Source organism: Amycolatopsis sp. NPDC049159 (assembly GCF_040648295.1).
In the GTDB taxonomy this organism is placed as follows: Bacteria; Actinomycetota; Actinomycetes; order Mycobacteriales; family Pseudonocardiaceae; genus Amycolatopsis; species Amycolatopsis pretoriensis_A.
The window spans coordinates 563,468-620,778 of record NZ_JBEZDL010000001.1; the positions used below are offsets into that span (position 1 = coordinate 563,468).

Below are 57,311 nucleotides of genomic sequence, written 5' to 3' on the forward strand. Positions count from 1 at the left end.
AACATGGTGCTGTTCCTGGCCGCGCTGCAGGGGATCCCGGCGTCGATCACGGAGGCGTCGCAATTGGACGGTGCCGGGCCGTGGCGGCGGTTCCGCTCGGTGATCCTGCCGATGATCAGCCCGACCACGCTGCTCACCGCGATCATCACCGTCGCCGGTGCGCTGCAGGTGTTCGCGCAGATCCAGGTGCTGACCCTCGGTGGCCCCGCCGACAGCACCAACGTCCTGGTGTTCTACTTCTACCAGCAGGCTTTCGCCAACCACGACCTCGGCTACGGCTCCGCGCTGGCCGTCGTGCTGTTCCTCGTCATCCTCGTGCTCACGCTGCTGCAGTGGCGGATGCGGAAGCGGTGGGTGTTCCATGAGTCGTAGGGCGAAGATCGCCTGCTACGCGGTGCTGGTCGTGCTGGCCGTGCCGTTCGTGTTCCCCACCTGGTGGATGATCACGGCGTCGCTGCTGCCGGCCAACGAAGTCCTCGCGTACCCGCCGAGGCTGTTCCCGGACCAGCCGCAGTGGGAGAACTACCGGGTCGCGTTCACCGACTTCCCGTTGGCGCGGCAGTACTTCAACAGCCTCTACATCGCCGTGCTCGTCACGCTCGGCACGATGTTCTTCTCCTCGCTCGCCGGGTACGCGTTCGCCCGCATCCGGTTCCGCGGCGAGAAGCTGTTCGCGCTGATCCTCATCGGGCTGATGGTGCCGAGCGAGGTCACGATCATCCCGCTGTTCCGGGTGGTCGACGACCTCGGCCTGACGAACACGCACTGGCCGCTCATCGTCGTCCCGATCTTCGGGGCGCCGAGCGTGCTGGCGACGTTCGTGATGCGCCAGTTCTTCATCACGATCCCGGGCGAGCTCGAAGAAGCGGGCCGGCTCGACGGCCTTTCGCGGTTCGGGCTCTACCGGCGCGTCGCCCTGCCGATCGCGAAACCCGCGCTGGCCGCGGTGGCGATCTTCACCTTCCTCAACACCTGGAACTTCTTCCTGGAACCGCTGGTCTACCTGACCGACAAGGACATGTTCACGCTGCCGGTGGCGCTGACGCAGTACGTCGACGTCTACGGCGGTCACCTCTGGAACGTCCAGCTCGCCGCCGCGACCACGACCGTCGTGCCGGTGCTGGTCGTGTTCATCATCGCGCAACGCCAGTTCGTCGAAGGGCTCGCCCAAAGCGGCCTCAAAGGCTAGGTCCGCCGCCACCCACGTCGCCGGCCTCGGCACCCTCGCCACCGCGATCCGCCTTCGGCAGCCGGACGGTGAACGTCGATCCGCTGTCCACTTCGGACTCGGCGGTCACCGTGCCGCCGTGGGCGTGCACGAGGTGTCGCACGATGGCGAGGCCGAGCCCGCTGCCGCCGGTCTGGCGGCTGCGGGACTTCTCGGCCCGCCAGAACCGGTCGAACACGTGCGGCAGGTCCGCGGCGGCGATCCCGGTACCGGTGTCCGCCACGGCGAGCGCCACCTCGTCCACAGTGGAGGAAACGCGGATCGTCACCCGGCCGCCGGCGGGGGTGTGCCGGATCGCGTTCGTCACCAGGTTGCCGACGACCTGCCGCAGCCGCACCGGATCGGCGGCCAGCGCGGTGTCGCCGTCGGCCTCGACGGTGAGCCCGACACCGGCCGCGGCGGCCCGGTCGGCCTGCGCGACGACGACGTGCCCGGCCAGCTCGGCCGCGTCGAGCGGCTCGGGGTGCAGCCGGAGCTGCCCGGCGTCGGCCGCGGCGAGGTCCTGCAGGTCGTCGACGATGTGCTGCAGCAGCGCGGTTTCCTCGAGCAGCGACGCGCTCAGGGCGTGGTCGAAGGGCAGGTGGCCGTCCTCGGCGGCCTCCAGCCGGCCGCGGATGACGTTGAGCGGGTTGCGCAGCTCGTGCGCGATGTCGCTGACCATCGCCTTGCGCAGCTCCTCGATGCGCTCCCGCCGCGCGGTGAGGTCGTTGAACGCGGTCGCGAGGTACCCCACTTCGTCGCGGGACTTCACCGGCGCCGGGCGGTCCTGTTGCGCGGCTTCGGTCAGCGCCCGCAGCGGGCGGGACAGCCGGGTCGCCACCAGCACCGTGAGCGCGACGGCCAGCACCAGCACGCCGCCGGTCACCGCGAGGATCCGGGTCAGGTTCTCCCGGGACAGCGTGAACGTCGGCAGCTGCGACCCGCCCGGGCCGAGCGTGAACAGCAACGCGGGCGGCGCGACGAACGGCGTCAGCTGCTCGCGGCGGGCCGAGTCGAGGCAGCCCTGGGTCGGCCGCTGGTCGGGGACGTCGAGGACCTCCAGGTCGAGGCCCAGTTTCACCGGGTCCGCGCCCTGGCTCCGCAGGCAGCGGTTCACGATTTCGTCGAGGCTGCGCAGCGCGCTTTCCTCGGTCGGCGTCGGCGCGGCCAGCTCGTACAGGCCGCACTTCGAAGCGAAGTAGCGAGCGGACAGCGGGTCCAGCCCGGTGAGCTGCGCCCGCCCGCTCGGTGACTCCCGCACCTGGCTGGGAAGGCCGACCACGGCGAGGCAGGCGGTGGCCTTCCGGGCCACGGCGGCGAGCTCGTCGCGTTCGGACTGCGGCAGCCGGAACGGGCCGGCCGCCCGCGGGTCGATCCCGCTCGTGCCGGCCTGCGGCAGCAGCACCGGGTCGACGTGCAGCGGGTCGACCGACGCGGTCGCCTTGACCGGCAGCGTGACCGGGGTGCCGCCGGAGTCGCCGAGGACGTGCCGGTCGAGGGTGGTCAGCACGATCCGGCGGCCGGTCTGCTCGGACAGCGCTTTCAGCCGCGGGCCGACCTGGCCCCACGTGTGGTTGGCCGCCGCGTAGCCGAGCAGCTCGGTGTAGATCGTCGCGTCGCCGGAGAGCGCCTGGCCCTGCTCCTGCTGGATCGCGCGCGTGGTGGTCTGCACCGCGAGCCACGCGGTCGCGGCGATCGAGGCGAGCGCGATGAGCAGCGAGACGCCGGTGAGCCGGACGACGAGGCTGCGCCGCCGGGGGAAGCTACGCGTCATGTTCCGCCGTCAGCTTGTAGCCCACGCCGAACACGGTCCGCAGGTAGACCGGCTTCTGCGGGTCGGGCTCGAGCTTCTTGCGCAGGTTGAGCACGTGGACGTCGATGATCCGGGTGCTGACGAACCGGTCGTCGCCGCGGGTCAGCTCCAGCAGCTGGCGGCGGGTGAAGACCCGGCCCGGCTGCCGGATCAGCGTCTCGAGCAGCTGGAACTCGCCTGGCGTGGTCTCCACCGCGCGGCCGCCGACCGACACCTCGTGCCGGACCGGGTCGAGCCGCAGCGCGCCGGCCCGCAACGCCGGGTCCGGTGGTTCCCGCCGGCCGGCGGTCCGCCGCAGCAGCGTGCGGACCCGGGCCATCAGCTCGCGCGGGCTGTACGGCTTGGTCAGGTAGTCGTCCGCGCCGAGGTCGAGGCCGAGCAGCAGGTCGTCCTCGGTGGCGCGGGCGGTGAGCATCAGCACCGCCACGTCGGACTCCTGCCGCAGGATCCGGCAGACGTCGAGGCCGTCGACCTTCGGCATCATCACGTCGAGGACCAGCAGGTCGGGCCGTTCGCGGCGGGCTTCGTCGAGGGCCGCCCGGCCGTCCGGGGCCAGCACGACGGTGTGGCCCTCGCTTTCGAGGTAGAGCCGGAGGACCTCGGCCTGCTTCTCGTCGTCCTCGGCGACCAGTACACGTGCGCACACCGCGTCGAGGTTAGGCGCCCTGACACGGCCACCACCCGATCCTGACCGGATCTTCATACGTTGAGGGCACGAGCCAGGTCTTTGTCAAAGTGTTGACCCGGAGGTGCGGCGCAGGCAAAGGTCGGATGACAAGGCTGTCGGCTCTGGGAGGCACCGGGTGCGGTACAGGTTCATGGCGGCACTGGTCGCGACGGCGGTGATCGGGGTGCCCGCCGTCGTTTCGGCGGCGCCGACAACGTTGTCACCGCTGGTCGGGGACCCGGCGGCCTACGTCGATACCTTGATCGGGACCGGTCGCGGCGGGAGCTCGGTCGGCGAAATCAACAACTTCCCCGGCCCGGCGGCGCCGTTCGGGATGATGCAGTTCTCGCCGGACACCCAGGGCGCGTACGCCGGCTACCAGTACCACTCCGATCAGATCCGAGGTTTCAGCCTCGACCACGCCTCGGTCGGCTGCAACGCGTTCGGGGACGTGCCGATCCTCCCGGTCACCGGCGACGTCGGCAGCGCGCCCTGGGACCGCACCGAGCACTTCGGCCACGACGGCGAGCAGGCCGAGCCGGGCTACTACGCCGTGACGCTGGCCGACTCGAACGTCCGGGCCGAGCTGACCGCCACGACCCGCACCGGGCTCGCGACGTTCACCTACCCGGCCGGCTCGACGCCGCAGGTGCTCGTCAAGGGCGGTGCCAGCCTGGCGGGGAACTCCGCCGCAACTCTGAAGATCACCGGTGACCGCGAGGTGAGCGGGTCGGCGACCACCGGCAACTTCTGCGGCAAGCCGAACAAGTACACGGTCTTCTACGACATCACGTTCGACCAGCCGTTCACCGCGCACGGCACGTGGGACGGCTCGTCGGTGAAACCGGGCACCGACAGCGTCGACTCGCCGCGGGCGGGCGCCTACCTGACGTTCGGCTCGGGCACGGTGCACGCGAAGGTGGCGATGTCCTATGTGGACGTCGACGGCGCGAAGGCCAACGCGGCCGCGGAAGTCCCCGGCTGGGACTTCGGCGCGGTCCGGAAGTCCACTCGCGACAAGTGGACGCAGGCGCTGGGCAAGATCCGCGTCGCGGGTCGCGACACCGCGCAGCTCAAGACGTTCTACACCTCGCTGTACCACTCGCTGCTGCACCCCAACACGTTCGACGACGCCGACGGCCGGTACACCGGCTTCGACGACCAGGTCCGGACCCTGCCGAAGGGGCGGCACCAGTACGCGAACTTCTCCGACTGGGACACCTACCGCTCGCTCGCGCCCCTGCACGCCATGCTCTTCCCGAAGGAAGCCAGTGACATGGCGCAGTCGCTCACGAACGACGCCGTCCAGGGTGGCTGGTGGCCGCGCTGGCCGATGGCGAACGACTACACCGGGCAGATGACCGGCGACAGCTCGGTCGCGCTGATTTCGAACCTGTACGCGTTCGGGGCGCGGGACTTCGACGTCAAGACGGCGCTGAAGTACCTGGTCAAGGGTGCGACCTCGGTGGACGGAACGCCTGGGGCGTACCAGGAACGGCGGGGGATCGCGGACTACGTGGCCCGCGGGTACCTGCCGAACAACGACGCTTCCCGCGGCGACCACGCCCGCGTCGGTGCGTCGATCACCCTGGAGTGGGCGATCGACGACTTCGCGATCGCGCAGTTCGCGCAGGGCATCGGTGACCGCGACGTCGCCCGCGAGTTCACGAAACGCGGGCAGAACTGGCAGAACCTGTTCAACCCGCTCACCGGCCACCTCCAGCCGCGCGGGCAGGACGGGCGCTTCCCGGACGGCCCGGCGTACGTCCCGCCGCCGCCCGGCAAGTTCGGCCAGGACGGGTTCGACGAGGGCAACGCGGCGCAGTACACGTGGCTGGTGCCGCAGGACCCGGCCGGCCTGGTGACGGCGATGGGCGGCCCGGCCGCGGTGTCGTCCCGGTTGGACACGTTCTTCCAGAAGCTGAACGTCGGCCCCAACGAGCCGTACATGTGGGCGGGCAACGAGCCCGACTTCGGCGTCCCGTGGCTGTACAACCACGTCGGGCAGCCGTGGAAGACTCAGCAGGTGGTTCGCGAGATCGCGACGACGCTGTTCAGCGCGACCCCGGACGGCGAGCCGGGTAACGACGACCTCGGTGCGCAGTCGTCGTGGTACGTCTGGGCCGCGCTCGGTATCTACCCGGCCACGCCGGGGACGCCGGACCTGGTCGTGCACAGCCCGCTGTTCGAGCGGGCGGTGCTGTCGCTGCCGTCCGGGCGGACGCTCGACATCCGGGCGCCGCAGGCACCGGCGACGTACGTCCATTCGCTTTCCTTGAACGGCCGTGACTGGAACCGGACGTCCCTGCCCGCGAACACCGTGCGGGACGGCGGGCGGCTGGACTTCTCGCTGGTGTCCACTCCGGACAAGCGCTGGGCGTCGAACTCGGTGCCACCGTCCTATCGGGACGGTGAGCGGCCGTACCTGACGTCGGTGACCAACCAGGTCGCCGTCGCGCCGGGGACCAGCGGCGAGTTCACGGTCAGCGGGCAGCGGCTCGCCGGGCGCGAGCGGGCGCTGGACGTGGCCACGCGGGCGCCGGCCGGGCTGTCGGTGACCGGGCCGCGGCAGGTCCGGCTCGACGACCGGACCGGGAGCGGTACGGCGAAGCTGAGCGTGGCGGTGGCCGCCGGGACGGCCGAGGGGTACTACCAGGTGCCGGTGACCGTCGGCGGGAGCAAGACTTCGGTGATCGTGCTGGTCGCGCCTCCGGGCGGCCTGGCGGCCGCGTACGCGAACGTGGGCATCTCCGACGACGGTGACGCCGGTTCGGCGGACATCGACGGCGCCGGCAACAGCCTCTCGCGGCAGGCGCTGGCCGCGGCCGGCCTGGTCGGCGGCAAGCCGGCGTCGGTGTCCGGCACGACGTTCACCTGGCCCGCGGCGCCGGCCGGACGTCCCGACAACGCGGCGGCGGCCGGGCAGGTCGTCCAGGTGTCCGGAACCCGCCTGTCGTTCATCGGCACGGCCTCGAACGGCGACCACCGGGGGTCGGCGACGGTGACGTTCACCGACGGCACGACCGCGACCGCGGACCTGTCCTTCGGCGACTGGGTCTTCCCGGGCGGCGGCACGGACCCGGTGTTCGGCAACACGCTGGTGGCCCGCGCGGACCACCGCAACCAGCCGGGCGGCCAAGGCGGCGGGGCGTCGGTGTACGCGACCGCGCCGTTCGACGCCCCGGCTGGCAAGACGATCGCCTCGGTGACCCTGCCTTCGGACCGCGACCTGCACGTCTTCGCGATCGGCCTCGCCTAGCCCGGGAGGTGCTGGGTCAGGAAGAGGGCGGCGCGGTCGAGGGCCTGATCGGCCTCGTCCAAGACCCCGGCGAAGCACTGGAACACGTGCGGGACGTCGGCGGTGACGTCGAGGACGACGTCCACCCCGGCGGCTCGCGCGCGGGCGGCCAGGCGCGTCGAGTCGTCCAGGAGCAGTTCGTTGGTGCCCACCTGGAGCAGCATCGGCGGGAAGCCGGTCAGGTCGGCCAGCACCGCGGGGCTGATCAGCTCCTGGCGCGGGTCCTGGCCCGCGAAGTACATCGCGCCCGTGCGGTCCAGGCCCTCGCGCGTCAGGATCGGGTCGGCGGCCGCCTTCGTCCGCATGCTTTCGCCGGTCCGGGTGCCGTCGAGCCCGGGGGAGAAGGCCACGATCGCCGCCGGCAGCGGGAGGCCGGCGGCGCGGGCGCGCAGGCAGGTCGTGACCGCGAGGCCACCGCCGGCGGAATCCCCGGCGAACGCGACGGCCGACGGGTCCTCGCCGCTTTCGAGCAGCGCCCGGTAGGCCTCGAGCGAGTCGTCGCTCGCGGCCGGGAACGGGTGCTCCGGCGCCAGCCGGTAGTCCAGCGAGAGCGCCGGGAACCCGGTCCTGGCCACCAGGTTCCCGGTCAGCGAGAGCGCGGTCTCGGGCGAGCCGAACACGAACGAACCGCCGTGGAAGTACAGGATCGTCCCGGGACGCGGCCCGCCGGCCGGCTCGACCCGCAGGGCCCGGCGGCCGCCGAGCGTGGCTTCCGCGGTCCGGATGTCCTTCGGCACGATCATCGTGGCCATCAGCGCCGCGAACCCCGACCGGATCTCCTCGACCGATCGCGGCCCCTCGGGTACCGGTGCGCGCAGCATCGCGTCGATCTTCGCGCGTTGGTCCTTGCTCATCGTCGTCCTCCGAAGTAGATGCCGCTACAGTATATTCCGTGGCATCTAAATCGGGGGACCCCTACGTCTTCTTCTCCGACCTCGTCCGCTGTGAGACGCGCCTCTACAACGCGCTCAACGACCGGCTGCGCGAGCGGCACGGGATCGTCACCTCGCAGTACGAATTCCTGCGCCACCTGCGCGAACACCCCGGCTCCCGGGTCGCCGACCTGGCCGCCGAGTTCGCCATCGGCATCGGCGCGACCAGCAAGGGCATCGACCGCCTGGAACGGCACGGGTGGATCGCCCGGCAGCCGAACCCGGCCGACCGCCGGTCGTCCCTGCTGGTGCTGACCGCCGAAGGCGCGAGCCTGACCGAGGCGGCCGGCCGGACCTTCACCGAGGTGCTGACCGAGCTGGTCGGCGACGCCTTCGACGACACCGCCGTCCAGGCCGTGTCCCGGCTGCGCGCGAGCCTCGAGCGCGACCGGATCGGCTTGCCGACGGGCTGACTCAGCCCGGGGAACCCACCGCGCAGACCTTGATCGGGGTGGCGTGAGCCGGGTCGAGGGCGTTGCGCACCAGGTGCCAGACGTTCAGGTCGTACGCCTCGCCGATGTGGCCGACCGGGTCGAACGGGCACGAGTCCTGGACGTAGCGGTTGTGGACGCCCGGCTCGCGGATGAACGACGTCTCCGTCGGGGTCACCAGCTCGTCGTAGCGGGAGGTGATCACCGTGTAGTCGATGCCGGGCTGGGCGACCGGGCCGGTGTTGAGGGCGACGATCGCCGCGCCGCCGTCCAGTTCGTCGGCGAAGATCGGCAGGCCGATCGTCTTCACGATCGTGTCCCACGTGCTCTTGCCCAGCAGCGTGTAGGCCAGCGTCAGCAGGCCGGACGCGTTGGCGCCGTGCGTCGGCGGGGCGATCGCGACGACCTTGCCGATCTCGCTCTGGATGCCCTGCATCTTGGCCAGGTAGATCGACTGGAGGCCGCCTTCGGAGTGCCCGACGACGTCGACCTTCGCCGCGCCGGTGGCCGCGCGGACGCGCTCGACGAAGTCCTTGATCTCCAGTGACGACTCCGCGACCGGCTTGAGGCCGCCGACGAAGGGGAACTGGGGGTAGGCGCCGTAGGTCAGGGAGAACGTGCAGTAGCCGCGGGCGGCCAGGTCGGCCTGGAGGAAGTTCAGGTCCTCGTAGTAGGTGGCGAAGGTGCCGTGGAGCAGCACGACCGGGTTCGGGTGGGCGGCGCCCGGACGGCACGCGAAGTCGTTGTTGCCCCCGGCCGCGGCCGCCTGGGCCGGGACCGCCGCGCTCAGCGCCAGTGCGCCCGCCAGGCCGATCGCGGCCAGCCATCGTTTCGTTCCCCGCGCCATTGCGAAGTCCCTTCGTCTGGTTGTCATGCACAGCATGCGCTCCTTGATCAACGCTGTCTGCTGGCAAAACGCGCAGAAACTTGCCCTGACCGTTTGTGCACGGTGACAATGCCGGGCATGGACGCCGTCGACGCGCTGTTCCCGCGGGCGGGGGAGATCGCGGCCGCGATGATCGCGAAGTGCGCCGCCGAGATCCCCGCGTACCGGCTGCTGCCGGCGAGCGTGCTGGAAGGCGACCTGGTCGCCAACGCGCGGGCGGTGTTCGAGCTGTTCCTGACGACGGTCGCCGAGGACCGGCGGCCGACCGCGCCGGAGCTGGCGCTGCCGATCGCGTGGGGTGCCGAGCGGGCCCGCGACGGCCTGCCGCTGGACGCCGTGCTGAAGATCTACCCGCTGGCCGCGAGCGTCGCCTGGGACCTGGCGGCCGGCGACCGCGCGCTGCTCGGCGCGCGGATGCTGGACTTCCTCGGCGAGGTGATGCCCCGGGTGGCGGAGGCGTACCTGAAGGAGCGCGACGACCTCGACTGGGAGCGGCGCGAGGACCGCCAGAACCTGGCGGCGAGCCTGCTCGCCGGCCGTCCGGTGCGCCGGATCGACCTGGCCGAGAGCTACGACGTCGTCGTCTTCCACCTGCCTTCACTGCCCGCTTCGGCGGGTTCCCGTGCGGCGACGGACCTCTTCCGCGCGGTCCGGTCCGATTTGGACACCCAGCCCGGCGTGCTGGTCACGTTCAAAGGGGACGGTGGCGTGCTCCTGGTCCCCGCCGGGGTCGCGGCCGACGCCGTCGCGGCGCGGGTCGACCGCGTCTGCGGGCGCCCGTGCACCGCGGCGGCCGCCCACGCGCGGACGCTCGCGGCCATCCCGGCCGCGCACGCCGAAGCCGGCGAAGTCCTCGGGCTGGCGGAGAGCCTGCGCCGGGCGCCCCGGCTGTACCGCTTGGCGGACCTGGCGATCGAGTACCAGCTGGCCCGGCCGAGCCCGGCGCGGGAAGCGCTCGCCGCCGTCCTGCTCCCGCTCGAAGATCACCCGCACCTGATCGACGCCCTGCGTGCGTTCGTGATTTCGGGTTACAACCGCGGTGAGGCGGCGACCGCGTTGAACATCCACCGCAACACGCTGACCTACCGCCTCGGGCGCGTCCAGCTGATCACCGGCTACGACGCGACGCGGCCCGCGGACGCCCGCCACCTGACCGCCGCGATGACGGCGTACGACATCTCCCGTCAGGAGTTGTCGGGATAACGCTTGCGTCGCGGTTCGCCGGATCCGTTGCGGATCCCGCCGGCCGCCCGATTCCAGGGAGCGGACACGGAAGAAGGTGATGGCCGTGAACGCGACCAGAATCGCCGTGGCCGCCCTGGTGCTGCTGGGTGCGACCGCGTGCGGGATCCCGGTGACCGGCGTGCCCGTGCCGGTCACGGTGGTGCCCCAGGCGCCGGTCACCAGCACCGCGACGGTCGCGGTGCCCGCACCGGTGTACGTCCAGCCGCCGGTTTCGTTGCCACCGAGGGAAAACCCGGGGGCGGCGGCCACGGTGATCGCGTACTACGACGCGATCAACCGGCGTGACTTCGCCACGGCGTGGTCCCTCGGCGGCAGCCGCATCGCGGGCGGCGGCGGGTACACCAAGTACGCGGGTGGTTTCGCGACGACGGCGTGGGACACGCTGACCGTCACCGACATCCGCGGCAGCACCGTCCACGTCGTCCTGTCGGCGGCCCAGACCGACGGCACGACCCGGACTTTCTCCGGCACGTACACCGTTTCCGGCGGCGTCATCGTCGGGAGTCACATGACCAGGACGGGATGAGAACCGCCATGCGTACACTTCGGACAGTCGCGGCGCTTTCCGCCGTGCTCGCGTTGGCGTCGTGCGGGTTGCCGCGCACGATCGCCGGAAGCGCCTCCCAGGCACCGGTTTCGACGGCGACGGTCACCGCGCCGAGCACGCCGACGGTGACCGCGCCGGTGCCGCAGACCGTCTACGTGCCCCCGCCGCAGACGGTGACCGCGGCCCCGGTGGGCGTCGCCGCGACGAGCCAGTGGTACGCCCAGCCGGGCTGGATCAACGCCCAGTCGTGGATCGCGATCACGCCGTCGGCCGGGCAGACCCCGTGCCAGTGGCTGCGCGCGAGGGGGTACAGCTACGCGCAGGCCTACGCGGCGTGGGCGCAGAACGGCTACCCGGCGAGCTGGTCGGCGACGAACGACGGCTACCCGTGCCAGAAGTCCTACGGCATGCAGCACTGAGCGACCACTTCGTCCAGATCCCGACTTCGCTTCGCTCGGCAAGGTGAGATCCGGGAGGAATTCGACGCACTGCGTGCGGATCCGGCGCCGGACGTGCAGGCCGGTACCGGCCACCGGGCGGGTGGCGCGGACCGAGCCTCCGGCCACCGTGCCGAGTCGCATGAGGACGCCGGAGAACACTTGCGCCGTCGGCGGCGACGCGGTCCGGATCGGCCAGCGCCCCGGTGGCGGCCGGGCACTGGGCACTGGGCCACGATCGAACATCGATGGCCGACCCGCGCCGCGTTCGGTCCGCGCCGCGGCCGGGCCGGGATCGCGTTCGTCCCCGGTGACCGGAAGCGCTACGGCCTGACGCTCGACCAGCCGCTGTGGCCCGACACCAGCACCCGGCCGGCTCGGCGCCGGCCGCGGCGGCCCTCGTGGCGAACTTTCGGGCGGCTACTGGTGTTCCAGCGCGGGTGGGTGGTGGCGCGGCTGACCCGGAGGGAGCTGTCCGAGCGTCGAGCGTGGCGATGGACGCGAGCAGCTGAAAGGACCGGGCCGGGAGCTGGTCGCGCTCCCGGCCCGGTCCCATGCTTGGGTCAAACGAGGTCGAGACCCACAGCCGCGCCGAACTCGGCTTCGAGAACGCCGTCGTCGGTGCTTGCGATCAAGTGCAGTCCCGGTGTGCGTTCGGCCTGCTCCGCGGCCAGCTCGGTCGGAATCGACAAGCTGATCACGATGAGTTCCGGGATCCCGTGTACCCGGGCTTCCGCCATCATCCGCCTGACCGTCGCCGAATCCAAGGGAAAAGGTGTGTGGCGGATGACTACGGCAATGCGTTTCTGCTTGCGTTCCAAAACGAAGTCGAACGGTTCATCCGGCGGATTCACCACCTTCCATTCACGCGGACGCTGGGCATCCAGCTGACGGATCAGGTGCGTGCGAATTCGATCGGCGTCGTCCGGGTGCGGACTGCCCGAAGTCCCGTTCAACGCTTCGGCGACGCCGTCCTCGACCCGCCGCCCGATTCGCCGGGTCATCGCGATCTCGACGAACTTGAGCGGTGCCAGGAGCAAGAACGCGGCACCCACCTCGAGCAAAACGGACTGCAGGTATCCGTCGCAGTTCCAGCCGATGAGCACGGCGGCGACGCCAAGGGCGGTCATGAGGGCGCCGATGCCGACGCCGCCGCCGCGCTCGAAGGCCTTTCTCACGCCGACAGCGATTCGCGGACCGGGTCGAGCACGATCCCGATCGGGCCCCTCGGGTTCCGGTCGATCCTGATCTTCAGTTCCTGACCGCGCCGGTAGCGGTCCTGGGCGCCGTGACCGAGGTCGAGGAACAGCTCTTGGAGAGTGCCCCGCGTGTCGGACAGCTGGCAGAACCCGTACGCGGTGAAGATCTTGGTGATCGTGACTGTGATTTCCGCACCGAGCGGGATCGCGCACAGCGCGCGCGGGTTGCGGTCCTGCTCGCGGGGCGCCTGGGCGACGAAGAACACCGCTTCGCCGCGTTTGACCTCACCCGCTTCGAGGCAGATGTTGTCCCGGTGCAGGTAGTAGGTCTCCCCGTGGTCGCCCGTGAGGAATCCGATCTCCTTCTCGCCGAGCCAGTTGGACACTGTGCCCCGCTGCCAGGCGACGCGCTCGCGCGCCGGACCGGATTGGGGCGGGACGATCGGCTGTGGCACGGTGATCTTCGTGACGGCTCTCGATCGGACGCCGAACGACTGGGCGGCCCAGAGGATCTCGTGGTAGGAGATCCGCTCGCCCGCTCCTTCCGCAGGCAGCTCTTCGAGTGCCGCGAGGTACTGGCTGCCCTCGCGGTTGATCACGTTCCCGTAGGTGGCGAACACCTTCATCATGTTGGCCGCGCCCACGGTCGGTTCGTCCACGAAGATCGCCCCCGCGTTGGCGCCGTCCGAGAGCCGCTCCGCCCGGTCGGCGACCGGGCCGATGTAGGTCGTGTCCACACCGCCGGGGAACTCGACCGCTCGGCCGGTGGCGACGCCGATCGCGCAGTTGCAGCGGTAGCTGTTCTCCCGCTGCGCTTCGGTGATCCGCTCCTGGACGATGATCGCGGCGTTGATCGCCTCGGCCGCCCGGTCGATCGGGAACGCCGCCACCACCCCATCGTTCAGGTACTTGCTGATGGCCCCGCCTTCGCGCTCGACCGCCTCGCCCACCTGGTCGAAGAACCAGAAGATCGTGGGCAGCCAGTTGGCGTCGCCGGTCCGCGTCTTCAGGGTGACCGCGTCGGGCAGTGTCAAGTGCATGATGACTTTCTGCTGCCACGCCGGATTGGTGAACCGTTCGCGCAAGGATTCCATTTCGCACCTTCTCGTCCGATGAACCGGGCTGTGTGCCCGATGGGTTCATCGTGGCGCGGTACGCCCCTCGGCCGCTGTCCGCAAAATCCAGGACACCTTCACCGAGCAGCGACGGAAACCTCGACACAAGTGGCTTCCGGTTCGTCGTCGACCGTGCCCGCGGGTACCGTCGCGCGCAGCAGGCCGGCACGCTGGGAATCGCCGGGGACGCAGACCAGGCTGATGGTCGTCCGGCCGGGTTCGGGATGCAGGCTCAAGATCACTTCGCGCGGGGTGACCGACGTGCTCAGCGCGGATTCGAGGAGGTCACGCACTACCCGGGGAGGCTCCATGGTGTCGGTGTCGGCCTGGATGGTGACGACGCAGCCGTCCAGCCGGGCGGTTTCGAGTCGCCGCCTGCTGCCGGTGTCCAGCACCCCGGGAATGTGCAGCTCGTCGCGCGCCATCCACTCGAGCGTGCGGGCGCGGTGCCGGGTCGCCGCGGGGTCGTCGGTCAGGCCGCCGCCGGTCGCGACGTCCCGCAGGAACGGCAGGATTTCCCGGCCTATCTCGTCGATCCGGCGTGAACGCCAGGCCAGTCTGCTGTCCCGCGCCGCGGCCGCACTGGCGATCTCAGTGCGCTCCGCGCCCGCTTCGAGCACCACTTTGCCCAGCTTCGCGATCGTGCTCGTGATCACCGCGCCCGAAACGAGGCAGAGTGACGACGACATCGCGGCCGGCAACGCCTCGACGAAGGACTGCGTGTGCAGGACTCCTCCGAACACCAGCGCTGCCAGCGCGCACTGCTGGATCAGGAGGACGATGGTGGCTTCCCAGCGCAGTCCCAAGGTGAAGAGGACCACGAGGATCGGTCCGATCGCGCCGACGGGCCACGACACGTAGGTCTGGATGCTGTCCGCCGGGATGACCAGCAGGGCCCAGACCGCACCTGCGGCTGTCCACAGTGCGGCGACGCGAACCCCGGCTCGGGGGAACGGCCGATCGGCTCGGGAGATCAGCAAGGCCGTCGCCGTGGCCATGATCCCGTACCAGCCGGCGAGCCAAGGCATCGACGGAGCGGCGTCGAGGTGGCGGACGACCGGGATGGCCATGCTCAGCAGGTAGGGGAAGCACACGGCCGCCAAGGGGCCGCGGACGTCGTCCACCGCCGCGTGCAGACCTTGGACCCACGATTGCGTCACCGGCCCGGATTCCGCCGCGTCGGCGGCCGACCAGGACAGCTCCACGGTGGTACCCCGGCCGGGTACCGAGACGATCGTGGCTTTCCCGCCGACGTCGGCCATGCGGCCGGTGACGGAGTCCCGCAGTCCCACGGAGGTTCCCCGGACCTCGGCGGGCCGGAAGCCGACGCCGTCGTCATGGATCCGCACGGTGAATCCGTCGTTGTCCCCGCGCAGGTGAACGGACACCCCGCTCGCGCGTGCGTGCCGCTCGACATTGACCAGCACTTGCCGTGCGGCGTCGAGTGTCGCCCGGGCGACCGGCGCGGGCACCGTCGGGGAACCTTCGCTGAAGAGGTTCAGCTCGAGCCCGGCCGGGGACGGCAAATCAGCGAGCAGGAGTTCGAGGCTTTCGGCGTTCTCCGCCGGCATCCGTGGCTCTTGCTCGGCTCGGCGTACGGCTTCACCGCAGGCGGCGCGGACAGCTTCCCGGTCGATCCCGACCGTGGCGACTGCGCGCAGGGCCGCCGAGACATCGTCGTGCAGGATCCGTTGGAAGTCTCGATGCGCTGCCCGGCCGGCCGCTGCTTTCGCTTCGACGACCTGCGCTTCGTGCAGACTCTGCTGTGCCTGGTCAGCCCGAGTTCCTGCTGCCCTGAGCACCTTGGTCACGGCGGCCGAGGCGACCGGTGCGGCCAGAATGGGCCACAGTCCTTCGATCGCGCTGTCCGCCCCGCCCACCCACACGGTGACGAGCACGTGTGCGAACCCCAGGGTCGAACAGATCAGCCAGGTGCGGATCTTGGAGTGGAAGCCCGCCACCAGGATGACCGCGACCACGACCGGGGTGGGTCTGGCCGACAAGGGGATCAGGACCGGTGCCGGCGCCAGGTTCGCCAGGACAGTCGCCAGCGCCGCCACCGATGCGATGATCCCATCGCTTTCTTTCAACCGGAGTTGCCAGCTTCTGAACGTCAGGACGACTAGGTAGCAGAGAAAACCGGTGGAAGCGATCCACGCCATGGTGTGGATGCGGCCCGCCACCGGCAGGAACGCACCGAGAAAGGAAATGACGAGCAGCACGGTGAGGACCGCGAAAGCACGTTGAAGTCCGCGCTCGACGCTGTAGCGGTAGGTTCCCGGCGAACCGCTCACCCGGTGGGCCGGTCTGGAGGCAGTTCTATGTAGCCGTCTTGGAGGGCGAAGGCAGCCAGCTCCCCGGGACTCGCGGTGACGTTCCCGGCTCTGGAGTACTTCTCGTCCACGCGCTTGAGATACGTCGGGAGTGTGTTCTCGCTGATGCCGAGCTCTTTCGCGATGAGCTTTCGCGGCTTGCCCTTGGCGATCAGGGTGAGTACCTCGCGTTCGCGCGGGGTCAACCGCACGACCGCGCGAGGGTCGGTGACGATCGCGTGCGCCAGCCTGCTCGAGTACGATTTTTCACCCTTCGCAGCATCGCGAATCGCGTCGACCACGCGTTCACCCGGGTCGCCTTTCAAAACCAGGCCCAGCGCGCCGGCGTCGAGGGCTTCTCGGACGATCCCGGGCCGGGAGTCGGAGGTGTAGATGACCACCTGGGCGTCGGCGGCGCGAATGCGCTGCACGTTCTGGGTGATGTCCCGTTCCTCGGGCAGAAGCAGATCGAGCAGCACCACCGTTGCGGTCACGGGCTCGGCGAGCAGCGCCGAAACGGACGGGTGCACCGCGCAGAGGTCGACGTCTTCAGCGTGCTCGGACAGGTAGGCTTGAAGTCCGTGGAGCAGCATCGGGTGGTCGTCGACGGCGGCTACGCTGATCACCTGGTCTCCTTCGCGAGTGAGCGAATGAGCGAATGAGACGTCGCTTCCTCCGGCCTGCCTGTTACGAAACCGGGCCGGGAGCTTCGCGCTCCCGGCCCGGTCCGGTACCTAGGTCAAACTCGAACAAGGTCTCGCATCAGGGTCTTTCGCCCCGTTCGGCACCCACCGCACGTTCGCGAACGACGCCTGGAACGCGGCGTCGGTGTACACCAGGAACGGCGTGTTGATGTGCTCGAAGTCCAGCCCGTTGTTGAAGCAGGACACCGGGATCTTCACCGTCGTCTTCGCGCCGCCGGCCAGGTCGGTGAACAGCTTGGTCGCGTTCACCTCGGAGAAGCACGGGTAGACGCAGTGCATGCTGATCACCGTCCGGTTGACCGGCGCCTGCTGCACGATCGTGTCGAACTCCAGCGCCGCGTCGGCGTTGAGGTAGCCGCGCAGGTCGTTCGTGCCCGCCGTGTTCTGCATGTACAGCTGGGCCGCGCCGGTGCCCGTCCAGGTCGCCTTGAGGCCGTCGGCCTGCACGTTGACGTCCGTCGGGACGACGTTGATCTCGCTGTGCGCCGCGGTCGCGTCCGGGCCGATCACCGTGCCGCCCCAGTTCTCCGCCGAGCCGATCTGGCTCGTGTACGGCGGCACGTCGGTGCGGTCGAAGATCGACAGGTCCTCGGTCGCCGTCCCGCCGCCGCCGGTGGAGCCGCACGTCGCCGGGCCCGGGGTCTCGTCCAGCTGGCCGATCGTGGTGCGCTGGCCGCTCTTCAGGCCGTAGCCCAGCTTGAACAGCGGGTCGTAGTCCGGGGACCACGGGTTGAGCGGCGACTGGCACGCGCTCTTCGGCCACGAGTAGCTCAGCGTGCCCTGGTAGCCGGTGCCGTCCTTGCCCTTGACCAGCATGTCGGCGACGCCGCCGCCCTCGGTGCCGGGCAGCCAGGCCGCCACGAACGCGTCGGAGCGGTTGATCTCCTTGTTCATGTACAGCGGGCGCCCGCCGACGTAGACGGTGACGACCGGGGTGCCCTTGCCGCTGACCTTGTCCAGCACGGCCAGGTCCTCGGGGTAGAGCTTCGACGCCTCGAGGGTCTTGCGGGTCAGGTCGCCGACGCCCTCGGCGTACGGCGTCTCACCGATGACCGCGATGACCGCGTCGAACCCCTTCGGGTCCACGCTGCCGGTCGCGTCGAAGGTGACGTTCGCGTCGCCGAGGTCCTGCTTGATCCCGGTCAGGATCGAGGTGGCGTTCGGGAAGTCGGCGTTCGTGTTGCCGGTGCCCTGCCAGCTCAGCGTCCAGCCGCCGGTCTGGTTCTGGATGTTGTCGGCGCTCTTGCCGACCACCAGCACCTTCGAGGACGGCTTCAGCGGCAGCACGTTGCCGTTGTTCTTCAGCAGCGTCTGCGACGCGCGGGCCGCGTCACGGGCCAGCCAGTTGTCCTTCAGCGCCTCGTCGGAGTTCGCGTAGGAGCGGTCGGACGGCTTCTGCGACTCGAAGAGCCCGTCGCGGAGCTTGACGCGCAGGATGCGGGTCACGGCGTCGTCGATGCGCGCCATCGGGATCTGGCCGCTCTGCACCTGGGCGATCGTGTTGGTGATGAACGCCTTCCAGTCGGCGGGCACCATCACGATGTCGATGCCGGCGTTGATCGCCTGCGGGCACGAGGAGTTCGTGCAGCCGGTGACCTGGCCGATGCCGTTCCAGTCGGACACGACCAGGCCGTCGAAGCCCATCTTGCCCTTGAGGATCTGGTTCAGCGCCTTGTCGCTGCCGTGCAGCTTGCCCTCGTTGATGCCGAGGTCGGCGTTGGTCCAGCTGTTGAACGACACCATCACGGTCTGGCTGCCGGCGGCGAGCGCGCCGTAGTAGCCCTGGCCGTGGATGTTGATCATGTCGGCTTCGGAGGAGGGGTTGACGCCCTGGTCCTGGCCCTTGATCGTGCCGCCGTCACCGATGAAGTGCTTCGCGGTGGCGATCACGCCGTTGTAGCCGATGCGCTTGGTGGCGCCGTCCTGGAGGCCGTCGATGGCCTCGAAGCCGTAGGAGCGCGTGATCCGCGGGTCCTCGGAGAAGCCTTCGTAGGTGCGGCCCCAGCGGTCGTCCTGGACGACGGCGAGGGTGGGCGAGAAGGCCCAGTCCTGGCCGGTGGCGCGGATCTGCCGGGCGGTGGCGCCGGCGACGTCGCGGACGAGGCACGGGTCGTGCGCGGCGCCGAGGCCGATGTTGTGCGGGAAGACGGTGGCGCCGTAGACGTTGTTGTTGCCGTGCACGGCGTCGATGCCCCAGATGACGGGGATCTTGGTGCGGCTGGTCTTCGAGGCGTTCCAGTAGGCGTCGGCGAGGTTCAGCCAGTCCTGCTGGGTGGCGTGCTTGTTGCCGCCGGGCCACGCGCCGCCGCCGTTGAGGACGGAGCCGATGGCGTACTGCTTGACCTCGTCGGGGGTGATCGAGGTGATCTCGGGCTGCGTCATCTGCCCGACCTTCTCCTCGAGGGTCATCCCGGAGAGGATCTGGGCGATGCGCGCCTCGTCGTCGGCCTTGCCCTTGAACCGGCTGTCGACCTTGGGCCAGTCCGCGAGGGTGGGGAGGCTCTTCTCGATCTTGGCGCAGCCGTTCTTGTCCTTGGCGGGCTGGCCGATCACGGGCTGGGCGGGTGCGTCTGCTTGGGCCGGCGTCGCTGAGGCGATCCCGCCCAGCAGACTCAGGCTCATCAGCGTGACGAGCGAACTTCGGCGCGCACGGGACCACGCGCGGGATCTTCTGGCCATGGTCTGGTCCATTCTGCGATGAACGGCGGACCGGCCGATCCTCACCGGGCGGGCGACCGACGTCAATAGGTTTCGAGGTAGTTATTTCTCGACATAAAATAAGAGTCGGGCGGCGATGGGATCACATTTAGTCCCTGGGGCGGTGAAGTACAAGGGTGCTGGCGGGCAAGGGTTCTGCCCGTTCGTCGGCGGTGCCGGAGCAGCCCGGCGACGGCTTGCACCCGGATCAGCGTGACGCCGTCCCGTTGCTCGACGGCGAGGGGTGCCCGGTCGGCTCGAGCTCGATCAGCGGCCGCTCGCCGGGCGGGCGGGTGTGCAGGTTGGTCTTGAGGTTCAGGGTGCCGGGCTCGTACCCGGGCAGCTCGGTGGCGAGCCACCCGAAGTACGGCGGCTCGGCCGTGCGCTGCGGGATGTTCCAGTGTTCTTCGGCGTCGAGCACCGGGAGTACCAAGCGGCCGCGGAGGAAGTAGTGCTCACCGCCGATGACGCAGCGTTCGGGTTCGAGGACGTCGGCGGGATCGTCCCGCCGGAAGGCCGGCGCCGGGGTGCTGTAGGCGAAGGGGAGTTCGTCGTGGTGCTCGCCGCAGCTGGTGCAGGTGTAGCCGGTCGTGTCCGGCAGCGCAGGTCAGCTCAGCACCGACCCGGGGAGTTCCTCGAAGATCAGCCAGGTCCGCGTCGAGCGCACCCCCTCCAGTGCCTGCAGCCGCTCCAGCACCACGTCCCGCAGCGTCTGGTTGTCCGGCGTCCGCACCAGCAACAGGATGTCGAAGTCCCCGCCCACCAGCGCCACGTGGTCCACGTACGGGATCTCGTGCAGATCCGTCGCCATCGTCCGCCACGACGTCTGCTCGACCGTCACCATGATGTACGCCGACGTCCCCAGCCCCGCCCGGCGCGGGTCGATCCGGGCGCCGAAGCCCGTGATCACCCCCTCCGCCATCAGTCTTTCCAACCGTGCGTAAGCGTTCGTGCGCGAAATGTGCAGCTTCTCCGCCAGCGCCCGCACCGCCAGCCGGCCGTCGGCCGACAGCTCCGCCAGCATCGCGCGGTCGACGTCGTCCAACGCCGGGGCCGTTCGTCCCGGTAGGCCGCCGTGAGCCAGGCCACCGGTGGACGTTTGGTCGACTGAAGACCTCGATGAAGACTGTTTGTCGCTCATTTCGCCGAACCCTTGAACACAACACCGCCGAGAACCACCATTTCAGCATCATATGTCTGCGAGAGGTGGTGTCCGTGAAGACCTTGTTGCCGTCCGCGACCCCGGTGCGGTTCCTGGCCGAGGACGGGAGCCGCGTCGAGCTGCACGAGGGGTACGCCGAGCCCGCCGAAGACCGGCTGAAAGCGGCCTACCGGCTGATGGTCCTGGGGCGCCGGTTCGACGTCCAGGCCACCGCGCTCACCAAGCAGGGCCGGCTCGCCGTCTACCCCTCCAGCGCCGGCCAGGAAGCCTGCCAGGTCGCCGCCGCGCTCACGCTGAGCGAGCAGGACTGGCTCTTCCCCACCTACCGGGACTCGGTCGCCCTCATCGCGCGCGGCCTCCCGCCCGGCGAAGTCCTGACGCTGCTTCGCGGCGACGCGCATTGCGGCTACGACCCGGCCGAGACGCGCGTAGCGCCGCAGTGCACTCCGCTCGCCACGCAGACCCTGCACGCCGCCGGGCTCGCGCACGCGATGCAGCGCCGCGGCGAGGACGCCGTCGCGCTCGCGCTCATCGGGGACGGCGCCACCAGCGAGGGCGATTTCCACGAGGCGCTCAACTTCGCCGCCGTCTTCAAGGCGCCCGCGGTGTTCTTCGTGCAGAACAACCGCTACGCCATCTCCGTCCCCTTCGAGAAGCAGAGCGCCGCGGAAGCGTTGGCGTACAAGGGCATCGGCTACGGCATGCGCGCGGAGCAGGTCGACGGCAACGACGCCGTCGCGGTCCTCGCCGTCCTCGACGACGCCGTGAAGCACGCCCGCGAAGGCAAGGGCCCGGTGCTCGTCGAGGCGCACACCTACCGCATCGACGCCCACACCAACGCCGACGACGCCACCCGCTACCGCGAAGCCGGCGAAGTCGAGAAGTGGCGTGAAGCGGACCCGCTGCGGCGCCTCGAGACGTACCTCAAGGGCCGGAACGCCCTGAGCGAGAACGAAATCGAGCTCTGCCACGCCGAAGCCGAAGAGTTCGCCCAGACCGTCCGCGACACCCTGAACGCCGAGCCCGAGCTCGACCCGCTGTCGCTGTTCGACCACGTCTACGCCGAACCGACCCGCCAGCTGGCGGCCCAGCGGGCGGCGCTCGAAGCCGAGCTGGAGGCCTGATGACGACCACGATGGCGCAGGCGCTCAACGCCGCCCTGCGGGACGCGCTCAAGGACGACGACCGGGTGCTCGTGTTCGGCGAGGACGTCGGCGCGCTCGGCGGGGTCTTCCGGGTCACCGACGGGATCACCGCCGACTTCGGCGAGAACCGCTGCTTCGACACGCCGCTCGCCGAATCCGGGATCGTCGGGTTCGCCGTCGGGATGGCCATGGGCGGGTTCCGCCCGGTCGTCGAGATGCAGTTCGACGCCTTCGCCTACCCCGCCTTCGAGCAGATCACGTCGCACGTGGCGAAGCTGCGCAACCGCACCCGCGGCGCGCTCTCGCTGCCGATGGTCATCCGGATCCCCTACGCCGGCGGCATCGGCGGCGTCGAGCACCACTGCGACTCCAGCGAGGCCTACTACACGCACACGCCGGGCCTGCGCGTCGTCACGCCGGGCACCGCGCAGGACGCCTACGACCTGCTCCGCGACGCCATCGAGTCGCCGGACCCGGTCGTCTTCCTCGAACCCAAGGCACGCTACTGGTCCGGCGAAGAGGTTTCGTTCGCCCGGAAGAGCCCGCCCATGGACAAGGCCGTCGTGCGCCGCCCCGGCAAGGACGTCACGCTCATCGCGTACGGCCCGATGGTCGCGACCGCGCTGGAAACCGCCGAGGCCGCGAAGGACGAAGGCTGGGACGTCGAGGTCGTCGACCTGCGCTCGCTCTCGCCGTTCGACGACGAGACCGTGACGGCGTCGGTGCGCCGCACCGGCCGCGCCGTGGTCGTGCACGAGGCCGCGGGCTTCGGCGGTTACGGCGCCGAGGTCGTCGCTCGCGTCACGGAGCAGTGCTTCCACCAGCTGCACGCGCCGGTGCTGCGCGTGACCGGGCTCGACATCCCTTACCCCGCGCCGAAGCTCGAGCGGCACATGCTGCCCGACGTCGACCGGATCCTCGACACGATCGCGCGCCTGCAGTGGGCCGACACCCCGGTGGTGGCCGGTGCCTGACTTCCTGCTGCCGGACCTCGGTGAAGGCCTGACCGAGGCGGCCATCCTCACCTGGCACGTCAACGTGGGCGACACGGTGAAGGTCGACCAGATCGTCGTCGAGGTCGAGACGGCGAAGGCCGCGGTCGAGGTGCCGGTGCCGTTCGCCGGCGTGGTGTCCGCGCTGCACGGCACACCGGGGCAGCTGCTGCCGGTCGGCGCGCCGCTGCTGAGCGTCGGCGGGTTCGCCGAGCCCGGCGTCACGACCTCCGCCGGCAGCGGCAACGTCCTCATCGGCTACGGCACCGCGCCGTCGACGCGGCGCAAGCGCGTACGGCGTCCCGAAGCACCCGCCCCGAAGGCCAAGGCGCCCGGCGTGATCTCGCCGTTCGTCCGGAAGCTGGCCGCCGACAACGGGCTCGACCTCGCGAAGGTCACCGCCTCCGGCGTGGACGGCATCATCCGCCGCGCGGACGTCGAGGCGGCGCTGAAGAAGCCCGTCGCGAAGGGGAAGCGGATCCCGCTGACCGGCGTGCGCAAGGCCGTCGCCGACAAGCTGACGACGTCCCGGCGCGAGATCCCCGAGGCCACGGTCTGGGTCGACGTCGACGCGACCGGGCTGGTCGCCGCGCGGGCGGCCCTCAACGCCGGGACGGACCGGCCGGTGAGCCTGCTCGGGCTGATCGCGCGGTTCGCCGTCGCCGGGCTGCGCAAGTACCCGGAGCTGAACTCGCGCGTCGAGGGCGACGAGATCGTCGTGCTGGACGAGATCCACCTCGGGTTCGCCGCGCAGACCGACCGCGGGCTCGTCGTGCCGGTGGTGCGCGACGCCGGGGCGTTGTCCACCCGCGACCTTTCGGCGGCGATCGGCGACCGCGCCCGCACCGCGCGGGACGGCAAGCTGGCCCCCGCGGACCTGACCGGCGGCACGTTCACCGTCAACAACTACGGCGTCTTCGGCGTCGACGGCTCGGCCGCGATCATCAACCACCCCGAGGCCGCGATCCTCGGCATCGGCCGGATCATCGACCGGCCGTGGGTGGTCGACGGCGGGCTGGCGGTGCGGAAGGTCTGCGAGCTGACGCTGGCCTTCGACCACCGCGTCTGCGACGGCGGCACGGCGGGCGGGTTCCTGCGGTTCGTCGCCGACTGCGTGGAGTCACCCGTCACCGCCCTCGGTGATTTGTAGACGCACCGGCGGCGTTGGCCGGTGGTGACGGATCTGGCACTTATGGTGTCCGCGTGACGACTCCAGCCCAGCACGACCGCGACCTGGCGGAAGGCCGGGTGACCCGGCTCAAGCAGGACCTGCGCGACGGGCTGGCGACCCCGCCCGGCGACGTCGAAGCGATGGACGGGCTCGTCGCGAGCGCCCACCGGCTGCTCGACGCCGAGGTCGCGTTCGACGAGGCCGGGCACCGGCTCGCCAACGCCGAACTCGAGGCCCGGCACGCGGCGACGCAGCGCGCGGTCGTGTGGTTCGCCGCCGCGCCGGTGCTGGTGCCGCTGGTCGCCGGGGCGCTCGTGTTGTTCGAGGTGCTCTCGCCGGTGTGGCTGCTCGCGCTGGTCCCGCTGTTCGCCGCGGGCCTGTGGATCGGCTTCGCGCCGGTCCGCCGGGTCGGCGACGTCATCCGCGAACGGACGCGGGCGGCGTGGGCGGGCAGCGTGACGGCCGGGCTGCTGGCGGGCGCGCTGATCCCGTGGCCGCCGTCGGTGGCCTGCACGATCCTGGCGGCGCTGGGGGTCGCGGCCACGGCCGGGCTGCTGTGGCGGGAAAGCCGGATCCCGTGAGCCACGGCTACGCGACCTACGGCGACGACCCCGACTTCGAGCAGGAGTACGCCGAGCCCGTCGACACGACGCGGCGCGACCTCGACGAGCTGTTCGCGGCCGTCGACGGGCTGCGCGCGGCCGTCGAGGAGACCGACGACCGGGTGCGCCAGGACGTCGCCGACCTGACCGAGAAGCTCGACCGCGGCGACACCCACCGCCAGCAGGACCGGATCGACCTGCTCGGCCGCCGGCTGGAACGGCTGCAGCAGCAGGTGCACGCGCTGGAGCGCGCGGTCCGCGTGTCCGACGGCGTCCCGCAGGCCGACCTCGACGACGTCGGCGCGGAGACGCGCGCGCTCGCGGCCGAGGCGGCGCGGTGGGACGACCTGCACAAGGAGCTCGTCACGAAGGAGCAGCGCGCGCGGTACTCCGACGAGATCGCGCGGCTGCCTTCGGTGCGGGCGGCGTTGTCCCGGTGCGACGCCGACCTGCTGGACGTCATCGGCGTCCTGGCGGCCACCGACCGCGGCACCCGTGGCCGCGGCGACGCGGAGTCCCGGCTGCGCGCCCTGACGACCCGGCGCCGCACGCTGCTGGACGAGGAGATCCCGGCGGCGGAGGCCGCGGCGGACCAGGCCCGGCTGGCCCTGCGCGAGGCGGACGCGGTCGACGCGCGGGTGCTGCCGCAGCTGGAGCGCGCCGAACGCGCGTGGCACGACCTGCAGGTCCGCCTGCGCACCCGCATCACCGACGCGCTGGGCTCGAACGCGCTGCTGCCGACGTGGTTCGGCCACGCGCTGGGGGTGGCTCCGCCGACCGGAACTTCCGGCGACACGTGGCTCCGCACGGCGGCTTCGGTGCTGGCGTACCGGGTGACGTTCAAGATCAAGGACCAGGCGCTGCCGCTGGGCCCGCCGGCTTCGGAGGCCGCGGACACGACCGAGCGCCGGTGGACCTGGCGCGCCCGCCTGGAGTCCGATCTGGACGCCCTCGCGCTCTAGCCCCGTTCGTCCGTTCGGCTGGTTCTGCTCCGGTGCGGAACACCGGGGCGGGCACCGGCGACTACAGGGCCATGGAACAGCCCGGGTACCAGACGCGGAACACCGTGCGCGGCGTCGTGCACGGCACGGTCGTCCAAGCCGGCACGGTCGGCGACCTGCACATCGGCGACGTCCACCACCACGCGGAACCCGAGCGGGACTTCCGGGCCGACGGGCTGTGGGCGTTGCGGCGCAAGGACTACGAGGCCGCCGTCGCGGACCTCACCCGGGCGGCGCCGGCGGATCCCGAGCTGGACTTCTTCCTCGCGCTGGCGCTGCTGCGCGGCAACCGGCCGCACCGGGTCAGGTCGAGCCGGGAGCTGGCCGAGGTGCGCGACCGGCTCCGGCGCGTCGCGCACCTCCCGCACGCCCGGCTCCTCCTGCTGCTGACCGACGAGGACCGGGGGCGGTGCTGGGAGCGTGGCGGACCCGTTTCCGGCCTGCTGGCCGAGCTCGTCGCCGCGGCCGATCCCGAAGCCGTCCGCACGATCCTCGACCACGTCACCGCGACGGAGAACCGGGTGTGGCGATTCCTGGCCGAGAGCCGGGGAATGGGGGAGCGGGCATGACGGGCTCCGGCTACGGCGAAGACCGCCGGGAAGTCGTCGACCGCTACTTCGCGCCGGTGCCGGGCGAGCGGGAACGCCAACGCGTCTGGGGGTTCCTGCTCGGCGGGGCCGCCCTGCTCCTGGTCGGCGTCGCCCTCTCGATGACGGGTTCCTGGCCGGCCGGGATCCCGTTCGTCATCGGCGGCGGAGCCGCCGTGGTGCGCGGCTTCCCGCTGTTCGAGGCCTACCGCGACGCCCGCGAGGCCGCCCTGCCCAAGCCGCGGGACGCCATCATCGACAAGATCCGCGACCACGAGCTGGCCAAGGTCCGGCTCCGCGCGCTGGACCGGCTCGACCTGACCGCCGAGGACCTCGAACTCGAGCCCGCGGACTGGGACCCGCTGGCCCAGCCCCTGCGCGAGGAGGCCCCGCGCGAGCCGCTGGTCGTCACCGGTCCGGTCCCGACGTCCGGGGCCGTGGTCGGCCGGGACGGCGTCTGGCGGTTCTCGCAGTACGCCGTCCTGGTCATCTGCCCGACCGACTACCACCTGGGGCTCTACCGGTGCGTGATCGACCTGCGGGTGGCCGGCCTGTTCCAGGAAGAGACCCACGAGTACCACTACGCCGACGTGGTGGCCGTCTCGACGGCGATCCGCGAGGGCACCCGCGTCACCGCGCAGATCGCGGACGCCGACGACGGCGACCACCGGTTCGAGCGGACGCTGCTGCACGAGTTCCAGCTGGTCGTCTCGAGCGGGGACCGGAGTGCGATCGTCGTCGGCATCTCCGACGGCCGCCACCCCGACCACCAGGCCCGGCTGGCGGGGACGGGCATCGACCCCGTCGTCCGCGCGGTCCGGGGCATGCTCCGCGACAAGAAGGCGCCCGTCAGGCAGATCAGCTCCCGGTGACGCGCAGGGCGGTCTCCAGCTGCCGGTGCAGTTCGCCGAGGCGGGTGCGGCCCGGCTTGCCGGGTGGGAAGCGGCGCAGCAGTTCGGGGACCTCCGGCGGGGCCTGGGCGAGGGCCCAGCGGAGCTCCGCCTCCGCGTCGCCGCCCGCCAGCTCGCGGGCCGACGCGGCCTGCTGAGCCGGGCCGACGATGTGCTTCACCTGGTGCGGTGACTCCAGCGGGTGCAGGTACGCCGCTCCGGCCGCGGCCACCGCGGCCCGGGCGGCGGAAGACGCGACCGGATCGGTGGTCTCGCCCGCCGCCGCCAGTGCGGCCCAGGCCGTCGTGCGCAGCAGTTTCGTGCGGGCGGCTCCGGCGGCGAACGCCCGCGCCGCGTCGATCGCCGCGCGGGGGCGGTCGTCGCCGGGGACGCGGGCCTCGTACAGCGGCAGGACCCGCGCGGCGCAGGCCGCGGCCCAGCCCGTCAGCGCGCGGAGTTCGTCGAGGGTCAGCTCCATGTGGCTGAAGCGTATCTTTGAAACGCCGGTTGAGACTTTCAGACGGTCGCCGGGCGCCGGAGGGCTTGGCGGCGCAGGCGGTTGAACAGCTTCGCGTTGTTCAGCGCGAACACCCCGACCGTCGCGCCGTCGCGCTGGAACGTCGCCACGAACGACGAGGACGACGGGTCGCCGTCGACGAACGAGAGCGTGTCGTCCGGGCGCGGCTGCCCGGCCAGCTGCAGCGTCCCCGAGTACTGGTCCGACCAGACGTAGCCGCTCGGCTCGTACGTCCGCGTGGTCCGCCCGGCCAGCAGGTTGGCCACCGCGACCGGGGCCTGCTCCGACGCGTTCGTCCAGTGCTCGTGCCGCCGTCCGACGCCGTCGGCGTGGTAGCGGGCGACGTCGCCGACCGCGACCACGGCCGGCAGCGACGTCGCCAGCCCCGCGTCCGTGTGGACGCCGTTGCCGACCGGCAACCCCGAGCCCGCCAGCCAGTCCGTCGCCGGGGCCATGCCGACGCCGGTGACGACCACGTCGGCCGGGATCAGCGAACCGTCGGCCAGGTGGACGCCCGCCTCGGACATGCCCGCCACCGCGACGCCGCAGCGCAGGTCCGTGCCGTGGTCGCGGTGCAGCCGCGCGCACACCGCCGCCAGTTCCGGGCCCAGCACCGGGGCCAGCGGAGCGGGCAGAGCTTCGACGACGACGACGTCGAGACCGAGGGAGCGGCACGTCGAAGCCACCTCGGCGCCGATGAACCCGGCCCCGACGACGACCACGCGAACCCCGGGCACCAGCGCCGCGCGCAGGGCGACGGCGTCGTCGAGCGTCCGCAAGACGAAAGCGCCCTCGAAGCCCGGCAGCGTGCGAGCCCGGCCACCGGTGGCGATGACGACGCCGTCCGCGTGCACCGAGCCGCCGTCCGACAGCAGGACCCGGCGGTTCGACGGCTCCAGCGCCGTCGCCCGCACGCCGAGCCGGAAGTCCAGGGCCAGGGACGCGAGGTCGCCCGCGTCGAGCAGTTCCAGGGAAGCGGGCGAAGCGGTCCCGGCCAGGAACGCCTTGGACAGCGGCGGCCGGTCGTAGGGCAGGTGCGGCTCCTCACCGATCAGCACGATCCCGCCGTCGTAACCCTGCGCGCGCAGCTCCTGCGCGGCGCGGACCCCGGCGAGCGAGGCACCGACGACGGCGACCCGCTTCACGCGGCGTCCTCGCCGGCCACGCCCTGGACGTAGACGACGCCGTCGTCGACGAGGACGGGGTAGGTGCGCACCGGGACCTTCGCCGGCAGGCAGGTCGGCATGCCCGTGCGCAGGTCGAACATCGCCGCGTGCAGCGGGCATTCGACGAAGCAGCCCTCGAGCCAGCCGTCGGCCAGGGAGGCGTCCTGGTGGGTGCACGTGTCGTCGATGGCGTACAGCTCCCCGGCTTCGGTGTGGAACACCGCGATGGCGGGAGCCCCGGCGATCCGGACGGACTCACCGGGGGGCAGCTCGTCCACCGTGCATGCGCGAATCATGGGTCCTCCGAGACTGTTGCGCATAGGGGAACATCGACTGTGATCCGCAACAAAGTCTGAATCCCCGGCCAGGCGCCGTCAAGGGGGTACGCCCCGGTAGTTTTCGTTACCCGCTAACGGATAACCCGGGCACGTCGAAGGCCCGTACCGAGGATGGCGGTACGGGCGCTGCGACGTCCGGGCTAGTTCTCGCCGTGCCGGTAGAAGGGCAGCTCGACCGGGGCCAGCGGGGTGTTGCCGAGGATCAGGTCGGCGGCCTTCTCGGCGGTCATCATCACCGGCGCGTAGATGTTGCCGTTGGTGATGTAGGGCATGACCGACGCGTCGACCACGCGCAGGCCCTCGGTGCCGTGCACCCGCATCGTCCGCGGGTCGACGACGGACTTCTCGTCCACGCCCATCTTGGCCGTGCACGACGGGTGGAGCGCGGTCTCGGCGTCGCGGGCGACCCAGTCGAGGATCTCCTCGTCGGTCTCCACGGACGGGCCGGGCGAGATTTCGCCGTCGTTGAACGGGTCCAGCGCGGACTGGTTGAGGATCTTCCGCGCCACCCGCACGGCCTCGACCCACTCGCGCCGGTCGGTTTCGGTGGACAGGTAGTTGAACTTGATCGCCGGGTGCTGCCGGGGGTCGGTCGAAGTGATCTTCACCGAACCGCGGGTGTCGGCGTACATCGGGCCGACGTGCACCTGGTAGCCGTGGCCGCCCGTCGGTGCCGAGCCGTCGTAGCGGATCGCCACCGGCAGGAAGTGGAACATCAGGTTCGGGTACTTCACCTCGTCGTTGGACCGGACGAACCCGCCGCCCTCGAAGTGGTTGGTCGCGGCCGGCCCGGAGCGCAGGAACAGCCACTGCGCGCCGATGTAGGGCCGCTTCCACTTCGCCAGCGACGGCTGCATCGACACCGGCTGCTTGCAGGCGTACTGGATGTACACCTCCAGGTGGTCCTGCAGGTTTTCGCCGACCCCAGGCAGGTCCTTCACGACGTCGATGCCGAGCTTCTCCAGGTCCGCCGCGTTGCCGACGCCGGACAGCTGCAGCAGCTGCGGGCTGTTGATCGCGCCGCCGCAGAGGATGATCTCCTTGCCGTACACCTCGCCCTGCGCGTTCCGGCCCTCGGTGTACTCGACGCCGATCGCGCGCGTGCCGTCGAAGAGGATCTGCGACACGAACGCGTGCGTCTTCACCGTGAGGTTGGGCCGGTTCATCACCGGGTGCAGGTACGCGCCGGCCGCCGACAGCCGCCGTCCTTTCCGGACGTTGCGGTCGAACGCGGCGAAACCCTCCTGCCGGTAGCCGTTGACGTCGTCGGTGCGCGGGTAGCCCGCCTGCTCTGCGGCGTCGAAGAAGGCCTGGAACAACGGGTTCGACGCCGGCCCGCGCTCCAGTTCCAGCGGACCGTCGTGGCCGCGCCACTTCCCGTCCGGTGCGTCCGCGAGGCAGTTTTCCATGCGGTTGAAGTAGGGCAGGCAGTGCGCGTAGTCCCAAGTGGACATCCCCGGGTCGCCGCCCCAGCGCTCGTAGTCCATCGGGTTGCCGCGCTGGAAGATCATCCCGTTGATGCTGGACGACCCGCCGAGCACCTTGCCGCGCGCGTGGTAGATGCGGCGGCGGTTCATGTGCGGCTCGGGCTCGCTGCGGTAGCCCCAGTCGTAGAACTTCGACCCGATCGGGAACGTCAGCGCGGCCGGCATGTGGATGAAGACGTCCCACTTGTAGTCCGACCGGCCCGCTTCCAGGACGAGGACCTTGTTCGCCGGGTCGGCCGAGAGCCGGTTCGCCAGCGCGCAGCCCGCCGAGCCACCGCCGACGATGACGAAGTCGTAGGTATCGGAACTCATGCGTCCTCCTAGCCGGGCAGGGTGTCCGGGGCGTTGTCGGGCATGTGCTCGGGGCTCGTGTGCGACGAACCCCAGGTGCGGCGCCGGACGTAGAGCATGATCGCACCGATGACCACGATCAGCCCGGTGACGATCACCGCGCCCCACTGGAAGTACCAGTGGTCGTCGCCGTAGACCTCGGCGCGCGGCCAGATCAAGTTCACCGTCATCCCGGCGCCGTAGAGCACCGCGACCAGGTTCACCAGCGTGCCCCAGCGGCCCAGCTTGAAGTACGGGCCGTGCCCGGGACGCGGCCACTGCCCGCGCAGGCGGCGCAGCAGCATCGGGCCGGTGACCATCAGGTAGGGGATGTAGAACAGGATGATCGCCGTCGAGGTCAGGATGAAGAACGCCCGCTGGTTGCCGAGGTTGATCAGCAGCACGACGACGGTGAGGCCGCCGGTGAGCAGCGCCGGCAGCACCGGCGTCTTCGATCGCGGCGAGACCTTCGCCATCGCCTTGCTGAACGGCAGCCGGCCGTCGCGGGCCATCGCCCACGCCATCCGGATCGCCGCGGTCTGCACGGCGAGGCAGCACACCGTGATCGCGATCGCCGAGCAGATCAGGAAGGCGTTGCCCAGCCCGGTGCCGAGCGTGCTCTTCAGCAGGTACGGCATGCCGGACGTGCTGAGCTCCTCGGCGTTGATGTCGCCCACGGCCATCATGCCGACCAGCATCACCAGGCCGCCGACGATGAACGACGCCGTGATCGCCCGCAGGATCGCGCGCGGCGCGTGCTTGCGTGGCTGGGTGGTCTCTTCGGCGAGCGAGCCCGCCGTGTCGAAGCCGTAGAAGACGTACGCGCTCATCAGCGACGCCACCAGGAACGCCCCGAGGTACCCGAGTGAGTGACCGTCACCCGTGGCGTGCGTCTCGAAGACCACCTGCGGGCCGCGCTTGATGTGGATCGCCAGCGCGATGATCAGCAGGATGACGGCGGACAGCTCCACCGCGACGCCGAAGTTGTTGATCTTCGCCATCAGCTTGACGCCGATGACGTTCACGATCGTGGCGAACACGACCAGCACCAGCGCCAGGATGATGGCGTTCTGCGCGCCGCCCGGTGTCGACGTCAGCCCGGCGTCGGAGTCGCTGCCGACGATCTGGAACGCGGTCGACACCTGCGGCAGGATGATCTGGTAGGCGACCGCGACGGCGCCGGCCGTGACGATCGCGCCGATGATCATGATCCAGCCGGCCAGCCACGACGTCGCGGGCTTCGCGATCTGTTTCGCCCATTGGTACACCGAGCCGGCGAGCGGGAACTGGCCCGCGAGTTCGGCGAAGCAGAGCGCGACGGCGAGCTGGCCGACGAAGACCAGCGGCCAGGTCCAGATGAACGCCGGCCCGCCCGCGCCGAAGCCGAAGAAGAACAGTTGGAAAACGCCGGTCATGATCGAGATGTAGGAGAACCCGGCGGCGAAGCTGGAGAAGGAGCCGAGGGAGCGTTCGAGTTCCTGCCGGTAACCGAACTTTTCGAGGTCGGAGCTGTCGTCGGGGGCGGCGTCCGGCTTTTCCTGTGTGGTCATCGTGGCGTCCTCACGTGGTGGGAGTCATCCCTTGAACCAGTGCTGCGGAACGGGATCGATGTTCTGGTAGACGTGCTTGCTCTCCTGGTACTCCGCGAGCCCGGACGGCCCGAGCTCGCGGCCGATGCCGGACTTCCCGAACCCGCCCCACTCCGCCTGCGGCAGGTAGGGGTGGTAGTCGTTGATCCACACGGTGCCGTGGCGCAGGGCCCCGGCGACGCGCTGGGCGCGGGACGCGTCGGACGTCCACACGGCTCCGGCGAGCCCGTACTCGGTGTCGTTGGCCAGCGCGATCGCGTCGGCCTCTTCGGCGAAGCGTTCCACGGTGACGACCGGGCCGAAGACCTCTTCCCGGACGATCGCCATGTCCCTGGTGCAGTCGGAAAACACGGTGGGGCGCAGGAAGAAACCGGTTTCGTACTCCGGTCCTTCGGGCCGCTTGCCGCCCGCCCGGAGCCGGGCGCCGTCCCGGACAGCGCTTTCGAGGTAGCCCTCGACCTTGGCGCGGTGCTGCGCCGAGACGAGCGGGCCCGTCTCGGTTTCCGGGTCCAAGCCGTTGCCGACCCGGATCCTGTCGGCGCGCGCGGCGAGGTCCGCCACGAACCGGTCATGGATTCCCTCTTGGACGATCAGGCGCGCGCCCGCCGAGCAGACCTGTCCCGAATGGACGAACGCGGCCATCAGCGCGTAGTCCAGGGCGGTGTCGTAGTCGGCGTCGGCGAAGACCACGTTCGGGTTCTTGCCGCCGAGTTCGAGGGCGACCCGGCGGACGCCCTTCGCGGCGGCGGCCATGATCTTCTCGCCGGTCGCGTAGCCGCCGGTGAAGGAGACCAGGTCGACGGCGGGGTGCTCGACCATCGCCGCGCCGACGTGGCCCGGGCCGAGCAGCAGGTTGACGACGCCGGGCGGCGCGCCGGCTTCGTCGAGCAGGGCGACCAGCTTGATCGTGGTCAGCGGCGTGACCTCGCTGGGTTTGAGCACCACGGTGTTGCCCGCGGCGAGGGCGGGGGCGACCTTCCAGGACATCTGCAGCAGCGGGTAGTTCCACGGCGCGATCAGCGCGCAGACGCCGACGGGCTCGTGCACGATCCGGCTGACGACGGTCGCGCTGCCGGCGTCGACCAGCCGGCCGGCGTCCTTGTCCGCGAGGTCGGCGTAGTAGCGGAAGACGTTCGTCACGTCGTCGATGTCGATGCGGCCTTCGCCCAGCGTCTTGCCGGTGTCGAGGCTCTCCGTGCGGGCCAGTTCCTCGCGGTCGCGAGCCAGCAGGCCGGCCACGCGGCGGAGCAGTTCGCCACGCTCGGTGGCGGTCGTCCGCCGCCACGGGCCCTCGTCGAAGGCTCTCCGCGCGGCCTGTACGGCGGCGTCGACCTCCTCGCGCCCGGCTACGGCGACCTGCTCGATCACCTCGCCGGTCGCGGGGTTGAGTACGTCGAGGTAACGGTCCGTCATGCCGCCCTTCCCGGATCGGTAGTGGCTGCTGGGTGCCTGGAGTGCGTACATTTGTACGCGAAGCGTGTACAGATGTCCACAAGGGGGCTCGATGGCGAAGAGCGAACCCGGCGCGACGAGGCGCCGCGGTCCGAACGACCCGGACCGGCGGGCCCGGATCGCCAAGGCGGCGATCGAGGTCGTCGCCCAGCGGGGGATCGACGGGGTCACGCACCGCTCGGTCGCGGCGGCGGCCGGTGTCCCGCTCGGCTCGACGACCTACCACTTCGCGACGCTGGACGACCTCCTGGAGGTCGCCCTGCACGAGGCGGCCGAGAAGAACGTCCACGCGCTGAAGGAGTGGGAGTCGGCGCTCCCGCCGGACGCCGACTTCGCCGCGGCGCTCGCCGACCTGGTCATGGGCTACATCAACGAGCAGTACCGCGACACCGTCGTCGAGTACGACCTGTACGTCGCCGCCCTGCACCGGCCGGCGCTGCGCAAGGCGAGCGCGGCCTGGGACGAGGCGCTCATCGCGTTCTTCGGCAGCCGCACGGACCCGCTCACCGGCCGGCTCCTGGCGGGGTTGTTCTGCGGCCTCCTGATGCAGGCGGCCCTGGCCGACCCCCGGCCGGGCCGCGCGGAGATCGAAACACTGTTCCGGCGGGCGATCGACGGCCCGGCCGCCTGTGGATAAGCCGCACTTTCACGTGAAAGTGCGGCTTGTCCACAGGGTTGACAGCCGCGCGTGGTGGCAGTCACTCTGTTCCGGACTGGGCAACAAGACGCGTTCTGCGCAACTCCCGAACTGATCCGCGGAGAGGACCACGCCGGTGACCGCAATCGATCTCCCGCCGAGCCTGCTCGCCACGCTGCCGGGTGCCGCCTACACCGACCCGGCGATCTTCGCGCTGGAACAGGCGAAGATCTTCGAGGCGGACTGGTTCTGCGCCGTGCGCAGCGCCGACCTCGCCGGGCCCGGGGCGTTCGAGACCGTGCAGGTCGGCAAGGAGAGCGTGCTCGTCTCACGGGGCCGCGACGGCAAGCTCACCGCGTTCCTCAACGTCTGCCGCCACCGCGGCGCCCGGCTGTGCACGGCGGAAAGCGGGACGGTCAAGCGCGCCTTCCAGTGCCCGTACCACGCCTGGACGTACGGGCTCGACGGCAAACTGGTCGCCGCGCCCAACCTCACCGGGATGCCGGACGTCGACCGCACCGAGTTCGGCCTCACGAAGGTCCACCTGCGCGAGTGGCTCGGCTACGCCTGGGTCTGCCTGGCCGACGAGCCGCCGCCGTTCGACGGCAGCGTCGTCGCCGCGGTCACCGAACGGCTCGGCGGCGCGGAGGCGATCGAGGCGTACGGCGTCGACGGGCTCGCCCTCGGCAAGCGCATCGAGTACGACGTGAAGGCGAACTGGAAGCAGATCATCGAGAACTTCATGGAGTGCTACCACTGCGCGACGATCCACCCCGAGCTCACCGAGGTGCTCCCGGAGTTCGCCGACGGCTACGCCGCGCAGTACTACGTCGGCCACGGCGCCGAGTTCGGCGGTGACGTCCGGGGCTTCACCATCGACGGCAGCGAGGGCGTCGACCGCCTCCCCGGTGTCACCGCGGACCAGGACCGCAAGTACTACGCCATCACCATCCGCCCGCAGGTGTTCGTCAACCTGGTGCCGGACCACGTGATCCTGCACCGGATGTTCCCGCTGGCCCCGGACCGGACGCTGGTGCGGTGCGACTGGCTGTACCTGCCCGGCGTCGTCGAGTCCGGCCGCGACCTGTCCCGCTCGGTCGAGCTCTTCCACCGCGTCAACCTGCAGGACTTCGAGGCGTGCGAACGCTGCCAGCTCGCGATGGACTCGCGCTCCTACGTCAACGGCGGGGTGCTCGTGCCCAGCGAGCACCACATCGGCGAGTTCCACGACTGGGTCCGCGGGCGGTTGAGCCGCTAGATCAGTGCCCGGATGGCGGCCTCGAACCCGGTGACGTGCGCCAGCGTCAGCGCGGCCGCCTTCTCGGCGTCGCCCTCGATGATCGCGGTGAGGAGCGGGACGTGCTCGTCGACGTGGCCGGCCATCCCGGACAGCCGGGGTACGAACACGCCCCAGATCCGGGTCGCGAGGTTGTCGTACCGGATCAGGGTGTCTTCGAGGAACGGGTTGTGCACGCACCGGTAGATCGCCCGGTGCAGGGCGAGGTCGGTGCGCAGCAGCTCCGCGTTGTCCCCGGCCGGGACGCCGGCGTCGAGCCGCGCGCGCAGCTCGGTCAGGGTCGCGCGGTCGGCCGCGGTCGCGCGCCCGGCCGCGGCGGCCGTCGCCATCGGCTCCAGCGTGCGCCGGACCTCGGAGATGTGTGCGAGGTCGGAGATGTTGACGTCGGTGGCGAACGTCCCGCGCCGCGGGTAGGCGACGACCAGCCGCTCGGACTCCAGGCGTTTGAGCGCCTCGCGGATCGGCGTGCGGCCCATGCCGAGCGCGGTGCCGAGCTCCTCTTCGTTGATGGGCGAGCCCGGCGGGATGTCGAGCATGACGAGCCGGTCGCGGGCGAACTGGTACGCCTGTTCGGCCAGTGAGGGGGGATTGACCTGGGGGTGCACGCCGCTTAGCCTACATCGACGATTGATATATCAGAAGTCGACCACGAAAGGTTCGCCATGACCGCGACGCTCGGCTCAGCGCTCAACCGGTCCCTGGCCGACTACGACCCGGCAGTGGCCGAAGCGATCGGTGCCGAACTGCACCGGCAGCGGACGACGCTCGAGATGATCGCTTCCGAGAACTTCGCCCCGCTCAGCGTGCTGCAGGCCCAGGGCTCGGTGCTCACGAACAAGTACGCCGAGGGCTACCCGGGCCGCCGCTACTACGGCGGTTGCGAGCACGTCGACGTCCTCGAATCGCTGGCCATCGACCGGGTCAAGGCCCTGTTCGGCGCGGGCTTCGCCAACGTCCAGCCGCACTCGGGTGCCCAGGCCAACGCCGCCGCGATGGCCGCGCTGCTCAAGCCGGGCGACAAGATCCTCGGCCTCTCGCTCGCCCACGGCGGGCACCTGACGCACGGCATGCGGATCAACTTCTCCGGCCTGCTCTACGACGTCGCCGCGTACGAAGTGTCCGAAAAGGACTACCGCGTGGACCTGGCCGAGGTCGCGCGGCTGGCCCGTGAGCACCGGCCCAAGCTGATCATCGCCGGCTGGTCCGCGTACCCCCGGCACTTGGACTTCGCCCGCTTCCGCGAGATCGCCGACGAGGTCGGCGCGTACCTGATGGTCGACATGGCGCACTTCGCCGGCCTGGTCGCGGCGGGCCTGCACCCCTCGCCGGTGCCCCACGCGCACGTCACGACGACGACCACGCACAAGACCCTCGGCGGCCCGCGCGGCGGCGTGGTCCTGACGAACGACGCGGGCCTGGCCAAGAAGGTCAACTCCGCCGTCTTCCCCGGTCAGCAGGGTGGCCCGCTCGAACACGTCATCGCGGCCAAGGCCGTCGCGTTCAAGATGGCGGCCGAGCCGGAGTTCGCCGAACGCCAGCGGCGGACCCTGCGTGGCGCGAAGATCCTGGCCGGGCGGCTGCTGACCGAGCCGGGGATCTCGGTGCTGACCGGCGGCACCGACGTCCACCTGGTGCTCGTCGACCTGCGCGGCTCCGAGCTGGACGGCAAGCAGGCCGAGGACCGGCTGCACGAGGTCGGCATCACGGTGAACCGCAACGCCGTCCCGTTCGACCCGCGGCCGCCGATGGTCACCTCCGGCCTGCGGATCGGCACCCCGGCGCTGGCCACCCGCGGGTTCGGGGACGCCGAGTTCCGCGAGGCCGCCGACGTCATCGCCGAGGCGCTCGAACCCGGCCGCGACGCCGAACGGCTGCGGGCCCGCGTCACCGCGCTCGCCGAAGCGTTCCCGCTGTACCCCTCGGAGGAGACCCGATGACCGACCTGCCGGAGCACCCGGACTTCCTCTGGGACGACCCCGAGCCGAAGAAGACCTACGACGTCGTCGTGGTCGGCGGCGGCGGGCACGGGCTCGCCACCGCGTACTACCTGGCCAAGGTGCACGGCATCACGAACATCGCCGTCCTGGAGAAGGGCTGGCTCGCCGGCGGGAACATGGCCCGCAACACCACGATCATCCGCTCCAACTACCTCTGGGACGAGAGCTCCGGCATCTACGAGCACTCCCTCAAGCTGTGGGAAGGGCTCGAAGAGGACCTCGGCTACCCGATCCTGTTCAGCCAGCGCGGGGTGCTGAACCTGGCGCACAGCCTGCAGGACGTCCGCGACAGCGTCCGCCGCGTCGAAGCCAACAAGCTCAACGGCATCGACGCCGAGTGGGTGGACGCCGACGGCGTCAAGGAGCTCTGCCCGATCGTCAACACCGCGCCGGACGTGCGCTACCCGGTGCTCGGCGCGACCTTCCAACCCCGCGCGGGCATCGCCAAGCACGACTACGTGGCCTGGGGTTTCGCCCGAGCCGCGCACGAAATGGGCGTGGACCTGATCCAGAACTGCGAGGTCACCGGGATCTCCACAGTGGACGGCCGGGTCACCGGCGTCGAGACGACGCGGGGCCGGATCGCCGCGGGGAAGGTGGCGCTGTGCGCGGCCGGGCACACGTCGGTGCTGGCCCGCATGGTCGGCCTGGACCTGCCGCTGACGTCGCACCCGTTGCAGGCGCTGGTCTCCGAACTGCTGGAGCCGATCCACCCGACGGTCGTCATGTCGAACGCCGTGCACGTCTACGTTTCCCAGGCGCACAAGGGCGAACTCGTGATGGGCGCGGGCATCGACAGCTACAACGGCTACGGCCAGCGCGGCTCGTTCCACATCATCGAGGAGCAGATGGCGGCCGCGCTCGAGCTGTTCCCGGTGTTCGCGCGGGCGCACCTGCTGCGGACGTGGGCCGGGATCGTCGACGTCAGCCCGGACGCGTCGCCGATCGTCGGGCTCACCCCGGTGGAGAACCTGTTCCTCAACTGCGGCTGGGGCACCGGCGGCTTCAAGGCCACGCCCGGGGTCGGCGACGTCTTCGCCGCGACCATCGCGCGGGGCAAGCCGCACGAGTACGCCGAACCCTTCACCCTCGACCGGTTCACCACCGGTGCCCTCGTCGACGAGCACGGCGCCGCCGCCGTGGCCCACTAGGAGCCCTTGATGCAGCTCATTCCGTGCCCGTGGTGCGGGCCACGCGAGGAAGCCGAATTCCACTACGGCGGCCAAGCGCACGTCGCCTACCCGGCGGACCCGTCGGCACTGTCCGATGAGGACTGGGCGAAGTTCGTCTTCTTCCGCGAGAACCCGAGCGGACCGTTTGCCGAGCGCTGGAGCCACTCCGCGGGCTGCCGCCGGTGGTTCAACGCCGTCCGCGACACCCGCACCCACGACCTGAAGGCCGTCTACCGCCTCGACGAGCCCCGGCCGGTGATCTCATGACCCGGCTCTCCGGCGTCCCGCTCAAGTTCACCTTCGACGGCCGCGAGCTGACCGGTTTCCTCGGCGACACCCTGGCGTCCGCGTTGCTGGCCAACGGCATCCACCAGGTCGCGACCAGCATCACCCACGGGCGGCCGCGCGGCATCTTCGCCGCCGGCGTCGAGGACTCGAACGCCTTGGTGCAGATCGAAAAGCCGTTCCCGGAGCCGATGCTGTCGGCGACGACGGTCGAGCTGTACGACGGCCTGGCGGCCCGCGGCCTGCGCGGCCAGGGCCGGCTTGCCACCGAACCGGACCCGGCGCGGTACGACGCCAAGCACGCCCACTGCGACGTCCTGGTCATCGGCGCCGGCCCCGCCGGGCTCGCCGCCGCCCGCGCCGCCTCCGGCCGGGTCCTGCTCGTGGACGACCAGCCCGGCGGCGAAGCTCCCGATGGCGTCCGGTTCCTCTCGCGCACCACGGCGTTCGGCGTCTACGACGACGGGTTCGTGCTGGCCTTGGAGCGCCGGGGCGAGCCCGCCGCGCCCGAACGGATCTCGCGGCAGCGTATCTGGCGGATCCGGGCGAAGCGGATCGTCATCGCGACCGGCGCCCACGAGCGGCCGATCGTGTTCCCGGACAACGACCGCCCGGGCATCATGCTCGCCGGGGCCGCGCGCACGTACCTGAACCGCTACGGCGTCCTGGCCGGTCGGCGGGTGGTCGTGTTCACCACCAACGACTCCGCGCTCGACGCCGCCTCCGACCTGGCCGCGGCCGGCGCCGAGATCGTGCGGATCGTCGACGCCCGCGAGGGCTACGGCGTCATCGGCACCGACGGCGGCTCCCACATCACCGCCGCCCACGTGGCGAAGCTGGGCTCGCTGGAAGGCGAGCGGGTGCCGTGCGACCTGCTGCTCGTGTCCGGCGGCTGGAACCCGGTCGTGCACCTCTACAGCCAAGCCCGCGGCACCCTCCGGTACGACGCCGGGCTGGGTGCGTACGTCCCGGACGGCTCACTCCCGGACGTGAGCGTCGTGGGGGCCGCCGCGGGGGAGGGGCTGCCGGAGACGATGGTGCTCTGGCAGGTGCCCGCGCCGGAGGCGCAAGTGGACACGCGGTTCGTGGACCAGCAGCGCGACGCCACCGTGTCCGACGTCCTGCGCGCCACCGGCGCCGGACTGCGGTCGCTGGAGCACATCAAGCGCTACACGACCATCGGCACCGCGCACGACCAGGGCAAGACGTCCGGCTTGCTCGCCGCCGGCATCACCGCCGAGGCCCTCGGCACCGACCTGGCGACGCAGCGTCCCACGACGTTCCGGCCGCCGTACACGCCGGTGCCGTTCGCCGCGCTGGCCGGGCGCCACCGCGGCGAGCTGCACGACCCCGTGCGCGTCACCACGATCCACCCGTGGCACGTCGAGCACGGCGCCGAGTTCGAGAACGTCGGCCAGTGGAAGCGCCCGTGGTACTACCCGCGGCCCGGCGAGTCGATGCACGACGCCGTGCGGCGCGAGTGCCGCGCCGCGCGCACGGACGTCGCGCTGATGGACGGGTCCACGCTGGGCAAGATCGACGTCCAGGGCCCAGACGCCGGGTGGTTCCTCGACATGCTCTACACGAACGTGATGAGCACCCTGAAGATCGGCCGCATCCGCTACGGCGTGATGTGCGGGCTCGACGGCATGGTGATCGACGACGGCACGGTCATCCGCATCGCCGAAAACCGTTTCCTGCTCACCACGACGACCGGCAACGCGGCGATGGTCCTGGAGTGGATGGAGGAGTGGCTGCAGACGGAATGGCCGCACCTGAACGTGTTCGCGACGTCGGTCACCGAACACTGGACCACCATTCCCCTGGTCGGCCCGCGCTCGCGGGAAGTCCTCGGCCGCCTGGCGCCGGACCTCGACGTCTCCAACGAGGCCTTCGGGTTCATGACCTGGCAGGACGCCGAAGTCGCCGGACTCGCCGCGCGGGTCTGCCGGATCAGCTTCTCCGGCGAGCTGGCCTACGAGATCAACGTCCCGTCGTGGCACGGACCCGCGCTCTGGCAGTCCCTGGTGGACGAAGGAGCGACACCGTACGGCACCGAGACCATGCACGTCCTGCGCGCCGAGAAGGGCTACCCGATCATCGGCCAGGACACCGACGGCACGGTCACCCCGCAGGACCTCGGCATGTCCTGGGTGGTGTCGAAGAAGAAGGCCGACTTCATCGGCAAGCGCTCCTTCGCCCGCGCCGAGAACAACCGCCCCGACCGCAAGCAGTTCGTCGGTTTGCTCCCGGTCGACCCTTCGGTGCTGCTGCCGGAAGGTTCGCAGATCATCGAGTCCGACGTCGTGCCCGAACCGCCGGTGCGGATGCTCGGCCACGTCACCTCCAGCTACGACAGCGCCGCCCTCGGCCGCACCTTCGCGCTGGCGTTGGTGCGGTCGGGCCGCGAGCGCATCGGCGAGACGCTGTACGTGCCGGTCGGCGACCGGGTCGTGCCGGTGACCGTCACCGAATCCGTCCTCTTCGACAAGGAAGGAGCCCGCCGTGACGGTTGACGCGGTCGACGAACCGTTCCGCACCCAGCTCACCGTGCGCCTCCGCGCCGGGCGCACGTTGCTCGGCGTCGCCCTGCCCGCCCCCTGCACGTTCACCAGCGGCAACGGCGTCGACATCCTCTGGATGGGCCCCGACGAGTACCTGGTCCTGGGACCCGCACTTTCACGTGAAAGTGCCGACCTGGAAGCCGCACTTTCACGTGAAAGTGCGGCCGTCGTGGACGTGTCGGCGCAGCGCAACGTCGTGCGGCTGACCGGGGCGCACGCCCGGGACGTCCTGGCGCACGGGTGCTCGATCGATCTCGAGACGGCGCCGCCGGGGACCTGTGTGCAGACCCTCCTGGCGCGGACGGGGATCGTGCTCATGGTCCGGGAAGAAGGCTTCACGATCCTCGTGCGGCAGTCCTTTTCGGACTACTTCCACGCGTGGCTGGCCGACGCCAGCCGGGAGTACGTCTCATGACTTTCACCCTGACGCTCAAGTGCCCCGAACGCTCGGGCATCGTGCACGCCGTCACGACGTTCCTCGTCGGGCAGGGCTGCGACATCGTCGAGCACCAGCAGTTCGACGACGACGTCCGCGGCTCGCTTTTCCTGCGCACGTCGTTCACCTGCACCGAACCGGCCACGGTGGACGACCTGACCCGCGCGTTCGCCCCGGTGGCCGGCGACTTCGGGATGGAGTTCGGGTTCTCCGGCGGCACGCCGCCCCGGATCCTCGTGATGGTCTCGAAGTTCGGGCACTGCCTCAACGACCTGCTCTTCCGCTGGCGCGCGGGCGGCCTCGGCGCCGAGATCGCCGTGGTCGTCTCGAACCACGAAGACCTGCGCCCGATGGCGGAGGCGGCGGGCGTTCCGTTCGTGCACGTCCCGGTCACGGCGGACACCAAGGCGGAAGCCGAGCAGCGGCTGCTCGACCTGGTCGGGGAGTACGAGGCCGACCTCGTCGTGCTCGCGCGGTACATGCAGGTGCTCTCCGACGGGCTCTGCCGCAAGCTCGAAGGCCGCGCGATCAACATCCACCACTCGTTCCTGCCCGGGTTCAAGGGCGCCAAGCCCTACCACCAGGCCTACGACCGCGGCGTCAAGTACGTCGGCGCGACCGCGCACTACGTCACGCCCGACCTCGACGAGGGCCCGATCATCGAGCAGGAGGTCCAGCGCGTCGACCACACGTACTCACCGCGCGAGCTCGTGACCGTCGGCCGCGACGCCGAAGCCCTCGCCCTCTCGCGTGCGGTCCGCTGGCACTGCGAGCGCCGCGTCCTGCTCAACGGCAACAGCACCGTCGTCTTCCGGTAAAGGAGTCCGCCATGAGCGCACCGAAAGTCGTGATCATCGGCGCCGGCATCGTCGGCGCGAACCTGGCCGACGAGCTGACCGCCCGCGGCTGGTCCGACGTCACCGTGCTCGACCGCGGCCCGCTGCCGCGCACCGGCGGGTCGACGTCGCACGCGCCCGGCCTGGTGTTCCAGACCAACGCGTCCAAGGCGATGACGGACTTCGCGCGGTACACCGTCGAGAAGTTCCTGACCCTGGACTGCTTCCTGCCGGTCGGCGGCATGGAGGTCGCGACGACGCCGGCCCGCTGGGAGGACCTCAAGCGCAAGCACGGCTGGGCGACGTCGTGGGGCGTGCCCGGGCAGCTGATCGACGCCGCCGAGTGCGTCCACCGCTGGCCGCTCCTCGACGGCTCGCAGGTGTTCGGCGCGCTGCACACCCCGACCGACGGGCTGGCGCGCGCGGCGAAGGCCGTCGAGGTGCTGGCCGCGCGGGCGACCGGGCGGGGAGCCCGGTTCATCGGGTCCACCACGGTCACCGACGTCCGGCAGGAGCGCGGGCGGGTCACCGGCGTCCGGACCGACCAGGGCGACTTCCCCGCCGACGTCGTCGTTTCCTGCGCCGGGTTCTGGGGCCGGGAAATCGGCGCGATGGCGGGCATGGACGTCCCGCTGCTGCCGCTGGCGCACCAGTACGCGAAGACCGGGCCGGTCGCCGAACTCGCCGGGCGCAACACCGAGGAGGTCGAGGCGAGCCTGCCGATCCTGCGGCACCAGGACCAGGACCTGTACTTCCGCGAGCACGTCGACCGGATCGGCATCGGCTCCTACGCGCACCGGCCGATGCCGGTCGAGGAGTCCACATTGGACCACTCGGTGACGGAGACGGCGATGCCGTCGATGCTGCCGTTCACCGAGGACGACTTCGCGCCGTCGTGGGCGCAGAGCAAGCTGCTGCTGCCCGCGCTGCGGCAGACCAAGGTCGAGGAGGGCTTCAACGGCATCTTCTCCTTCACCCCGGACGGCCAGTCGCTGGTCGGCGAATCGGCCGACGTCCGCGGGTTCTGGCTGGCCGAGGCGATCTGGGTGACGCACTCGGCGGGCATCGCGAAGGCGGTCGCCGAACTGCTCGTCGCCGGGCATTCCGAAGTGGACACCCACGAGATCGACGTCCACCGCTTCGAGGACGTCCAGCTCGCGCCCTCGTACGTGCGGGAGACCGCGCAGCAGAGCTTCGTCGAGGTCTACGACGTCCTGCACCCCTTGCAGCCCAAACTTTCCCCGCGAGACCTGCGCGTGACGCCGTTCCACGCCCGGCAGCGCGAGCTGGGCGCGGTGTTCCTGGAGGCGGGCGGCTGGGAGCGGCCGCACTGGTTCGAGGCCAACGCGCCGCTGCTGAAGAAGCTGCCGCACGACGCGCTGCCGCCGGCCAGGGACGTGTGGTCGGCGCAGTTCCACTCGCCGATCGCGGCGGCCGAGGCGTGGCACACGCGCAACGGCGTTGCGCTGTACGACATGACGCCGTTGAAGCGCGTGGAGATCAGCGGGCCGGGGTCCCTGGCGTTCCTGCAGTCGCTGACCACGAACCAGCTCGACAAGTCGGTCGGCTCGGTGACCTACACGCTGATGCTCGACCACGCCGGCGGCATCCGCAGCGACGTCACGGTGGCGCGGCTCGCACCGGAGCTGTTCCAGGTCGGCATCAACGGGAACATCGACGTCGACCACTTCGTCAAGCACGCGCCGCCCGGGGTTCAGGTGCGGGACACGACCGGCGGGACGTGCTGCGCCGGCGTCTGGGGCCCGCTGGCGCGGGACCTCGTGCAGCCGTTGAGCGCCGAGGACTTCTCGCACGCCGGGCTGAAGTACTTCCGGGCGCGCCGGGCACGGATCGCCGGGGTGCCGGTGGTCGCGATGCGACTGTCCTATGTGGGCGAGCTGGGCTGGGAGATCTACACGAGCGCGGACAACGGCCTGCGGCTGTGGGACGCGCTGTGGGCGGCCGGGCAGCCGCTCGGGGTGATCGCGGCCGGGCGGGCGGCGTTCAACAGCCTGCGGCTGGAGAAGGGCTACCGGCTGTGGGGCACCGACATGACGACCGAGCACGACCCGTACGAGGCCGGCGTCGACTTCGCGGTGCGCCCGGCGAAGGGGGAGTTCCTGGGCCGGGACGCGATCGAGGGCCGGACGCCGTCGCGGCGGCTGCGGTGCCTGACGATCGACGACGGCCGCACGGTGGTGCTGGGCAAGGAACCGGTGTTCGTCGACGGCGTGGCTTCGGGCTACGTCACGAGCGCGGCGTACGGGTACACCGTGGGGCGGCCGATCGCCTACGCGTGGCTCCCGGCGTCGGCGGACGTCGGCAGCAGCGTGGAGATCGAGTACTTCGGCCGCCGGGTCGCGGCCACGGTGGCCGCCGAGCCGCTGGTCGACCCCGGCATGGAGCGGATCCGGCGGTGAGGGTGACCCGGGGGTGGTTACCGGCTGGGGGCGCCGGGTAAATCCACAGCAAGTCCATGGAAAGGCGCCAGGAAATTCTCAGGAACCCGGCGTTTCCTGGAGGGGCCGGAGGCTTGTCGAGGGCTGGAGCTGTGCATGAGCGAGTACGACCGAGAACCGCGAGGCGACGGGTACCCGTACGGCTACTACCAGCAACCCGCCGACCGGCAGTACTACGGCCAACCCGCCGGCCAGCAGTACCACGGCCGGCAGCAGTACTACGACCAGCCCCGTGACCAGTGGGGACGCCCGTACCCGCAGTACGCGCAGCCGATGTACCCGCCGCCGCCCGTGCCGGCGCCACCGCGGCGGCACCCACTGCGGGCGCTGAGCCTCACCGTGGTCGCGATCGCGCTGGCCGTGGTCGCCGGCCTCGGCATCGGGCACCTGATCGCGGACGCGAACAGCCCCACCGCGAGCGGCAACCAGAACTTCGGCTTTTCCGGCCGGCCCAGCGCGTCGCAGACGACCCTCGACGTCGCCGCCGTGTCGGCCAAGGTCAACCCGGCGATCGTGAACGTCGAAACCGAGCTCGGCCTGCAGGGCGCGGCCGCGGCGGGCACCGGCATCGTGCTGACGCCGGACGGCGAGGTGCTCACCAACAACCACGTCGTCGCCGGGGCGACCAGCATCAAGGTCACCAGCATCGGCACCGGCGACACCTACACGGCGGACGTCGTCGGCTACAGCCGCAGCGAAGACGTCGCGGTCCTGCAGCTGCGGAAGGCGTCCGGCCTGCCCACCGCCGTCATCGGCGACTCGTCGAAGGTCGCGGTCGGCGACCAGATCCTCGGCCTCGGCAACGCGGGCGGCAAGGGCGGCGACCCGGTGCCCGCACCCGGCACGGTGACCGCGCTCGACCAGTCGATCACGGCGTCCGACGAGTCCAGCGGCTCGTCCGAGCAGCTCAAGGGCCTGATCCAGGTCCGGGCGAACATCGAGTCGGGCGATTCCGGCGGCCCGCTGGTCAACGCGGACGCGCAGGTCATCGGCGTCGACACGGCCGCGTCCACCGGCTACCAGCTCAACGGCCGCCGCAGCGGCGGCACCGGCCAGGGCTTCGCGATCCCGATCAACCAGGCCGTCGACATCGCCCACCGGATCGTCGCGGGCACGGCGTCGGACACGGTCCACATCGGCAAGACGGCCTTCATCGGCGTCTCGGTCACCGACGGTCAGAGCGGCGCCCAGATCCGCCAGGTGGTCCCGCGCGGCCCGGCGCAGAAGGCGGGCCTGGCGGCGGGCGACGTCATCACGGCGATCGACGGCCGGCCGGTCGATTCCGCGACGACGTTGACGAACGTGCTGGACACCCACCACCCGGACGACCAGCTCACCTTGACGGTGACCACCGCGGGCGGAGCCCAGCGGCAGGTGCCGGTGACGGCGATCGAAGGCCCGGTCGGCTAGCGCAGGGTCTCGTTCAGCACTTCGCGGTGCGTCCGCTTCGCCGCGAGGTAGCGCTCACGGCCGGCGTCGGTGATTGTCACGAAGATGCCACGCCGGTCCACGTCGCACAGCGCGCGCTCGACCAGGCCTTCCTTCTCCAGCCGGGCGACCAGCCTCGAAGTGGCGCTCTGGCTCAGGTGGATGGCGCCGGTCAGGTCGGCCGAGCGGCACTTGAAGTCGCAGGTCGCGAGGCGCTCGAGGGCCTCGAACTCGTTCGCGCCGATCCCGTGGCGCTCCTGCAGGCGGCACTCGAGCGTGCTGAACACGGCCGAATAGCGCGCCAGCAGCTCGTGCCACTCCTGCACCAGGCCTTGCTCAGCGACGTCGCTCACGGCGACCAACCTAGCATGCACGGACATCAGATGCAAACTCATTAAATGCTTAGACATTAGATGCGTGTGCATGTACTGTCGCCGGCATGAGCTCTTCCGTGTCCTTGTCCACCACCTCCACTCGGTGGGACGCACGTCTCTGGGGTGTCCTGCTCACCGTTTCGATCGTCATCGGCCTCGACGCGCTCGACGTGTCGATGGTCGGGGTCGCGCTGCCCGCCATCCAGGCCGACCTCGGCCTGTCCACCAACGCGCTGCAATGGGTCGTCAGCGGCTACGTCCTGGGCTACGGCGGTCTGCTGCTGCTCGGCGGCCGCACCGCCGACCTGCTCGGCCGCCGCCGCGTGTTCCTCGTCGCCGTCGCGGTGTTCGCGCTGGCCTCACTGCTCGGCGGGCTCGTCGACGACGGCGCGCTGCTCATCGCCAGCCGGTTCATCAAGGGCCTGGCCGCTGCGTTCACGGCGCCGGCCGCGCTGTCCATCATCACCACGACGTTCCAGGAGGGCCCGGCCCGCAACAAGGCGATCAGCATCTTCGCCGTGTTCGGCGCGAGCGGGTACTCCGCCGGCCTGGTGTTCTCCGGCCTGCTGACCGAGGTCGGCTGGCGCTGGACGTTCCTGCTCCCCGCGCCGATCGCGCTGGTCGCGTTCGCCGCCGCGTGGAAGCTGATCCCGTCCTACCTGCGTGAAGAAGGCCGCGGGTACGACTTCCCGGGTGCCATCACCGGTGCCGCCGGTTCGCTGCTGCTGGTGTTCGGCGTCGTCGAAGCGCCGGCGATCGGCTGGGCCGCACCCCGCACGCTCATCACGTTCCTCGTCGCGCTCGCCCTGCTGGTGACGTTCGTGGTCATCGAGAAGCGCAGCCCGCACCCGCTGCTGCGCCTCGGCATCCTGCGCGCGGGCCCGCTGGCCCGCGCCAACCTCGGCGGCGCGCTGTTCTTCGGCGCGTACATCGGGTTCCAGTTCGTCGTGATGCTCTACCTGCAGCGGGTGCTCGGCTGGTCCGCCCTGCAGACGGCGCTGGGCTTCCTGCCCGCCGCCCTGATCGTGGCGTTCGGCTCGCCGCGCATCGAGCCGCTGATCGACCGCGTGGGCACCCCGCGCACGATCTTCGCGGGCGTCGTCGCCCACGTCCTCGGCTACGCGCTGTTCCTGCGGGTCGACGAGCACTCGGGTTACGCGGGCTTCGTCCTGCCCAGCATGATCCTGCTCGGCATCGGCTTCACGCTGGCGTTCTCGTCGCTCAACATCCAGGGCACGAACGGCGTCGCCGACCACGAGCAGGGCCTGGCCGGCGGTCTGCTGAACACGTCCCTGCAGGTGGGTGGCGCGATCGGCCTGGCGGTGGTGACGGCGGTCCTGACCGCCAACGGCGGCGGCGAAGCCTCCCCGGCCGCGCTGCTGACCGGGCTGACCCCGGCGTTGAGCGTGGTCACCGGCATCGCGGTGCTCGGCTTGCTGGTCGCGCTCAGCGGCCTGGTGGCCCGCAAGCGGCCGGCGCCCGAACCGGAGCCGGTCCCCGAGGGCGATCTGCTGGCCCTCGCCGACTGATCCGGGAACGCGGAAGAACCACCATCGCCGGGGGATGGTGGTTCTTCCGCGTCACGCGGGGACGGCCGCGGCCTTCCGGGAGCCGCTGAAGCGCAGTGCCGCCACCGCCGTGAGCGCGATTCCCGCCGCGGCCAGCAGGACCGCCGTGCGGAGACCGTCCACTTCGGACGTACCCGTGTTGGCCACCGCGACGAACACCGCGAGCCCCACCGTGCCGCCGACCTGCTGGGCCGTCGACGCCACCCCGGCCGCGATCCCCTGCTCCGCCGGGGAAACCCCCGCCGCCGCGGCGCCGAACATCAGCGTGTACCCCGCGCCCTGCCCGAGCCCCAGCACGATCAGCGCGGGCACCACTTCCAGGTAGGACGCGTCCACCGTCATCGACAGCGCCAGCGCGACCGCCCCGCCGCCGCCGACGAGCAGCGAAACCACCAGCGTCGGGCGGGTGCCGTAGCGGGTCGCCAGCCGGCCCGCGGCCTGCGAACCAGCCGCGATCGCGACCATCGGCACGCCGAACGCGAGCCCGGTCGCCAGCGCGCCGTAGCCGTGCACGCCCTGGAAGTAGCCGGTCAAGAAGTACAGCAGCGTGCCGAACGTGCCCATGTAGAGGAACGTCACGACGGCCCCGGTGCCGAGGTTCCGTTCCTTGAGCAGCCGCAAGGGGAGCAGCGGGTCGCGGCCGCGGCGCTCGATCACGGCGAACGCGGCCAGCGAAGCCAGCCCGGCGACGGCCGGGACCAGCACTGACGTCCAGCCCAGCTCCGGGCCTTCCACCAGGGCGAACACGACCAGCGTGGTGCCGAGCGTCGCGGTCAGCGCGCCGGCGAGGTCGAACCGGCGGCCGGGCTCCCGGGCGGGATCCTTGGCCAGCAACGGGAAAGCGAGCGCGGCGGCGGCCGCGGCCAGCGGGACGTTCACGAAGAACACCGCCGCCCAGCCGAAAGCCTGGGTCAGCACCCCGCCCAGCAGCGAACCGAGGATCATCCCGCTGCCCCCCGCCGTACCCCAGACGGCGAACGCGCGGTTGCGCTCGCGGCCCGCCGCGAAACTGGTGCTGACCAGCGTCAGCGTTGCCGGGAAGAGCAGCGCGCCGCCCAGGCCCTGGCCGGCCCGGGCCGCGACGAGCAGGCCGGGGTCCCCGGCCAGCCCGCCGGCCAGCGACGAAACCGCGTACAGCGTGCAGCCGAGCGCGAACACCCGGCGCGGCCCAAACAGGTCGCACGCCCGGCCGCCGAGCAGCAGCGCCCCGCCGAACGCGACGGCGTAGGCGCTCACCACCCACTGCAGGCTCTGCGCGGTGAACCCGAGCTCGCGCCCGATGTCCGGCAGCGCCACGTACACGATGTTGTAGTCGAGGGAAATGATGAGCTGCGCGAACGCCAGCAGCGCCAGCACCGCGCCCGGGCGGCGGGTCACCGGGCCACCCGCTCGTCCGTGCCGGGCACCTTCGCCGTGGTGATGGCGATGCGGTTCCACGTGTTGATGGTGAAGATCAGCGCGAGCAGCTGGGCCAGTTCCTCCTCGCCGAACCGGCCGGCGGCGCGGGCGTAGACGTCGTCGGGGACGCCGCCGTCCGAAATCAGCGTGACGGCTTCGGTCAGGGCCAGCGCGGCCTGCTCCTTCTCGCTGAAGAAGTTCGTGGCCTCGTGCCACACGGCGACCATGTGCAGCCGCTCTTCGCTCTCGCCGGCCTTGCGGGCGTCGGAGGTGTGCATGTGCAGGCAGTAGGCGCAGCGGTTGAGCTGCGACGCGCGGATCTGGACCAGCTCGACCAGCGCGGGGTCGAGCCCGGCGCGGGCGGCGGCGTCGAAGCCGATCAGGGCCTTGAAGGCCTTCGGGGCGGTCTTGGCGAAGTTCACTCGGTTCGTCATGACCAGAAATCTAGGGCCTGGGTGACCCCCGTGTAGGGTGCATTTCCGTGTCGGATTCGTGGGTCAATTCGGGGGAGCGGCTCGGCGCCGACCTCCACCTGGAGCTGTCCGGCGGCGGCAAGCGGGCCGCGCTCATCACCGCGCTGCGGGACGCCGTCCGCGCCGGCCGGCTGGTCCCGGGCACCCGGCTGCCGCCGTACCGGTCACTGGCCGCGGACCTGGGGCTGGCCCGCAACACCGTCGCCGACGCCTACGCCGAACTGGTCGCCGAGGGCTGGCTCACCGCCGTCCAGGGCTCCGGCACCCGCGTCGCCGAGCGCGCCGAACCCCTCGAACCGGTGCGCCTGCCGCGGAAAGCCCCGGCGGCGCCGGAACCGCGGTACAACCTCCGGCAGGGCCAGCCCGACGCGACGTCGTTCCCGCGCACCGAATGGCTCGCCGCGGCCAGGCGCGCGGTGAACGCGGCCCCGCACGACGCTTTCGGCCCCGGTGACCCGCGCGGCCGCCGAGAACTGCGGGAAGCGCTGGCCCAGTACCTGGCGCGGGCGCGCGGGGTGCGGACGTCCCCGGACCGGATCGTGGTGTGCTCGGGCTTCGCGCACGCGCTGCGGCTGCTGTTCCCGGCGGTGCTGCCCGGCCCGCTCGCCGTCGAGGCCTACGGGCTGGCGTTCCACCGCTCGATCTTCGCCGCGGCTCCGGTGCCGACGGTCCCCCTGGACCTGGACGAGCACGGCGCGCGCGTCGAGGGCCTCGACGTCCCGTCGGTGCTGCTGACCCCGGCCCACCAGTTCCCGACCGGCGGCCCGCTGCACCACGACCGCCGCACCGCGGTGCTCGGCCACGTCCGCGCGCACGGCGGTGTCCTGCTCGAAGACGACTACGACGGCGAGTTCCGCTACGACCGCAAGCCGGTCGGCGCGGTCCAGGGCCTGGACCCGGAGCACGTCGTCTACGGGGGATCGGTCAGCAAGAGCCTGTCCCCGGCGCTGCGGCTGGGCTGGCTGGTGCTGCCGGAGCGCCTGGTCGGCGCGGTGCTCGCGGCGAAGGGCGAGCGCGAGGCGTGGGCGGGCGTGCTGGACCAGCTGACGCTGGCGGAGTTCCTGGACTCGGGTGCCTACGACCGGCACATCCGCCGCATGCGCCAGCGCTACCGCCGCCGGCGCGACCTGCTCGTGACGGCGCTGGCCGAGCGGGCGCCGCACGTGACGCCGACCGGTATCGCGGCCGGCCTGCACGCGGTGCTGCGGTTGCCACCGGGAACGGAGGCGTCCGCCGTGAAAGCGGCGGCGTGGCAAGGCCTCGCGCTGGACGGCCTGGCCGCGTTCCGCCACCCGGCGAGCACGATGTCCACAATGGACGGCTTGGTGGTCGGCTACGCGACCCCGCCGGAACACGCTTACCCGGCAGCGCTCGACGCGTTGTGCCGAGCGCTGCCTCCCGCGTGAAGCGCTACCCGACGATGTCGATCTCGAAGGGGTCCGCCGAGCTGTAGTTGATGTCCGCCCACACCGCGCCCGGTAGCTCGTACCGGCGGTGGGACGTCAGCTTGTTGTTGTACCCCGGGGTTTGGGTGGGGTTGTGGCCGACGCCCTGGTGGTCGTTGCCCCACGCGAAGATGTCACCGATCCACATCGGCTTCGAGAAGCCGTCGCCGCCGAGGCGGGGGCGGATGACGACCGCCGCGCCGGGGCTGCCGGACAGGAAGACGCGCACGGCGTGCTGCTCGGCGTTCGGCGGGTTGACGGTGATGCGCTCCATGATCTCCACTCCAGTCGAGGCGGGTGCGGTGCCGTCCACTCCGGGCCAGAAGTCGACGACCGACGAAACGTCGTAGCCCGGGGCGACGTTGCCGGCGTACTGCTTGGCGACCGCGCCGTCGGGGATCGCGGGATCCCCGTCGTAGTGCGCGATCCAGTAGTGCGGCTCGGCGACGCCGGCGGACGAGAACGCCGTGCGCAGCGTCGGCCAGGTCGACAGGCTGCAGTAGACGGTCGGGTCCGCGCCCGCCTCGCGGCGCATCCGGACCCAGCCCGGTGCTTCGCCGGGCGTGGCGTCACCGGGTTCGACGTCCAGCACCTGGCCGGCGTTGGTCGACGCCCGCTTGACGATCGTGACCTTCACGGCCCGGGGAAAGCGCGCCCAGTCGCGGTCGGACCAGGGTTCGAGTTTGATCTTGTCGATGTAGCCCGCCACCATCGGTGCGTCGGCGGGGATGTTCGCGGCCGTGACCGCGTCGTACATCGTGCGCACGGGTTGCGTCTCCGTTCGGTGCTTCATCGCCGTTTCGGGGACGGCGAAATCGTCTCCGCGATTCGCCATGGTGATGTTACCCAAGTGGGACGGGCGTCAAGCGGTAAACGTTACGCAGTTCTTGTCAATCACCAAAATGGCCGCACCGCGCAATTCCTTCACCACGGCTTCACGCGGCGATGGTCACGGTCCGCTGCCGGTACTGGCTTCCCGCTCACCCGGCTGGCAAGCTGCCAGCACTTCACCACGGAAGGACGTGCATGGCGGCACACCCGGCGCGGGCCCGGCGCATCGACGCGCGGGTCGTCGTCCTGAGCGCGCTGCTCGTGGTCGCCCTGCTCGCCTGGGCCGGCGTCGACTACCTCAAGGACCGGCTGGCCGGCGGCGGGTGCGACACCACCACGCCGGTGCGCGTCACGGCCGCACCGGACATCGCGCCGGTGCTCACCGCGCTCGCCGGGACCGTGCCGCAGCAGGACTGCTACGCCGTCGAAGTCACGTCGAGCGCGTCGCCGGCCACCGCGGCCGCCCTCGAAGCCAACGGCGCGACCGGCCCGGACGTCTGGGTGCCGGAGTCGGGCACGTGGCTGCTGCAGGCCCGCGACGGCGGCGCGTGGAACCTGCCCGAGACCGGGCAGTCCGTGGCGAGTTCACCCGTGGTGCTGGCGCTGAGCGACGACGTCGCGAAGCAGGCGGGCTGGCCGGCGAAGTCACCGTCCTGGTCGGACGTCCTCGCGGGAAACCCGGTCGGGCTGCCCGACCCGGGCCGCGACCCCGCGGCGATCGCCGCGCTGATCGGGGTGCAACAGCTCATGAAGGACGCGCCCGACCCGGCCGCGGCGTTCACCGAGAAGATCCGCGAGCTGTCGGCCGTGAAGGAGCCGTACACCGCGTCACCGGCGTCGGAACAGTCCGTGCTGGCCCGCAAGCTCGTCGCCGCGTACCCGGCGGCCGGCGTGCCGGGCTTCGACTACCCGTACGTCGTACTGCCGCGCGCTTCCGAAGCCTCGCGGTCGGCGGCCGAACGCTTCCTGCGGCTCCTGCTCGACCAGACCGCCACGAAGGCGTTCGCCGACGGCGGGTTCCGGACGCCGTCCGGCCAGCTGCTCGGCGACCGCCCGCGCGACACGCGGACGAACGCGGCGCCGCGCCCGGCCGGGCCACCGCCGCCGGAATCGATGTACGCCGTGCTCCAGGCGTGGGCCGGGGCGAACCTCAGCGCCCGCGTCCAGGTGCTGCTCGACGTGTCCGGCTCGATGGCCGCCACCGTCCCGGGCACCGGCCGCAGCCGGATGGCGCTGACCCTCGAAGCCGCGACGCAGGGGCTCGGGTTGTTCAAGCCGACCACCGAAATCGGCCTGTGGCTGTTCTCCACCAAGCTCGACGGCGACAAGGACTTCAAGGAACTGCTGCCGATGCGGACGATCTCGCAGCAGCTCGGCTCGGGCGGGGTGGCGACGCTGCAGGCGGTCAAGCCGAAACCCGGCGGCGCGACCGGCCTGTACGACTCGATCCTCGCCGCCTACCAGAACGCCCGCCAGAACTGGCAGCTCGGCCGGATCAACGTCGTCGTCGTGCTCACCGACGGCCGCAACGAGGACAGCGACTCGATCGGCCTGCCCGGCCTGCTCGCCGAGCTGAACCGGCTGCAGGACCCGCGGAAACCGCTGCCCGTCATCGGGATCGGCATCGGCCCGGACATCGACGCGAGCGAGCTGCGGCAGGTCTCCGCCGCGACCGGCGGCGAGTCCTTCACCACGCCGGACCCGCGCAAGATCTCCGACGTCTTCTACCAAGCGCTGAGCAAGCTCATGTGCCAGCCACCGGCCTGCAAGAAGTGAGGACCCCCGTGTTGCTGGAGACGGAAACCCCCGCGCCACGGGCGATCCGAAGACCGTCCGCACTCGTCGTGGCCGCGTTCGTGGCGGGACTCGTGCCGCTGCTGCTGCACGCGTGGGCGGCGCTGCACGGGAGTTTCGCCCAAGACGACTTCGTCGTGACCTGGCAGGCGGCCGCCGCCGGGCCGTTCGACCCCGGCTTCCTTTTCCAGGACTACCACGGGCACCTGCAGCCCGGCGGGTTCTTCCTCGCCGCCGTGCTGACCTGGTGGGCGCCGCTGGACTTCCCGTTGTTCGCGCTGCCGTTGCTGCTGATGAAGGCGCTTGCGACGGGCTACTTCTGGTGCCTGCTCGTGCGCTGCTTCGGCCGGCGGTGGGCGATCCTGGTGCCGTTCACCGTGTTCACGGCGTCGACGCTGCTGCTGGTCCCGACGCTCTGGTGGTCGTTCGGCATCCAGGTGGTGCCGGTGGTGCTGGCCACCGCCGCGGCGCTGCACGCGCACGTGAAGTACCTGGCCGACGGCGGCCGGTGGTGGCTCGCGACGTTCGCCTGGACGCTGTTCGGCCTCGCTTTCTACGAGAAGGCCGCGGTGATCCCGGTGCTGCTGGCCGCGGTGACCGTCCTGCTCGGACGGTCCTTTCGCGACCACGTCCGCTACTGGCTCGGCCAGGCCGCGGTGCTGGTGGCGTTCGTGGTGGTCTTCTTCGCGCTGACCTCGAGCCAGGTCGGCACCGGCGCGTCGCCGCTGTCGGCGGGCACGGTCGCCGACCTGACCGGCCGGATGCTGGGCGACACGCTGCTGCCGGGACTGGCCGGCGGGCCGTGGACCGGCGCCGGGCCGGGCGCGACCTGGGCGCCGACGCCGTTCGCCGTCGTGGTCCTGCTCCTGGTGGCCGCGCTGGTCGTGGTGATCGCCGGTGGCCGCCGCGGCGGACGGCGGGCGTGGGGTGCCTGGGTGCTGCTCGCCGCGGTGTTCGCCGTGGACGTCGCCCTGCTCGCGCTGACCCGGCTGCGCGAAGTCGGCCCGTCCGCGGGCGACGATCCCCGCTACGTCGCCGATCTGGCGCTCGTGGCCGCCCTTTGTGGAGCGTTCGCTTTTCTGGCACCGGCGGAAGTTGCGCCGTCCGGCGGAAAGCGTGAGCGGCTGATCGCGCTAGGGCTGTGCGTGCTTTTGCTCGCCAGTTCCGCTTTCGGGTTCTCGAGGCTGGCCCCGGCGTTGCGGTTCGAGCACTCGGGGCAGTACGTCGGGAACGTGCGCGCGGCCGTCGGCGAGGACCCGGATCTGGTCTTCTACGACACGTTCGTGCCGTCGGACGTGGTGCACGAGTGGTTCGGCGCGGACTCCCGCGCGTCCCGGGTGGTCGGCCTGCTGCCGGGCACGCGCTTCGACCAGCCCACGAGCCGGATGCACCTGCTCGACGCCACCGGGATCCCGCACAAGATCACCGGCGTCGACCCGGTTTCCCGCGGGGTCCCCGGCCCGGTGCCGAACTGCGGCTACGCGATCGGCGAGACCCCGGTGCGCGTCGGCCTGGACAAACCCGTGCTGGGACGGCACCTGCTCAAGCTCGATTACTACACTTCGGACGGTGGCGAGGGTCTGGTGGACCGCACACCGGTCTGGTTCCAGGCCGGGCTGCACTCGCTGTACCTACCGGTGGACGGCCTCTTCGACAGCGTCGCCGTGCGCCTCTCGAGCCCGGGCGCGCCGGTCTGCGTCGCCAAGGCCGAGGTGGGCACGCCGGTGATTCAGTAAGGGTCGTACGGGCTGTCGTGGCCGAGCAGGCGCGCGACCGGCCGCAGCCGCAGGCGCAGCAGCACCTTGAGCACGACGTTGCGCAGGAACCACGGCAGCTGCGCCGCCACCCGCAGCCGATCGCGGGTGGACGGTGGCGCGAGCTTGAAGCGCGCCAGCGACGTCGCCCGGTCCACATAGGTGTACCGGCGTCCGAAGAGGACCTTCGCGATCGTGCCGAGCGTGACGCCGATCGAAGAAAAGCAGTCGTGGACCAGGATCTCCGCACCCGGTGGCAGGTGTGCCGACCACCGCAGGTCGTCGGTGTAGGTCCAGTAGTCGTGCTTGCCGTCGATGTAAAGCAGCTGTATCGGCCGGTCCCAGTGCGGACGCAGTTCCGTGCTGTAACCGGCGACCAGTTCGACGACGTCGTCCAGCCCGGCCCGGCGGACGTTGCGCTCGAACAGTTGCCGCGTCGGGGACCCGCCGAAGAGCCGGCCGTCCACGAAGGGGTCGACCGCGATCACCGTGGCGCCCACCGTGCGGGCCGCCGCGCCGAGGACGATCGTGGACCGGCCCTGGTGGCTGCCGATTTCCAGGACGACGTCGCCCTTTTCCAGCCGGCACGCGGCGTCCCACAGCGCTTCGCCCTGCGCGCGCGTCATCCAGCCCTTGACCGGCTC

General features: G+C 71.1%; 51 protein-coding genes (2 of these 51 running past the window's edge). 28 read left to right on the forward strand and 23 right to left on the reverse strand.

Features of this window, described 5'->3' with window-relative positions:
- Together AB0B33_RS02705 and AB0B33_RS02710 are read left to right on the forward strand one after the other, a co-directional pair.
- Nucleotides 1-372 carry the final stretch of a sugar ABC transporter permease gene (locus AB0B33_RS02705; RefSeq protein WP_360765941.1) on the forward strand. 513 nt of this gene lie to the left of the window's left edge, so the window shows 372 of its 885 coding nt (coding positions 514-885); the start codon falls outside the window, past its left edge; the stop codon is at nt 370-372.
- Nucleotides 362-1,189 (forward strand): carbohydrate ABC transporter permease, encoded by an 828-nt coding sequence (locus tag AB0B33_RS02710; RefSeq protein ID WP_360765944.1) that lies wholly within the window; start codon nt 362-364, stop codon nt 1,187-1,189. Before AB0B33_RS02705 ends, AB0B33_RS02710 begins: the two co-directional genes overlap by 11 nt.
- Here the strand turns inward: AB0B33_RS02710 and AB0B33_RS02715 are convergent.
- On the reverse strand, nt 1,179-2,981 hold the full coding sequence (locus AB0B33_RS02715; protein ID WP_360765947.1) for a HAMP domain-containing sensor histidine kinase: 1,803 nt from the start codon (nt 2,979-2,981) through the stop codon (nt 1,179-1,181). The two genes, AB0B33_RS02710 and AB0B33_RS02715, sit on opposite strands and share 11 nt — an antisense overlap.
- Nucleotides 2,971-3,666: a response regulator transcription factor gene (locus AB0B33_RS02720; protein WP_247019488.1), complete on the reverse strand. Its 696-nt coding sequence runs from the start codon at nt 3,664-3,666 to the stop codon at nt 2,971-2,973. Before AB0B33_RS02720 ends, AB0B33_RS02715 begins: the two co-directional genes overlap by 11 nt.
- 157 nt (nt 3,667-3,823) lie before the next feature.
- On the opposite strand from AB0B33_RS02720, the gene AB0B33_RS02725 reads away from it, so the two are divergent.
- Entirely contained in the window at nt 3,824-6,946 is a 3,123-nt protein-coding gene (locus tag AB0B33_RS02725; protein ID WP_360765950.1) for a GH92 family glycosyl hydrolase, read from the forward strand.
- On the opposite strand, the gene AB0B33_RS02730 is transcribed toward AB0B33_RS02725, so the two are convergent.
- Nucleotides 6,943-7,839, reverse strand: a complete 897-nt coding sequence (locus AB0B33_RS02730; protein WP_360765952.1) for an alpha/beta hydrolase — start codon at nt 7,837-7,839, stop codon at nt 6,943-6,945. The two genes, AB0B33_RS02725 and AB0B33_RS02730, sit on opposite strands and share 4 nt — an antisense overlap.
- A gap of 38 nt (nt 7,840-7,877) precedes the next feature.
- On the opposite strand from AB0B33_RS02730, the gene AB0B33_RS02735 reads away from it, so the two are divergent.
- A complete protein-coding gene (locus tag AB0B33_RS02735; protein WP_360765955.1) occupies nt 7,878-8,330 on the forward strand; it encodes a MarR family winged helix-turn-helix transcriptional regulator in 453 nt (150 codons plus the stop codon).
- A gap of 1 nt (nt 8,331) precedes the next feature.
- Here AB0B33_RS02735 and AB0B33_RS02740 read toward each other — a convergent pair whose 3' ends face one another.
- Nucleotides 8,332-9,195 (reverse strand): alpha/beta fold hydrolase, encoded by an 864-nt coding sequence (locus tag AB0B33_RS02740; RefSeq protein WP_360765958.1) that lies wholly within the window; start codon nt 9,193-9,195, stop codon nt 8,332-8,334.
- A 117-nt stretch (nt 9,196-9,312) separates the two neighbouring features.
- On the opposite strand from AB0B33_RS02740, the gene AB0B33_RS02745 reads away from it, so the two are divergent.
- The 3 genes from AB0B33_RS02745 to AB0B33_RS02755 all read left to right on the forward strand — a co-directional run bounded on the left by AB0B33_RS02745 (nt 9,313) and on the right by AB0B33_RS02755 (nt 11,445).
- Nucleotides 9,313-10,437, forward strand: a complete 1,125-nt coding sequence (locus AB0B33_RS02745; RefSeq protein ID WP_360765961.1) for a helix-turn-helix domain-containing protein — start codon at nt 9,313-9,315, stop codon at nt 10,435-10,437.
- A 79-nt stretch (nt 10,438-10,516) separates the two neighbouring features.
- Nucleotides 10,517-11,005, forward strand: coding sequence for a hypothetical protein (locus AB0B33_RS02750; RefSeq protein ID WP_360765963.1), 489 nt, complete (start codon nt 10,517-10,519; stop codon nt 11,003-11,005).
- Nucleotides 11,006-11,013: 8 nt separating this feature from the next.
- Nucleotides 11,014-11,445, forward strand: coding sequence for a hypothetical protein (locus tag AB0B33_RS02755; protein ID WP_247019501.1), 432 nt, complete (start codon nt 11,014-11,016; stop codon nt 11,443-11,445).
- Nucleotides 11,446-12,026: 581 nt separating this feature from the next.
- Here AB0B33_RS02755 and AB0B33_RS02760 read toward each other — a convergent pair.
- The 7 genes from AB0B33_RS02760 to AB0B33_RS02790 form a co-directional block, all read right to left on the reverse strand.
- Nucleotides 12,027-12,641, reverse strand: coding sequence for a hypothetical protein (locus AB0B33_RS02760; RefSeq protein ID WP_360765965.1), 615 nt, complete (start codon nt 12,639-12,641; stop codon nt 12,027-12,029).
- Complete coding sequence (locus tag AB0B33_RS02765) at nt 12,638-13,756, reverse strand: hypothetical protein (protein WP_360765967.1); 1,119 nt, start codon at nt 13,754-13,756, stop codon at nt 12,638-12,640. The genes AB0B33_RS02760 and AB0B33_RS02765 overlap by 4 nt, the downstream gene beginning before the upstream one ends.
- Before the next feature lie 98 nt (nt 13,757-13,854).
- Entirely contained in the window at nt 13,855-16,071 is a 2,217-nt protein-coding gene (locus AB0B33_RS02770) for an ATP-binding protein (RefSeq protein ID WP_360765969.1), read from the reverse strand.
- Nucleotides 16,068-16,715, reverse strand: a complete 648-nt coding sequence (locus tag AB0B33_RS02775) for a response regulator transcription factor (RefSeq protein ID WP_360765971.1) — start codon at nt 16,713-16,715, stop codon at nt 16,068-16,070. Before AB0B33_RS02775 ends, AB0B33_RS02770 begins: the two co-directional genes overlap by 4 nt.
- 108 nt (nt 16,716-16,823) lie before the next feature.
- Nucleotides 16,824-19,415 (reverse strand): exo 1,3/1,4-beta-D-glucan glucohydrolase, encoded by a 2,592-nt coding sequence (locus tag AB0B33_RS02780; protein WP_360765973.1) that lies wholly within the window; start codon nt 19,413-19,415, stop codon nt 16,824-16,826.
- Nucleotides 19,416-19,698: 283 nt separating this feature from the next.
- On the reverse strand, nt 19,699-20,091 hold the full coding sequence (locus tag AB0B33_RS02785; RefSeq protein WP_360766219.1) for a DUF2199 domain-containing protein: 393 nt from the start codon (nt 20,089-20,091) through the stop codon (nt 19,699-19,701).
- 6 nt (nt 20,092-20,097) lie between these two features.
- On the reverse strand, nt 20,098-20,574 hold the full coding sequence (locus AB0B33_RS02790) for an Lrp/AsnC family transcriptional regulator (protein ID WP_315863311.1): 477 nt from the start codon (nt 20,572-20,574) through the stop codon (nt 20,098-20,100).
- Nucleotides 20,575-20,699: 125 nt separating this feature from the next.
- Between AB0B33_RS02790 and pdhA the strand changes: the two genes are divergently transcribed.
- From pdhA to AB0B33_RS02825, 7 genes are all read left to right on the forward strand, one after another.
- Entirely contained in the window at nt 20,700-21,776 is a 1,077-nt protein-coding gene (gene pdhA / locus AB0B33_RS02795) for a pyruvate dehydrogenase (acetyl-transferring) E1 component subunit alpha (RefSeq protein ID WP_360765976.1), read from the forward strand.
- Nucleotides 21,776-22,771: an alpha-ketoacid dehydrogenase subunit beta gene (locus tag AB0B33_RS02800; RefSeq protein WP_360765978.1), complete on the forward strand. Its 996-nt coding sequence runs from the start codon at nt 21,776-21,778 to the stop codon at nt 22,769-22,771. The genes pdhA and AB0B33_RS02800 overlap by 1 nt, the downstream gene beginning before the upstream one ends.
- Nucleotides 22,764-23,939 (forward strand): dihydrolipoamide acetyltransferase family protein, encoded by a 1,176-nt coding sequence (locus tag AB0B33_RS02805; protein WP_360765981.1) that lies wholly within the window; start codon nt 22,764-22,766, stop codon nt 23,937-23,939. Before AB0B33_RS02800 ends, AB0B33_RS02805 begins: the two co-directional genes overlap by 8 nt.
- Nucleotides 23,940-23,992: 53 nt before the next feature.
- A complete protein-coding gene (locus AB0B33_RS02810; protein ID WP_360765984.1) occupies nt 23,993-24,541 on the forward strand; it encodes a hypothetical protein in 549 nt (182 codons plus the stop codon).
- On the forward strand, nt 24,538-25,524 hold the full coding sequence (locus tag AB0B33_RS02815; RefSeq protein ID WP_360765986.1) for a hypothetical protein: 987 nt from the start codon (nt 24,538-24,540) through the stop codon (nt 25,522-25,524). The genes AB0B33_RS02810 and AB0B33_RS02815 overlap by 4 nt, the downstream gene beginning before the upstream one ends.
- A gap of 71 nt (nt 25,525-25,595) precedes the next feature.
- On the forward strand, nt 25,596-26,132 hold the full coding sequence (locus AB0B33_RS02820) for a hypothetical protein (protein WP_360765989.1): 537 nt from the start codon (nt 25,596-25,598) through the stop codon (nt 26,130-26,132).
- The gene (locus AB0B33_RS02825) at nt 26,129-27,022 is read left to right on the forward strand and encodes a hypothetical protein (RefSeq protein ID WP_360765992.1); all 894 of its coding nucleotides are present in this window, start codon (nt 26,129-26,131) and stop codon (nt 27,020-27,022) included. Before AB0B33_RS02820 ends, AB0B33_RS02825 begins: the two co-directional genes overlap by 4 nt.
- On the opposite strand, the gene AB0B33_RS02830 is transcribed toward AB0B33_RS02825, so the two are convergent.
- The 6 genes from AB0B33_RS02830 to AB0B33_RS02855 all read right to left on the reverse strand — a co-directional run bounded on the left by AB0B33_RS02830 (nt 27,009) and on the right by AB0B33_RS02855 (nt 33,880).
- Nucleotides 27,009-27,518 (reverse strand): putative immunity protein, encoded by a 510-nt coding sequence (locus AB0B33_RS02830; RefSeq protein ID WP_360765995.1) that lies wholly within the window; start codon nt 27,516-27,518, stop codon nt 27,009-27,011. The two genes, AB0B33_RS02825 and AB0B33_RS02830, sit on opposite strands and share 14 nt — an antisense overlap.
- Nucleotides 27,519-27,556: 38 nt before the next feature.
- Entirely contained in the window at nt 27,557-28,702 is a 1,146-nt protein-coding gene (locus AB0B33_RS02835; RefSeq protein ID WP_360765998.1) for an FAD-dependent oxidoreductase, read from the reverse strand.
- Nucleotides 28,699-29,019: a bifunctional 3-phenylpropionate/cinnamic acid dioxygenase ferredoxin subunit gene (locus AB0B33_RS02840; RefSeq protein ID WP_247019531.1), complete on the reverse strand. Its 321-nt coding sequence runs from the start codon at nt 29,017-29,019 to the stop codon at nt 28,699-28,701. The genes AB0B33_RS02835 and AB0B33_RS02840 overlap by 4 nt, the downstream gene beginning before the upstream one ends.
- A gap of 182 nt (nt 29,020-29,201) precedes the next feature.
- Complete coding sequence (gene betA / locus AB0B33_RS02845) at nt 29,202-30,860, reverse strand: choline dehydrogenase (RefSeq protein ID WP_360766001.1); 1,659 nt, start codon at nt 30,858-30,860, stop codon at nt 29,202-29,204.
- An 8-nt stretch (nt 30,861-30,868) separates the two neighbouring features.
- Nucleotides 30,869-32,428 carry an amino acid permease gene (locus AB0B33_RS02850; RefSeq protein WP_360766004.1) on the reverse strand — a complete coding sequence of 520 codons (1,560 nt, stop codon included), beginning with the start codon at nt 32,426-32,428 and terminating at the stop codon, nt 30,869-30,871.
- A 24-nt stretch (nt 32,429-32,452) separates the two neighbouring features.
- Nucleotides 32,453-33,880, reverse strand: a complete 1,428-nt coding sequence (locus AB0B33_RS02855; RefSeq protein ID WP_360766007.1) for an aldehyde dehydrogenase family protein — start codon at nt 33,878-33,880, stop codon at nt 32,453-32,455.
- Nucleotides 33,881-33,971: 91 nt separating this feature from the next.
- On the opposite strand from AB0B33_RS02855, the gene AB0B33_RS02860 reads away from it, so the two are divergent.
- On the forward strand, nt 33,972-34,556 hold the full coding sequence (locus tag AB0B33_RS02860; protein WP_360766010.1) for a TetR family transcriptional regulator: 585 nt from the start codon (nt 33,972-33,974) through the stop codon (nt 34,554-34,556).
- 136 nt (nt 34,557-34,692) lie between these two features.
- The gene (locus AB0B33_RS02865) at nt 34,693-35,814 is read left to right on the forward strand and encodes an aromatic ring-hydroxylating dioxygenase subunit alpha (protein ID WP_360766013.1); all 1,122 of its coding nucleotides are present in this window, start codon (nt 34,693-34,695) and stop codon (nt 35,812-35,814) included.
- Here AB0B33_RS02865 and AB0B33_RS02870 read toward each other — a convergent pair.
- On the reverse strand, nt 35,811-36,458 hold the full coding sequence (locus AB0B33_RS02870; protein ID WP_247019537.1) for a GntR family transcriptional regulator: 648 nt from the start codon (nt 36,456-36,458) through the stop codon (nt 35,811-35,813). The two genes, AB0B33_RS02865 and AB0B33_RS02870, sit on opposite strands and share 4 nt — an antisense overlap.
- Before the next feature lie 57 nt (nt 36,459-36,515).
- Between AB0B33_RS02870 and glyA the strand changes: the two genes are divergently transcribed.
- The 8 genes from glyA (at nt 36,516) to AB0B33_RS02910 (ending at nt 47,012) form a co-directional block, all read left to right on the forward strand.
- A complete protein-coding gene (gene glyA, locus AB0B33_RS02875; RefSeq protein ID WP_360766016.1) occupies nt 36,516-37,790 on the forward strand; it encodes a serine hydroxymethyltransferase in 1,275 nt (424 codons plus the stop codon).
- A complete protein-coding gene (locus AB0B33_RS02880; protein ID WP_360766018.1) occupies nt 37,787-39,001 on the forward strand; it encodes a sarcosine oxidase subunit beta family protein in 1,215 nt (404 codons plus the stop codon). Before glyA ends, AB0B33_RS02880 begins: the two co-directional genes overlap by 4 nt.
- 9 nt (nt 39,002-39,010) lie before the next feature.
- Nucleotides 39,011-39,289, forward strand: a complete 279-nt coding sequence (locus tag AB0B33_RS02885) for a sarcosine oxidase subunit delta (protein ID WP_247019542.1) — start codon at nt 39,011-39,013, stop codon at nt 39,287-39,289.
- The gene (locus AB0B33_RS02890) at nt 39,286-41,823 is read left to right on the forward strand and encodes a 2Fe-2S iron-sulfur cluster-binding protein (RefSeq protein WP_360766021.1); all 2,538 of its coding nucleotides are present in this window, start codon (nt 39,286-39,288) and stop codon (nt 41,821-41,823) included. The genes AB0B33_RS02885 and AB0B33_RS02890 overlap by 4 nt, the downstream gene beginning before the upstream one ends.
- Nucleotides 41,813-42,286: a sarcosine oxidase subunit gamma family protein gene (locus AB0B33_RS02895; RefSeq protein ID WP_247019545.1), complete on the forward strand. Its 474-nt coding sequence runs from the start codon at nt 41,813-41,815 to the stop codon at nt 42,284-42,286. Before AB0B33_RS02890 ends, AB0B33_RS02895 begins: the two co-directional genes overlap by 11 nt.
- Nucleotides 42,283-43,125: a formyltetrahydrofolate deformylase gene (gene purU / locus AB0B33_RS02900; protein ID WP_247019547.1), complete on the forward strand. Its 843-nt coding sequence runs from the start codon at nt 42,283-42,285 to the stop codon at nt 43,123-43,125. The genes AB0B33_RS02895 and purU overlap by 4 nt, the downstream gene beginning before the upstream one ends.
- Before the next feature lie 11 nt (nt 43,126-43,136).
- Nucleotides 43,137-45,563, forward strand: a complete 2,427-nt coding sequence (locus AB0B33_RS02905) for an FAD-dependent oxidoreductase (RefSeq protein ID WP_360766025.1) — start codon at nt 43,137-43,139, stop codon at nt 45,561-45,563.
- 135 nt (nt 45,564-45,698) lie between these two features.
- Complete coding sequence (locus AB0B33_RS02910; protein WP_360766028.1) at nt 45,699-47,012, forward strand: trypsin-like peptidase domain-containing protein; 1,314 nt, start codon at nt 45,699-45,701, stop codon at nt 47,010-47,012.
- On the opposite strand, the gene AB0B33_RS02915 is transcribed toward AB0B33_RS02910, so the two are convergent.
- Nucleotides 47,009-47,383, reverse strand: coding sequence for a MarR family transcriptional regulator (locus AB0B33_RS02915; protein ID WP_247019551.1), 375 nt, complete (start codon nt 47,381-47,383; stop codon nt 47,009-47,011). The two genes, AB0B33_RS02910 and AB0B33_RS02915, sit on opposite strands and share 4 nt — an antisense overlap.
- A gap of 86 nt (nt 47,384-47,469) precedes the next feature.
- Here AB0B33_RS02915 and AB0B33_RS02920 point away from each other — a divergent pair, with 86 nt between their 5' ends.
- A complete protein-coding gene (locus AB0B33_RS02920) occupies nt 47,470-48,933 on the forward strand; it encodes an MFS transporter (protein WP_360766031.1) in 1,464 nt (487 codons plus the stop codon).
- Nucleotides 48,934-48,984: 51 nt separating this feature from the next.
- Here AB0B33_RS02920 and AB0B33_RS02925 read toward each other — a convergent pair whose 3' ends face one another.
- The gene (locus AB0B33_RS02925; RefSeq protein WP_360766033.1) at nt 48,985-50,349 is read right to left on the reverse strand and encodes an MFS transporter; all 1,365 of its coding nucleotides are present in this window, start codon (nt 50,347-50,349) and stop codon (nt 48,985-48,987) included.
- Nucleotides 50,346-50,804, reverse strand: a complete 459-nt coding sequence (locus AB0B33_RS02930; protein WP_360766036.1) for a carboxymuconolactone decarboxylase family protein — start codon at nt 50,802-50,804, stop codon at nt 50,346-50,348. The genes AB0B33_RS02925 and AB0B33_RS02930 overlap by 4 nt, the downstream gene beginning before the upstream one ends.
- A gap of 47 nt (nt 50,805-50,851) precedes the next feature.
- Between AB0B33_RS02930 and AB0B33_RS02935 the strand changes: the two genes are divergently transcribed.
- Nucleotides 50,852-52,249, forward strand: coding sequence for a PLP-dependent aminotransferase family protein (locus tag AB0B33_RS02935; RefSeq protein WP_360766039.1), 1,398 nt, complete (start codon nt 50,852-50,854; stop codon nt 52,247-52,249).
- A gap of 4 nt (nt 52,250-52,253) precedes the next feature.
- On the opposite strand, the gene AB0B33_RS02940 is transcribed toward AB0B33_RS02935, so the two are convergent.
- Nucleotides 52,254-53,054: a hypothetical protein gene (locus AB0B33_RS02940; RefSeq protein WP_360766222.1), complete on the reverse strand. Its 801-nt coding sequence runs from the start codon at nt 53,052-53,054 to the stop codon at nt 52,254-52,256.
- A gap of 260 nt (nt 53,055-53,314) precedes the next feature.
- Between AB0B33_RS02940 and AB0B33_RS02945 the strand changes: the two genes are divergently transcribed.
- Complete coding sequence (locus tag AB0B33_RS02945; protein WP_360766042.1) at nt 53,315-54,895, forward strand: substrate-binding domain-containing protein; 1,581 nt, start codon at nt 53,315-53,317, stop codon at nt 54,893-54,895.
- The gene (locus AB0B33_RS02950) at nt 54,892-56,649 is read left to right on the forward strand and encodes a hypothetical protein (RefSeq protein ID WP_360766044.1); all 1,758 of its coding nucleotides are present in this window, start codon (nt 54,892-54,894) and stop codon (nt 56,647-56,649) included. The genes AB0B33_RS02945 and AB0B33_RS02950 overlap by 4 nt, the downstream gene beginning before the upstream one ends.
- Here AB0B33_RS02950 and AB0B33_RS02955 read toward each other — a convergent pair.
- On the reverse strand, nt 56,643-57,311 hold the 3' portion of the coding sequence (locus tag AB0B33_RS02955) for a class I SAM-dependent methyltransferase (RefSeq protein ID WP_360766047.1). The gene runs 6 nt beyond the window's last position; the window shows 669 of its 675 coding nt (coding positions 7-675); its start codon lies off the right edge, out of view — the gene reads right to left on this strand; its stop codon occupies nt 56,643-56,645. The two genes, AB0B33_RS02950 and AB0B33_RS02955, sit on opposite strands and share 7 nt — an antisense overlap.

Excerpts from the sequence above, each read along its gene's own strand:
- AB0B33_RS02755 (WP_247019501.1), top strand. The coding sequence starts at position 11,014 with ATGCGTACACTTCGGACAGTCGCGGCGCTTTCCGCCGTGCTCGCGTTG.
- AB0B33_RS02840 (WP_247019531.1), bottom strand. The coding sequence starts at position 29,019 with ATGATTCGCGCATGCACGGTGGACGAGCTGCCCCCCGGTGAGTCCGTC.
- AB0B33_RS02930 (WP_360766036.1), bottom strand. The coding sequence starts at position 50,804 with ATGACGAACCGAGTGAACTTCGCCAAGACCGCCCCGAAGGCCTTCAAG.
- AB0B33_RS02800 (WP_360765978.1), top strand. The coding sequence starts at position 21,776 with ATGACGACCACGATGGCGCAGGCGCTCAACGCCGCCCTGCGGGACGCG.
- AB0B33_RS02855 (WP_360766007.1), bottom strand. The coding sequence starts at position 33,880 with ATGACGGACCGTTACCTCGACGTACTCAACCCCGCGACCGGCGAGGTG.
- AB0B33_RS02850 (WP_360766004.1), bottom strand. The coding sequence starts at position 32,428 with ATGACCACACAGGAAAAGCCGGACGCCGCCCCCGACGACAGCTCCGAC.
- AB0B33_RS02715 (WP_360765947.1), bottom strand. The coding sequence starts at position 2,981 with ATGACGCGTAGCTTCCCCCGGCGGCGCAGCCTCGTCGTCCGGCTCACC.
- AB0B33_RS02890 (WP_360766021.1), top strand. The coding sequence starts at position 39,286 with ATGACCCGGCTCTCCGGCGTCCCGCTCAAGTTCACCTTCGACGGCCGC.
- betA (WP_360766001.1), bottom strand. The coding sequence starts at position 30,860 with ATGAGTTCCGATACCTACGACTTCGTCATCGTCGGCGGTGGCTCGGCG.
- AB0B33_RS02945 (WP_360766042.1), top strand. The coding sequence starts at position 53,315 with ATGGCGGCACACCCGGCGCGGGCCCGGCGCATCGACGCGCGGGTCGTC.
- AB0B33_RS02765 (WP_360765967.1), bottom strand. The coding sequence starts at position 13,756 with ATGGAATCCTTGCGCGAACGGTTCACCAATCCGGCGTGGCAGCAGAAA.
- AB0B33_RS02820 (WP_360765989.1), top strand. The coding sequence starts at position 25,596 with ATGGAACAGCCCGGGTACCAGACGCGGAACACCGTGCGCGGCGTCGTG.
- glyA (WP_360766016.1), top strand. The coding sequence starts at position 36,516 with ATGACCGCGACGCTCGGCTCAGCGCTCAACCGGTCCCTGGCCGACTAC.
- AB0B33_RS02750 (WP_360765963.1), top strand. The coding sequence starts at position 10,517 with ATGGCCGTGAACGCGACCAGAATCGCCGTGGCCGCCCTGGTGCTGCTG.
- AB0B33_RS02730 (WP_360765952.1), bottom strand. The coding sequence starts at position 7,839 with ATGAGCAAGGACCAACGCGCGAAGATCGACGCGATGCTGCGCGCACCG.
- AB0B33_RS02710 (WP_360765944.1), top strand. The coding sequence starts at position 362 with ATGAGTCGTAGGGCGAAGATCGCCTGCTACGCGGTGCTGGTCGTGCTG.
- AB0B33_RS02885 (WP_247019542.1), top strand. The coding sequence starts at position 39,011 with ATGCAGCTCATTCCGTGCCCGTGGTGCGGGCCACGCGAGGAAGCCGAA.
- AB0B33_RS02825 (WP_360765992.1), top strand. The coding sequence starts at position 26,129 with ATGACGGGCTCCGGCTACGGCGAAGACCGCCGGGAAGTCGTCGACCGC.
- AB0B33_RS02745 (WP_360765961.1), top strand. The coding sequence starts at position 9,313 with ATGGACGCCGTCGACGCGCTGTTCCCGCGGGCGGGGGAGATCGCGGCC.
- AB0B33_RS02740 (WP_360765958.1), bottom strand. The coding sequence starts at position 9,195 with ATGGCGCGGGGAACGAAACGATGGCTGGCCGCGATCGGCCTGGCGGGC.
- AB0B33_RS02860 (WP_360766010.1), top strand. The coding sequence starts at position 33,972 with ATGGCGAAGAGCGAACCCGGCGCGACGAGGCGCCGCGGTCCGAACGAC.
- AB0B33_RS02780 (WP_360765973.1), bottom strand. The coding sequence starts at position 19,415 with ATGAGCCTGAGTCTGCTGGGCGGGATCGCCTCAGCGACGCCGGCCCAA.
- AB0B33_RS02830 (WP_360765995.1), bottom strand. The coding sequence starts at position 27,518 with ATGGAGCTGACCCTCGACGAACTCCGCGCGCTGACGGGCTGGGCCGCG.
- AB0B33_RS02905 (WP_360766025.1), top strand. The coding sequence starts at position 43,137 with ATGAGCGCACCGAAAGTCGTGATCATCGGCGCCGGCATCGTCGGCGCG.
- AB0B33_RS02880 (WP_360766018.1), top strand. The coding sequence starts at position 37,787 with ATGACCGACCTGCCGGAGCACCCGGACTTCCTCTGGGACGACCCCGAG.
- purU (WP_247019547.1), top strand. The coding sequence starts at position 42,283 with ATGACTTTCACCCTGACGCTCAAGTGCCCCGAACGCTCGGGCATCGTG.
- AB0B33_RS02910 (WP_360766028.1), top strand. The coding sequence starts at position 45,699 with ATGAGCGAGTACGACCGAGAACCGCGAGGCGACGGGTACCCGTACGGC.
- AB0B33_RS02920 (WP_360766031.1), top strand. The coding sequence starts at position 47,470 with ATGAGCTCTTCCGTGTCCTTGTCCACCACCTCCACTCGGTGGGACGCA.